This is a genomic window from Haloarcula sp. H-hyl2 (assembly GCF_056934385.1).
In genome coordinates this window covers 1-57,671 of the sequence record NZ_JBRIIJ010000006.1, presented here as the reverse complement: position 1 = coordinate 57,671, position 57,671 = coordinate 1, and the positions used below count along the sequence as shown (strand labels likewise).

General features: G+C 59.1%; 47 protein-coding genes and 3 pseudogenes (1 of these 50 running past the window's edge). 20 read left to right on the top strand and 30 right to left on the bottom strand.

Annotated features, from left to right (window positions below; translation table 11 throughout):
- Both Hhyl2_RS21105 and Hhyl2_RS21100 read right to left on the bottom strand, forming a co-directional pair.
- Nucleotides 1-1,021 carry the beginning of a toprim domain-containing protein gene (locus Hhyl2_RS21105; RefSeq protein ID WP_483552759.1) on the bottom strand. It extends 2,702 nt beyond the left edge of the window, so 1,021 of the gene's 3,723 nt are visible here — the first part of the coding sequence; it begins with the start codon at nucleotides 1,019-1,021; its stop codon lies off the left edge, out of view.
- An 813-nt stretch (nucleotides 1,022-1,834) separates the two neighbouring features.
- A complete protein-coding gene (locus Hhyl2_RS21100; protein WP_483552758.1) occupies nucleotides 1,835-2,947 on the bottom strand; it encodes a tyrosine-type recombinase/integrase in 1,113 nt (370 codons plus the stop codon).
- Between the two features lie 488 nt (nucleotides 2,948-3,435).
- Between Hhyl2_RS21100 and Hhyl2_RS21095 the strand changes: the two genes are divergently transcribed.
- Nucleotides 3,436-3,615: a helix-turn-helix domain-containing protein gene (locus tag Hhyl2_RS21095; RefSeq protein WP_483552832.1), complete on the top strand. Its 180-nt coding sequence runs from the start codon at nucleotides 3,436-3,438 to the stop codon at nucleotides 3,613-3,615.
- Nucleotides 3,616-3,645: 30 nt separating this feature from the next.
- On the opposite strand, the gene Hhyl2_RS21090 is transcribed toward Hhyl2_RS21095, so the two are convergent.
- The 3 genes from Hhyl2_RS21090 to Hhyl2_RS21080 all read right to left on the bottom strand — a co-directional run bounded on the left by Hhyl2_RS21090 (nucleotide 3,646) and on the right by Hhyl2_RS21080 (nucleotide 6,982).
- Nucleotides 3,646-4,350: an SDR family NAD(P)-dependent oxidoreductase gene (locus Hhyl2_RS21090; RefSeq protein ID WP_483552831.1), complete on the bottom strand. Its 705-nt coding sequence runs from the start codon at nucleotides 4,348-4,350 to the stop codon at nucleotides 3,646-3,648.
- Nucleotides 4,351-4,478: 128 nt separating this feature from the next.
- Nucleotides 4,479-5,543, bottom strand: a complete 1,065-nt coding sequence (locus Hhyl2_RS21085) for a DUF2249 domain-containing protein (protein WP_483552757.1) — start codon at nucleotides 5,541-5,543, stop codon at nucleotides 4,479-4,481.
- 149 nt (nucleotides 5,544-5,692) lie between these two features.
- Nucleotides 5,693-6,982 carry a hypothetical protein gene (locus tag Hhyl2_RS21080; protein ID WP_483552756.1) on the bottom strand — a complete coding sequence of 430 codons (1,290 nt, stop codon included), beginning with the start codon at nucleotides 6,980-6,982 and terminating at the stop codon, nucleotides 5,693-5,695.
- A 114-nt stretch (nucleotides 6,983-7,096) separates the two neighbouring features.
- On the opposite strand from Hhyl2_RS21080, the gene Hhyl2_RS21075 reads away from it, so the two are divergent.
- Entirely contained in the window at nucleotides 7,097-7,738 is a 642-nt protein-coding gene (locus Hhyl2_RS21075) for a helix-turn-helix domain-containing protein (protein ID WP_483552755.1), read from the top strand.
- 17 nt (nucleotides 7,739-7,755) lie between these two features.
- Here Hhyl2_RS21075 and Hhyl2_RS21070 read toward each other — a convergent pair whose 3' ends face one another.
- Nucleotides 7,756-8,292, bottom strand: coding sequence for a winged helix-turn-helix domain-containing protein (locus Hhyl2_RS21070; protein ID WP_483552754.1), 537 nt, complete (start codon nucleotides 8,290-8,292; stop codon nucleotides 7,756-7,758).
- A gap of 195 nt (nucleotides 8,293-8,487) precedes the next feature.
- Between Hhyl2_RS21070 and Hhyl2_RS21065 the strand changes: the two genes are divergently transcribed.
- From Hhyl2_RS21065 to Hhyl2_RS21050, 4 genes are all read left to right on the top strand, one after another.
- The gene (locus Hhyl2_RS21065; protein ID WP_483552753.1) at nucleotides 8,488-8,703 is read left to right on the top strand and encodes a heavy-metal-associated domain-containing protein; all 216 of its coding nucleotides are present in this window, start codon (nucleotides 8,488-8,490) and stop codon (nucleotides 8,701-8,703) included.
- Between the two features lie 4 nt (nucleotides 8,704-8,707).
- A complete protein-coding gene (locus Hhyl2_RS21060) occupies nucleotides 8,708-10,642 on the top strand; it encodes a heavy metal translocating P-type ATPase (RefSeq protein WP_483552752.1) in 1,935 nt (644 codons plus the stop codon).
- Between the two features lie 26 nt (nucleotides 10,643-10,668).
- Nucleotides 10,669-11,319 (top strand): hypothetical protein, encoded by a 651-nt coding sequence (locus Hhyl2_RS21055; protein ID WP_483552751.1) that lies wholly within the window; start codon nucleotides 10,669-10,671, stop codon nucleotides 11,317-11,319.
- Nucleotides 11,320-11,423: 104 nt separating this feature from the next.
- Nucleotides 11,424-11,657, top strand: a complete 234-nt coding sequence (locus Hhyl2_RS21050; protein WP_483552750.1) for a DUF2249 domain-containing protein — start codon at nucleotides 11,424-11,426, stop codon at nucleotides 11,655-11,657.
- A 648-nt stretch (nucleotides 11,658-12,305) separates the two neighbouring features.
- Here Hhyl2_RS21050 and Hhyl2_RS21045 read toward each other — a convergent pair.
- Both Hhyl2_RS21045 and Hhyl2_RS21040 read right to left on the bottom strand, forming a co-directional pair.
- Nucleotides 12,306-12,900 (bottom strand): annotated as a pseudogene (locus Hhyl2_RS21045) (zinc ribbon domain-containing protein); the annotation flags it as partial.
- 80 nt (nucleotides 12,901-12,980) lie between these two features.
- Nucleotides 12,981-14,225, bottom strand: coding sequence for an RNA-guided endonuclease InsQ/TnpB family protein (locus Hhyl2_RS21040; protein WP_483552749.1), 1,245 nt, complete (start codon nucleotides 14,223-14,225; stop codon nucleotides 12,981-12,983).
- A gap of 1,063 nt (nucleotides 14,226-15,288) precedes the next feature.
- Between Hhyl2_RS21040 and Hhyl2_RS21035 the strand changes: the two genes are divergently transcribed.
- A complete protein-coding gene (locus tag Hhyl2_RS21035) occupies nucleotides 15,289-16,818 on the top strand; it encodes a TrkH family potassium uptake protein (protein WP_483552748.1) in 1,530 nt (509 codons plus the stop codon).
- Between the two features lie 4 nt (nucleotides 16,819-16,822).
- Here the strand turns inward: Hhyl2_RS21035 and Hhyl2_RS21030 are convergent, their stop codons facing one another.
- Nucleotides 16,823-18,289, bottom strand: a complete 1,467-nt coding sequence (locus Hhyl2_RS21030) for a universal stress protein (protein ID WP_483552747.1) — start codon at nucleotides 18,287-18,289, stop codon at nucleotides 16,823-16,825.
- A gap of 97 nt (nucleotides 18,290-18,386) precedes the next feature.
- On the opposite strand from Hhyl2_RS21030, the gene Hhyl2_RS21025 reads away from it, so the two are divergent.
- A complete protein-coding gene (locus tag Hhyl2_RS21025) occupies nucleotides 18,387-20,795 on the top strand; it encodes an amino acid permease (protein ID WP_483552746.1) in 2,409 nt (802 codons plus the stop codon).
- Nucleotides 20,796-20,858: 63 nt separating this feature from the next.
- On the top strand, nucleotides 20,859-21,518 hold the full coding sequence (locus tag Hhyl2_RS21020; RefSeq protein WP_483552745.1) for a halocyanin domain-containing protein: 660 nt from the start codon (nucleotides 20,859-20,861) through the stop codon (nucleotides 21,516-21,518).
- A 4-nt stretch (nucleotides 21,519-21,522) separates the two neighbouring features.
- Here the strand turns inward: Hhyl2_RS21020 and Hhyl2_RS21015 are convergent, their stop codons facing one another.
- The 4 genes from Hhyl2_RS21015 to Hhyl2_RS21000 form a co-directional block, all read right to left on the bottom strand.
- Nucleotides 21,523-21,873: a hypothetical protein gene (locus Hhyl2_RS21015; protein ID WP_483552744.1), complete on the bottom strand. Its 351-nt coding sequence runs from the start codon at nucleotides 21,871-21,873 to the stop codon at nucleotides 21,523-21,525.
- A gap of 88 nt (nucleotides 21,874-21,961) precedes the next feature.
- Nucleotides 21,962-23,440 (bottom strand): preprotein translocase subunit SecY, encoded by a 1,479-nt coding sequence (secY, locus tag Hhyl2_RS21010; protein WP_483552743.1) that lies wholly within the window; start codon nucleotides 23,438-23,440, stop codon nucleotides 21,962-21,964.
- A 187-nt stretch (nucleotides 23,441-23,627) separates the two neighbouring features.
- On the bottom strand, nucleotides 23,628-24,317 hold the full coding sequence (locus Hhyl2_RS21005; protein ID WP_483552742.1) for a JAB/MPN domain protein-containing protein: 690 nt from the start codon (nucleotides 24,315-24,317) through the stop codon (nucleotides 23,628-23,630).
- Nucleotides 24,318-24,384: 67 nt separating this feature from the next.
- Nucleotides 24,385-25,275: a DUF106 domain-containing protein gene (locus tag Hhyl2_RS21000; protein WP_483552741.1), complete on the bottom strand. Its 891-nt coding sequence runs from the start codon at nucleotides 25,273-25,275 to the stop codon at nucleotides 24,385-24,387.
- Nucleotides 25,276-25,432: 157 nt separating this feature from the next.
- Between Hhyl2_RS21000 and Hhyl2_RS20995 the strand changes: the two genes are divergently transcribed.
- A complete protein-coding gene (locus Hhyl2_RS20995; RefSeq protein ID WP_483552740.1) occupies nucleotides 25,433-26,368 on the top strand; it encodes an ABC transporter ATP-binding protein in 936 nt (311 codons plus the stop codon).
- On the top strand, nucleotides 26,365-27,111 hold the full coding sequence (locus tag Hhyl2_RS20990; RefSeq protein ID WP_483552739.1) for an ABC transporter permease: 747 nt from the start codon (nucleotides 26,365-26,367) through the stop codon (nucleotides 27,109-27,111). Before Hhyl2_RS20995 ends, Hhyl2_RS20990 begins: the two co-directional genes overlap by 4 nt.
- A 13-nt stretch (nucleotides 27,112-27,124) precedes the next feature.
- Here the strand turns inward: Hhyl2_RS20990 and Hhyl2_RS20985 are convergent, their stop codons facing one another.
- The 4 genes from Hhyl2_RS20985 to Hhyl2_RS20970 form a co-directional block, all read right to left on the bottom strand.
- On the bottom strand, nucleotides 27,125-27,343 hold the full coding sequence (locus Hhyl2_RS20985) for a hypothetical protein (protein WP_483552738.1): 219 nt from the start codon (nucleotides 27,341-27,343) through the stop codon (nucleotides 27,125-27,127).
- Nucleotides 27,344-27,437: 94 nt separating this feature from the next.
- On the bottom strand, nucleotides 27,438-29,222 hold the full coding sequence (locus Hhyl2_RS20980; protein WP_483552737.1) for an archaea-specific SMC-related protein: 1,785 nt from the start codon (nucleotides 29,220-29,222) through the stop codon (nucleotides 27,438-27,440).
- Nucleotides 29,223-29,224: 2 nt separating this feature from the next.
- On the bottom strand, nucleotides 29,225-29,977 hold the full coding sequence (rdfA, locus tag Hhyl2_RS20975) for a rod-determining factor RdfA (RefSeq protein WP_483552736.1): 753 nt from the start codon (nucleotides 29,975-29,977) through the stop codon (nucleotides 29,225-29,227).
- Nucleotides 29,978-30,181: 204 nt separating this feature from the next.
- Nucleotides 30,182-30,625 carry a universal stress protein gene (locus tag Hhyl2_RS20970; RefSeq protein ID WP_483552735.1) on the bottom strand — a complete coding sequence of 148 codons (444 nt, stop codon included), beginning with the start codon at nucleotides 30,623-30,625 and terminating at the stop codon, nucleotides 30,182-30,184.
- Between the two features lie 316 nt (nucleotides 30,626-30,941).
- On the opposite strand from Hhyl2_RS20970, the gene Hhyl2_RS20965 reads away from it, so the two are divergent.
- On the top strand, nucleotides 30,942-32,201 hold the full coding sequence (locus Hhyl2_RS20965; protein WP_483552734.1) for an RNA-guided endonuclease InsQ/TnpB family protein: 1,260 nt from the start codon (nucleotides 30,942-30,944) through the stop codon (nucleotides 32,199-32,201).
- A 99-nt stretch (nucleotides 32,202-32,300) separates the two neighbouring features.
- Here the strand turns inward: Hhyl2_RS20965 and Hhyl2_RS20960 are convergent, their stop codons facing one another.
- Nucleotides 32,301-32,813: a universal stress protein gene (locus Hhyl2_RS20960; RefSeq protein WP_483552733.1), complete on the bottom strand. Its 513-nt coding sequence runs from the start codon at nucleotides 32,811-32,813 to the stop codon at nucleotides 32,301-32,303.
- Between the two features lie 266 nt (nucleotides 32,814-33,079).
- Here Hhyl2_RS20960 and Hhyl2_RS20955 point away from each other — a divergent pair, with 266 nt between their 5' ends.
- Entirely contained in the window at nucleotides 33,080-33,403 is a 324-nt protein-coding gene (locus tag Hhyl2_RS20955) for a hypothetical protein (protein WP_483552732.1), read from the top strand.
- Here the strand turns inward: Hhyl2_RS20955 and Hhyl2_RS20950 are convergent, their stop codons facing one another.
- Entirely contained in the window at nucleotides 33,404-34,621 is a 1,218-nt protein-coding gene (locus Hhyl2_RS20950) for an anion permease (RefSeq protein ID WP_483552731.1), read from the bottom strand.
- A gap of 307 nt (nucleotides 34,622-34,928) precedes the next feature.
- Here Hhyl2_RS20950 and Hhyl2_RS20945 point away from each other — a divergent pair.
- Nucleotides 34,929-36,225 (top strand): annotated as a pseudogene (locus Hhyl2_RS20945) (IS4 family transposase).
- 149 nt (nucleotides 36,226-36,374) lie between these two features.
- Here Hhyl2_RS20945 and Hhyl2_RS20940 read toward each other — a convergent pair.
- The 3 genes from Hhyl2_RS20940 to Hhyl2_RS20930 form a co-directional block, all read right to left on the bottom strand.
- Entirely contained in the window at nucleotides 36,375-36,884 is a 510-nt protein-coding gene (locus Hhyl2_RS20940; RefSeq protein WP_483552730.1) for a DUF8154 family protein, read from the bottom strand.
- A complete protein-coding gene (locus tag Hhyl2_RS20935; RefSeq protein WP_483552729.1) occupies nucleotides 36,877-37,572 on the bottom strand; it encodes a nucleotidyltransferase domain-containing protein in 696 nt (231 codons plus the stop codon). Before Hhyl2_RS20935 ends, Hhyl2_RS20940 begins: the two co-directional genes overlap by 8 nt.
- A 639-nt stretch (nucleotides 37,573-38,211) precedes the next feature.
- Nucleotides 38,212-39,888, bottom strand: coding sequence for a transposase (locus Hhyl2_RS20930; protein WP_483552728.1), 1,677 nt, complete (start codon nucleotides 39,886-39,888; stop codon nucleotides 38,212-38,214).
- A 319-nt stretch (nucleotides 39,889-40,207) separates the two neighbouring features.
- Here Hhyl2_RS20930 and Hhyl2_RS20925 point away from each other — a divergent pair, with 319 nt between their 5' ends.
- Nucleotides 40,208-40,633, top strand: coding sequence for a HalOD1 output domain-containing protein (locus tag Hhyl2_RS20925; protein WP_483552727.1), 426 nt, complete (start codon nucleotides 40,208-40,210; stop codon nucleotides 40,631-40,633).
- Between the two features lie 56 nt (nucleotides 40,634-40,689).
- On the opposite strand, the gene Hhyl2_RS20920 is transcribed toward Hhyl2_RS20925, so the two are convergent.
- Nucleotides 40,690-41,256 carry a helix-turn-helix domain-containing protein gene (locus tag Hhyl2_RS20920; protein WP_483552726.1) on the bottom strand — a complete coding sequence of 189 codons (567 nt, stop codon included), beginning with the start codon at nucleotides 41,254-41,256 and terminating at the stop codon, nucleotides 40,690-40,692.
- A gap of 222 nt (nucleotides 41,257-41,478) precedes the next feature.
- Nucleotides 41,479-46,569 (bottom strand): GAF domain-containing protein, encoded by a 5,091-nt coding sequence (locus Hhyl2_RS20915; RefSeq protein ID WP_483552725.1) that lies wholly within the window; start codon nucleotides 46,567-46,569, stop codon nucleotides 41,479-41,481.
- A 190-nt stretch (nucleotides 46,570-46,759) separates the two neighbouring features.
- Between Hhyl2_RS20915 and Hhyl2_RS20910 the strand changes: the two genes are divergently transcribed.
- Nucleotides 46,760-47,209, top strand: a complete 450-nt coding sequence (locus tag Hhyl2_RS20910; protein ID WP_483552724.1) for a DUF6141 family protein — start codon at nucleotides 46,760-46,762, stop codon at nucleotides 47,207-47,209.
- Between the two features lie 260 nt (nucleotides 47,210-47,469).
- Here the strand turns inward: Hhyl2_RS20910 and Hhyl2_RS20905 are convergent, their stop codons facing one another.
- The 5 genes and pseudogenes from Hhyl2_RS20905 to nrdR form a co-directional block, all read right to left on the bottom strand.
- Nucleotides 47,470-49,146, bottom strand: coding sequence for a transposase (locus Hhyl2_RS20905; RefSeq protein WP_483552723.1), 1,677 nt, complete (start codon nucleotides 49,144-49,146; stop codon nucleotides 47,470-47,472).
- A 91-nt stretch (nucleotides 49,147-49,237) separates the two neighbouring features.
- A pseudogene (locus Hhyl2_RS20900) lies at nucleotides 49,238-49,605 on the bottom strand (ribonucleotide-diphosphate reductase subunit beta); the annotation flags it as partial.
- 83 nt (nucleotides 49,606-49,688) lie between these two features.
- Nucleotides 49,689-51,383, bottom strand: a complete 1,695-nt coding sequence (locus Hhyl2_RS20895) for a ribonucleoside-diphosphate reductase subunit alpha (RefSeq protein ID WP_483552722.1) — start codon at nucleotides 51,381-51,383, stop codon at nucleotides 49,689-49,691.
- A 2-nt stretch (nucleotides 51,384-51,385) separates the two neighbouring features.
- Complete coding sequence (locus Hhyl2_RS20890; protein WP_483552721.1) at nucleotides 51,386-52,396, bottom strand: ribonucleotide-diphosphate reductase subunit beta; 1,011 nt, start codon at nucleotides 52,394-52,396, stop codon at nucleotides 51,386-51,388.
- Between the two features lie 133 nt (nucleotides 52,397-52,529).
- Nucleotides 52,530-53,018: a transcriptional regulator NrdR gene (nrdR, locus tag Hhyl2_RS20885; protein WP_074879646.1), complete on the bottom strand. Its 489-nt coding sequence runs from the start codon at nucleotides 53,016-53,018 to the stop codon at nucleotides 52,530-52,532.
- A gap of 420 nt (nucleotides 53,019-53,438) precedes the next feature.
- On the opposite strand from nrdR, the gene Hhyl2_RS20880 reads away from it, so the two are divergent.
- Nucleotides 53,439-53,579, top strand: a complete 141-nt coding sequence (locus Hhyl2_RS20880) for a hypothetical protein (RefSeq protein WP_483552720.1) — start codon at nucleotides 53,439-53,441, stop codon at nucleotides 53,577-53,579.
- Nucleotides 53,580-53,959: 380 nt separating this feature from the next.
- On the opposite strand, the gene Hhyl2_RS20875 is transcribed toward Hhyl2_RS20880, so the two are convergent.
- Nucleotides 53,960-54,418 carry a DUF3592 domain-containing protein gene (locus tag Hhyl2_RS20875; protein WP_483552719.1) on the bottom strand — a complete coding sequence of 153 codons (459 nt, stop codon included), beginning with the start codon at nucleotides 54,416-54,418 and terminating at the stop codon, nucleotides 53,960-53,962.
- Between the two features lie 536 nt (nucleotides 54,419-54,954).
- Here Hhyl2_RS20875 and Hhyl2_RS20870 point away from each other — a divergent pair.
- From Hhyl2_RS20870 to Hhyl2_RS20860, 3 genes are all read left to right on the top strand, one after another.
- On the top strand, nucleotides 54,955-55,947 hold the full coding sequence (locus Hhyl2_RS20870; RefSeq protein WP_483552718.1) for a ParA family protein: 993 nt from the start codon (nucleotides 54,955-54,957) through the stop codon (nucleotides 55,945-55,947).
- A complete protein-coding gene (locus Hhyl2_RS20865; RefSeq protein ID WP_483552717.1) occupies nucleotides 55,944-56,381 on the top strand; it encodes a DUF7970 domain-containing protein in 438 nt (145 codons plus the stop codon). Before Hhyl2_RS20870 ends, Hhyl2_RS20865 begins: the two co-directional genes overlap by 4 nt.
- Nucleotides 56,382-56,704: 323 nt before the next feature.
- Nucleotides 56,705-57,671: sodium:phosphate symporter (locus Hhyl2_RS20860; RefSeq protein ID WP_483552716.1), on the top strand; the 967-nt coding region annotated here is incomplete at its 3' end.

Genomic DNA, 57,671 nt, shown 5'->3' with positions numbered 1-57,671 from the left:
CTCGGTAGGCGTCGGGTTGGGTGAACAGGCCGGTCGCGACGAGGGTTTCCTGGTTGAAGCCCAGTTCGATCAGGTGGTCGTACAGGGCTCTGTGGTCGGCGGGGGCCCAGCCAAGGAGTTTGTCGTCGACGGTCTGGTCGGCCCAGCCTCTGGAGTCCTGGCCGAGGTACTGGTGGGGCGTGGTGGTCTCCAGGCAGTCCTCTTCGCTGAGCATGGCGTCCATGCTGCCCTTGGCGACGACGCCCGTTGCCTCGGGGTCGTCGGCGGCCTCAGCGTCGGGGTCGGGTTCGACCTCGATAGCGGGGCTGGCGATCAGGTCGGGCTCGGTGTAGTAGTTGCGTGGCGTCTCGGGCTTGAAGAAGCCGGCGTCCAGACCACTGTCGTCGTTCCAGGCTTTGTTGTGGCCGATCTCGGCGTCGAGGTGGTCGTGGAAGAACTGGGCGGTCGCTTCCAGGCAGGCCTGGACAGCGCGTTCGTCCGGGCGAGGTTTGAGCCGGGCAGTCTCGGCGTCGTCCATTGCGGTGTTGGGCACGGCGACAGGTTCGCCGCCGTCGTTGCGGTGGGCAACGCCGTCGATCGGCGTGTCTGCTTCGGTCGCGTCTGCAAGCGGATTTGCTGTCGTTGCAGGGGCAGGCTGTTCTGTGACGGCCGATTCGGGCTCTTGCGTGGGCGGCGAATCGGTGTCGGGGCCCGCGTGGTCGCCGGACTGCTCGGATTCGGGTTGCTCACTCTCTGAGCGCTTCGATTCGCTGCTGGGCTCGGGCGTGTCCGAGTGTCCGGAGCCCAGAGAGGTCAGGTCGGTCTGTCGACCGGGGCCGTCAGTGTCAGTGTCAGTGTCAGTGTCGGTGTCGGTGTCGGCGTCGGTGTCAGTGGGTGCTTCAGACTCCTCTGGCGCTGGCTCGGGAGTGTCGTCCGAGTCACTGGCCGGCGCGTCTGTCGCCGCGTCGTCTTCTGCCGTAGCGGGTTCCTCCCCCCTCGTATTGCTGTGTAACTGGTCTTCATGGTAGGTGTCGTGAGTCACGAAAATCTGGGTGCACTTAAGGACCCAAGTGCAATTTTGACTCAACGAATTATCATATAAACAATAGCAGGAATATATAATAAATGTACGCCTGTTAGATTTGTTGTTCTGCCTCACTCTCCCACAAGTACGCATTGATAGGGAGAATATAAGTCTCTATTCGCCATATATATTACTAGCTTAGATCTTTTCAGTCCATACATGCTCTAGAAGGACCGTGATAATGTGAGATTCAAAAAAGCGAATTCATAACCCACAATAAGATTGTCAAATCCATCAATATAGTTTTTATTTCAATCATTATTGGTGGACAGTATGCCTAAGGCTTATCGCTCGTGTACTGAGGGACAAATGTGATATCTCGTGTCGTAGACTCTCCCACCCATATCGAGAACGTCAAGTAGAGCTTCTCAATCTCAGGAGCAAGTGAAATGAAGCCATATCGACGAGCCACCCGGCGTAATCGACGGATTTGATTGGAAATTTGAGATCATATCAATTGATTCCACGAGCGTAACTTGATTATCGGGGTTGAGACGATAGAATCTATCTCCGAAAACAGGAGTCATGCACTGAACTAGCTTCAGGACTACCGAACGTCGGGTTTCAAACGGGTTCTTGTTGTCCCTGAAGGTGAGTTTGGCGCTGAAATCGAGTGGGTAGAAGCCAAAGACCAAAGCGCCTTGGAGGGCTCACTTACGGGAGTTCGATGATCCAGACGTTCGTAGCCTCGTAGCCCGATACCAGGTCGTATTGCTCGGATTCGGGAGACTCATTCTTTGAACATCCGATTTGGTGATGGACTCGTCGGTTTCACTCGTCGCCAAAGACGTCGGTGTTGTCCTCAGCGAGTTCGCTGGCTTCGATGTGGGAGTACATCTGGCTCGTCGTCGAGGGATCAGCGTGACGGAGTGTCCGTTGTGCAGCTGCGGCCCCTCGCTCGCGGTAGAGTTTCTCGCCGACACCACGGCGAGCGCCGTGCAGGGTGAGGTACTCGCCGGCGTCGATGTCGAGATCCGGGATATCCGCGTTCTCGCTCCAGCGCTTCAGTAGGGACCGAACCCCGGAGGTTGTGAGCGACGGCGGCACGATACCCTCGTCGACGACGAACTCCCACGGGTCGCCGTCCGGGCGGTCATAGCCTGCCGTCTCGATGGCCTCGTAGAGCGTTGGCGCGTGTCGCGAGGGGAACACGGGCCAGTCCCCATCCGGCGATGACAACAGCGTCTGGAGACGACTCAGCGGTTCCACGGCTTGGGCCGGGAGTGGTGTCGGTTCGACCTGTTGGTTCTTTCCGAGGACGGTGATCGTCCCACCGTCGAGATCGACGTCGCTCCAGGTGATGCCCGTCCGGCGGTGGTCGTGCCGATCGGCGAGGATTTCGGCGCCGCGAACTCCAGTGTAGGCTAAGACAGCCCCCAGCGCTCGATCGCGAACGGGCTCGAAGGTGTCGACGTCGTCGGCGTGGATGGCTTCGCGGGCTCGTTCGTCGAGATAGGCCATCAGTGCCTGCCGTTGTTCGGGTTGCCAGAACTGTCGCTCGTGATCATTCCCCGAGGGCTTCGGTGGCAGTTGGTCCTTCGCTCGGCCTTTGTCGGCGGGGTTCTCGGGAATGTACTCCCACTTGGTCGCCCACGAGAGGAAGGCGGAGATCTGGCTGTAGTACGTCCAGGCCGAGGAGGCCGCGATCCCGTCGTCGGCATCGGCTTGCCCAGCCCGGACGCGACGGGTGAGGTGGTCGGCGTAGCGGGCCATCGTTTGGACCTCCACATCGTCGAGCGTGTGGACGTCGCGATCTGCACACCAGTCGATCCACTTTCCGACGACTCGTTCGAGGTTCGCGGCGTAGTTCGGGCTCTTCCCGTCGACGAACTCCGCAAGAGCGTCTGAGAGTCGGCGTGAACAGCCGGAATCGGTGTGAGACATCTGCTCGGCTGAAAAGAAAGTACCGTCACTACTAAACCCACCGCACGGACCAAAGGCGAGCCGTCCGGATCGTATCTTCACAACACGCTTGATATGCGTTATCCGCCGCTCCTAAGTCCCGCTGGGGACCTGTCTCTGGAGACCATGCTGACAAGGTCTCGTCACCCGGAGTTCCGAAGCCGATCGACGAGGCCAGTGAGACGATCGATCGACTCCCCCGCGAGGACATTGAGCGACTGCTCGCTCCGTCTGTACATCGACTGCAGCGTGTGGATCTTCTCGAGGTCGGCAGGTGTGCGCTCGTCGTCAGCGTCCCTAAGACGGCTCTCGGCGGAGCCCAGACATCGTCAGCACGGCGACGGTGGTGCTACGATGTCGCTTGTCCGTTCGCACGACGCGATATCTGGGCAGCTCAGCGAGTACGAGCAAGCGGGTGTCTCGCCGAACTTCCAGCGTATTAGGGGCTACGAGGGGCCGGGGAGTCTTCACTGGACGAACTGACCACCCGCCAGCGAGAGGTCATCGAAACGGCCGGGGAGATGGGCTACTACGAGGTCCCCAAAGAAGTCTCAGCCGCCGATATCGCTGCCGAGATAGACCTCGAATCCTCGACCGTCAACGAGTACATCCAGCGGGCCGAGCACAACCTGCTCGGTCAATTCCTCTGAGTCCGCCGGCCGACCGTCGTGCTTGGAAGTCTAAAACTCCTCTACGTGTGGCCGAAGATCCAGTTCGAGTGTCCACGCGCTACGGTTCTGCTCGACAAGGTGCCAATAGTTCTCCGCAATCTCGTCGGGATCGAGAAACTCACCCGCGTCGCGCTGTTTGGGCCCCTCCGGTGGGCAGATCTGTCCATCTAGGACTACGTGAGCGACGTGGATTCCGTTCGGACCAAGTTCTCGGGCCATCGATTCGGCCATCCCGCGGCAGGCGAACTTGGCCGCCGAGAACCCGACGGCGTCCTCTCGACCCCGGACCGACGTGGTTGCGCCGGTGAAGATGATCGTCCCGTCCCCGTCGGTCGATTGCATGTCCTCGACGGCCTCCTGCGAGCAGTGTAACGCCGCCCGCGGGCCGACGTGGAGGGCGCGCTGGAACTCCTCGTCGGAGACTGTCCTCAGTCCCTTCCAGGGAGCGGCACTCGCGTGGTTGACGAGGACGTCGACCGGGCCGAACGCGTCCCGTACCTCGGCGAACGCTCGGTGTATCTCGTCCGGTTCGGCGAGGTCACAGGTGACCGCGACGGCATCGCCAGCCGTCGCCCCCAGGTCCGTCGCCAGCGATTCGAGGTAATCGCCGCTCCGTGCAAGCAAGCCGACCGAGAGCCCTTCAGACGCGAATTTCCGTGCGATCGAATCACCGAGTCCGGGGCCGACCCCGGCGATGACGGCCGTACGAGCCATGGTATCGAACGCGACGGCGAGCCCCATATCTCCTCGGTTCGAACTCGACCCCTCTCGCCTACAGTGACGTTCCAGTCACGGGTGAGATCCCGACCTGTTTGCGGACCCGATGTCTGCCACCGGGTTCGTCAGAACGGAGCGTCCGTCACCCCGTCGTTTGCACTGTCCCTGGCCGTCTCCGCTTTCCCGATCAGGACTCTGAACTCGCCGGAGTCGCGCTTGCGGTACTCCCACTGGAACTCCGGCCCTTCCTCGGCCTCGAACTGGTGATAGAGCGGCTTGGGATCGTGGTCGTTCACCAGGACGAACCCCTCACCCGTCTCCAGTCCGTCGTACGCGCCGAAGATCCGTTCGTGCCGCTGTGCCGGCGGGAGGTCCCGAACGTCGAGTTCCTCGGTGACCTCGATGGTCCCGTCGCCTCCGGTCGGGGCCGCGACGTCGTCCTCGGAACCCGACGAGTCGGCCTGCTCGTCGACCGCCTCCCCTTTCGTGATCTGGACGCGACAGCGACCGGGTTCGGACTCAACTACCTCCCAGGTGAACGAGTCGCCGTACTGCTGTCGGAACTCCCTGTGCAGCGGTCGCGGTTCGTGGGGGGCGATAAGCTCAATCGTCCCGCCCTCGGGGATCATTCCGTAACGGTGATGGATTGTGGGATGGCGTTCCTGTTTCGGGATCTCACGGACGTCGTACCGCGTGATGATATCCTCGTCGGCTGCCTCGGAGTCATCGGTCTTGCGTATCTCGACGCGCCACTCACCGGAACCACGGTTCGCGTACTCCCAGTCGATTACGTCGCCGTGCATCGACCGAAGTTCGTGATACAGCGGCTTCGGGTCGTGGTCGTTCACCAGCACGAATCCCTCGCCTGCACTCATAGTATCGAATATCTCGAGGAGCGCCTCGTGTCGCCGCTGGGGTTTCAGGTCGCGGACGTCGATGGTCCCGAATGCTCCGTCGTCGAGTGGTCTTCCAACGGTCACCTGCACCTCTCGTGGTTCCGCGTCGGGGTCTGCGTACTCCCACTCCAGCGTGCGGTCGTGTTCGATCTGATAGCGAACCAGATGGGGGTCGATGTCGTGAGTGGTCACCACTTCGAACGTGTCGCCGACGTCCGCTTCGAGCAACGCATCATCGAGTCGTTCTCGATACTCGTCTTCAGGTCTCTCGCGCAAGTCGAGCGTTCCTGTCATCCCTATAGTTGAGGATGCAGAAGAACGTGGATACCACTTGTGCCGAACGGATTTGTCACCAATCGTCCGTCTGGATCGGTACACGGGAGTATCGTGGCTGTATAGGGAGGAAAGGGAGTACAATCGAATGCCGAGGATCGCTCGGTCAATCAGGATTTCGTCTCAGTCGTCGGTAATTTCGTCTGACTAATCCAGCGCAAGCGGAACGCCTGTACCAGTTCGTAGAGCCAGAGGACGACGAGGATGGTGTATCCGGGGCCGAAGAGAGACACCGACCAGGGCTGGTCCTGATAGAAGAATCCGATGCCCACGAACAGGATCGCGAGGTTCCAGAGCCCGACCATCCACGTCGAGATTACCGACGGGACGTCTCCGCCTGGGAGAAGATCGGTCGTGTCGGCGCGGTCACTGAGAGCCAGTCGGCTTTCGTCCAAAGCGGGGAGATTCCGGAAGTAGAGCGAGAGCCCCGCAAGTGCGATCGGGAGCGCCCATCCGATAAAGAAAAAGTGGAGGGCACCGTCCTCGATGAAGGCCGGATCGACCCACTCGACGCCGAACAGGACGAACGGAGCGAATCCTGCCGGGCCGAGCATCCAGAACTGGGCGGCCAGCACCGATACCCCGATACCCGACCGGGAGTCTGTCGACCGATACGTCTGGACCAGGTTGTATAGATACAGTAGAAATCCCGTCCCAAAGAGGACCAGCCCGCTCGCCGTGACTGTCCGACCCATACCGATCCAGGGGCCGGTGATCAGCGGGAAGATACCGACGACGAAGAACCACGCCGAGTAGGTCCGTAACTTCTCGCTGTAGAGGTCGGTACCGAGCAGGCGTGGAAAGAGGTCGTAGAGCGTACCGATGGCGGCGAGCCCGAGAAAGCCCCATGCGTTAGCGTGGACGTGCGCCTCCCGCAGGCCGAGCCACCCGCCGGGGACCGTCCAGACGTGGGCAAAGAGACCGTACGCGTACGTGATCCCCCACAGGAACACGAAGACGGACACCAGGTAAAGCCCGATCGTGGCGTTCCACCCACGGTCGCTTTGCATCACCATCCGCAGCATCACAACCAGCAATCCGGCGACGAGGAGCCAGACCGCGACGAGTCCGCTATCGAACGCCCAGCTATGCCCCCATCCGCGGCCGTACCACACCAGGAGAAACGCACCGTTCAGCCCGAGGAAATTCAGCCAGTCGTAGGACCTCGGGGGCAACGGTCGCTGGAGTTTCCGAGCCGTGAGCTGGGGGAGCATTCCGAACAGGAGTTGCGTGAACCCGCCGATCGTCACGAAGTGGATGTGGCTCCACGAAACCCACCCGAGCCACGGGACGAGATTGAACTGCGCGAGGCCGTGGTAGACAGCCAATACGAGGCCAGCGAGCAGGAACAGCGCGCCTGCGACGTGAAACGGTGTGAATCGAATCTGGTTGCGGACCATGCGCACACGTACGGGTGCAACCCGAATACCGGTTCACGCGAAGGGTTCAGTGTATAGCTAACATATTCGCAACGACCGTTATTTTGAGTGGCCTGATACAGACGACCACCGCTTATGCCACACGCGAAACTCACGATCGATATCCCGGAACGCACGTGGATCGGGGACATCTCGGCGGCCCATCCGGAGTTGCTGTTCCAGGTCGTGACAAGTATTCCCGGCGAAGGGATCGGGATCGGCCTCGTCAGACTCGTCGCGACCGAGCCGCTCCCGATCATCACCGACATCCAGGACCGCGACGACGTCGAGAACCTCGAATTGCTCTGGAAACACGACGACGAAGCGCTCCTCCAGATACAGACGACGAATCCACTCCCGCTCCGCCCGGTCTGGCGGGCCGGCGTTCCACTCAAGATGCCCTTCGACATCCAGAACGGGGAAGCAACGTGGGAGGTAACGACGTCGACCACTCGTCTCTCGAGCCTCCGCGACCAGCTAGAGGAACACGGAATCAGTTTCTCCATCGAACACGTTCGCGAGATCGATGCAAGTCAGGCGGATCAGTTGCTGACCGACCGCCAGCAAGAGGTACTGAGAGCGGCCGTCGAAGTGGGCTACTACCGCACACCGCGGGAGTCGACGATGGGTGACGTGGCCGACGACCTCGGAGTCGCAAACGCAACCTGCAGCGACATCCTCCACCGCGCCGAGGGACACATCATCCACTGGTTCGTCGAAGAACATCTGGAACTGTGACAGCTCCGCCAACTACGCTATCGCAGGGAGCCGCCTTTCGCGTGTGTACGGACGAACGCCTGTCGAAGGACGGTCAGCAGGACGTACGTTTCGTACTTCTGTGTTCGGCAGTGTTCACAGGGCTGCATGTTCGCGACGATGTCGTCGATGACCTCGTCGTAGTCGTCGGTCAGCGTAGTCAGGGCGTCTTCGATCTGCGGTTGTACCGCGTCGACCATCTCCTCGACCGCAGCATCGGCACTGTCGGGGAGTGAATAGGAGAGTACGATCGTGTTGGCGGCGTAGTACTTCGTGGTGCCCCCGCGACCCTCCTCGAACCGAACGACGTCCACGAGACCAGCGTCCCGCAACTCGTTGATGTGGTGGCGCACGGTGTTCTCCGTCCTCTCGATCCCCCGATCGCCGAGACGTTCGTGGACGTCACCCGCTGTCAACGCCTCGTCAGCCAAGATGTCGAGGATCATCGCCCGCATCGGTTCGTCGATAGCGTCTGAAACCCGTGTGTCGCGGACCGCTATGTCCTTGAGGCGAATGTCAGTACCAGAACTACCCATACAGGAACTGAAGAAGGCATGCGGGAAAAGATAGCGGGAACCGCGTGGAACACCACGTCGACGATTCGTTCTGATACAATCGCGTCTGGAGGAAGCTCTAGATGGCCCGTTTGACTGTTCCAACCACTAGTATATACATTCAAACATATCATATAAAAAATACTTATGCTGGCATAGACGCTACGTAGAACTGCGATGAGTGAAACAACACAGTTCCGTGTCCTGGATTTCGATTGTCCGACATGCGCAAGCACCGTAGAGCGTGCTCTCTCGAACGTCGATGGCGTCGAGGCCGTCGAAGTCCACTACACGACAGGCCGCGTGGAGATCAGGTACGACGACGGCGTCGTCGACTCCGATTCGTTCGTACAGACCATCGAGAACCAGGGTTACACGCTCCAGCACGCATAGGATTATGAAGACACAGGCACTCACACGGCGCTACCGGAACCATCGGAAGGCCATCATTACTGCGACGAGCGGTCTGCTCTACGGTAGCGGGTGGAGCCTCGGGTATCTCACGAGTTTCGATACGGCGAGCGCTGCGATGCTCGTCCTCGCCGCGGGCGTCGGTGGCTACGACATCGCGAAAACTGCCTACCACGAGATCACCAACCAAACGCTGGGCATCAAGACGCTCGTGACACTCGCTGCCATCGGGGCCATCCTCATCGGAGAGTACTGGGAGGCCGCAGCCGTCGTCTTCCTGTTCAGTCTCGGTAGTTACCTCGAAGGGCGGACCATGCGCAAAACACGTACTGCCCTCCAGGGACTGCTGGAGATGACCCCCGACACGGCTACCGTACGCCGCGACGGGACACACCAGGAAATACCCGCTCGCGAAGTCGAAGAGGGCGAGGTCGTCGTCGTCAAGCCAGGCGAGAAGATTCCGGTGGACGGGACCGTCGTCGACGGCGAGACCAGCGTCAACCAGGCGCCGGTTACCGGCGAAAGTGCACCGGTCCACAAGACAGACGGCGACGAGGTGTACGCTGGGACGATCAACCAGGAGGGAGCGCTCGACGTCCGCACGACAGGAGCGGGTTCGGATACGACGCTCGAACGCATCATCCGCCGCGTCGAGGAGGCACAGGAGGCCCAGTCTCCCACGGAGACCCTCATCGACCGGTTCGCGAAGTACTACACTCCTGTCGTCGTCGTGCTGGCCATCGGTGCGTACGCAGTCACACGGAACGCGATACTGTCGCTGACACTGCTTGTCATCGGCTGCCCCGGTGCGCTGGTCATCGGGCCGCCGGTCAGCATCGTCTCCGCCATCGGGAACGCCGCCCGCTCGGGCGTCCTGATGAAAGGCGGCGAACACCTCGAACGCGCTGGCAAGATCGACCTCGTCGCCTTCGACAAGACGGGGACACTCACGAAGGGTGAAACGCTCGTTGCGGACGTCGAAGGATTCGGAACCGATGGCGCTGAGGTACTTGGACTCGCGGCGAAGGCGGAGAGAAAGAGCGAACACCATCTCGCAGACGCTATTGTCGACGCCGCCCCACTGCGCTCACCGACAGCCACCGACGGTGGCATGACAGTGAGTCACGAGAGCGACACGAACCGGACTGCGACGGCTGCCACGATGGAACAGATCCCCGATCCGGACGACTTCGAGATGGTCCCCGGGAAAGGCGTCGTCGCGCACTACGATGACCAGGAGATCGTTGTCGGGAACCGTACGCTGCTCGACGACCGTGGCATCGATGTCCCTGACGACATCGCGGATTACGTCCGTGGCCGCGAATCGAACGGTGAGACGGCCGTCCACGTCGTCCGAGATGGGGATGTCGTTGGCGTAATCGCGATGCGGGACGAACTTCGTGAGGCCGCACCTGGCGTCGTCGCGGTACTCCACGACGCTGGCATCGAGACGGTGATGCTCACCGGGGACAACGAGCGGACGGCGGCCGCTATGGCCGAACAAGTCGGGATCGACGAGTACCGTGCCGAACTCCTCCCCGAGGACAAACAGGCCGCCATCGAGGCATACCAGGACGAGGGCAACGTCGTCGCGATGGTCGGCGACGGCATCAACGACGCACCGTCGCTGGCGACTGCCGACGTGGGTATCGCGATGGGTGCCGCTGGTACGGATACGGCCATCGAGACGGCGGATATGGCACTGATGGCCGACGACCTCGAACGGATACCGTACGCGGTCGCGCTGAGCAAGGCGACCCGGTGGAACGTCCTCGAGAACGTCGGCCTCGCGGCGGTGACCGTAACCATTCTCCTTGCGGGCGTCCTCACGAGCTACGTCACCCTCGCTCTGGGAATGCTGATCCACGAGGCCAGCGTTCTCCTCGTCATCCTCAACGGGATGCGACTACGCCGGTTCTGATCACAGAACACACCGACAGAACGACAATGAGCGAACCCACACCCCATACCGACCGGACGAACTGGTGTATCGACGACGAAACCGCCGAGCCGATCCGCATTCGTGATCCCGTAGCCGAGGCACTGACCGTTCTCGAACCGGGTGAGCCGTTTGTCATCACCTACAGGGACGTCGTGAAGGCAGCCGGCCACTCGTGTCCCACGGCAGCGGGTGCCTATCAGATCACCCAGCTCGGGGTAGACGAACTGTATCCCGACGAGTTCCCCGTTCGGGGCCAGATCGAAGTCACTGTGGGCGGTCCGAAGGACGATCCCACCTACGGCGTGATGTCACGGATCGTCTCGTACGTGACTGGCGCGGCTGAAGAAGATGGGTTCGGCGGGCTCGCGGGTGGCCACGGCGGCAGACAGGATCTCCTCAACTTTCGCGAGTTCGAGGGGAACGACCCCACCTTCGTTTTCGCGAGAACGGGCACTGATAAATCTGTTCGCGTGACCTACCACGTCGCCGACGTACCGGCGGCCGGTCCGGCGACAGGAAGCCTCCAGAAACTGATCATCGGAACGGCGACCCCAGAGGAACGGGATGCGTTCAGCGAAGCGTGGCACGGTCGTGTCGAACGGGTTCTCACCGATGACGACCTCTTCACGGTGGAGAATTCGGCATCGCCCGTGTGATCGGTAACGGTTTCGACAAAGGGCCACCGTCGCCGCAACGAGGACTGACTCCCGAATGTATTCGCAGAAAGTCTCTCGATACTCACGACCGGTCATTCACTGGAATGTCCGAACAGCAACTCGATCTCAGGGAGATACCGCCGCCGAAACGCCATCCAAAGATCTTCGAGGCGTTTGAGGATCTGGAGAGCGGTGAGGCACTGACGCTGGTCAACGATCACGAACCGACACCGCTGTACCATCAGATGGCCGCCGAAATCGAATCGTTCGACGCCGAGGGGTACACTGTCGACCGTGTCGGCCCGAGAGAGTTCGTCGCAACGCTTCCAAAAAAGTAGCCCGTGGGTCAGACGCCGTCAATCGACGACGTACGACCGGTGATCGCCTCGCTTCGTACGTCGACGAAATGGTGCCGGGCTCCGTCGCCGAGGGTCCCGGCGGAGGAACGGGATCCGTCGTCGTCTATCCGTAGCTGCTGACGCAGTGCAATTGCTGTCTTCACCACCACTGGACAGCGAACCCTGAATACCACTCGTTTACAGGCGGTATAGGAGAATGCCCCGGGGCTTGACCCCGAGGCGATTCACAGTGAGAGTCATCGCCTCGTATCCCCGTTGTTAGATGCCTTTGTACAGTCGCGCAGGTCCGAAACCGACGAGTATGACATCGAGAAAGGGTTAATCCGAACATTTTCGGCGGAACAATCAATTCGGTAGCTAACTGTCATACTGTGTGGACACATTAAAATCCGCAATTCCATATCAGGGGGTCTTATTCGGAGTTCTCGGTGGAACACTTGGAATGTTGATTCAGGGACCCGATACTGCAATCCTCTGGTTGATCGTCGGGTATTTTCTCGGCAAAGCAGTACAAAGCATGACGTGGACCATAGCTGGGAAAGGCAGCTAGCTGAGCGGTGGGGTTGTGCTCTTTCTCTCTCTCGATGTGATTGTCGGTGACAGGTCAACTACCCCACCCTACTTCGCTCAGTCTGACGACTTCGCTCGTTGAGGGTAGGGCTTGTCCGTGTCCTCGACCTCGAACCCGTCCGGGTGGGCGGTAAATCCGCCACTCGGCGTCACCGTTCCGGACTGTAGGGCAAGCTGACTGTTGCCCGTACGCCGAGACGACTGTTGGCCTCGGCAGACGTACCGCATACCAATGTTCTTCGCCGTCGCAAAGTCGTCACGCGACTTTGCTGCCCGTCGGATGTAATCCGACGACCGCGTTGTAGTCTGCGTTCGCTTTCGACTCGCATTTCACGCACCGGAAGTCGGTGCGAGTCGGGCGATTCTCCCCTGCCGTGAACCCGCATTCGGCACACCGCTTAGACGTGTACGCTGACCCCACTTGCTTCACCGCGATGCCGACCGCTTCGGCTTTGTACTCCACTTGCTCGTACAGCGTTCGGAACGCCTACTTATGACCCCACGACGCACTCGTGTTCTCCCGGATATGGGTCAGGTCCTCGAACGCTATCACGTCACAGTCATACCGGAGTGCTTCGTCGACGATCGCGTTCGAGGTTCGCGGCGTAGTTCGGGCTCTTCCCGTCGACGAACTCGTCGAGAGCGTCCGATAGTCCCCGACTACCACTGGAATCGGCCTGAGACATCTGGTCGGACGAGAGGAGGGCTGCTTCACGAGTGAACTACCCTACCCTACTCGCTCACGGCTGACGCCGTTCGCTCCTCGAGGGTAGGGCTTCCTGCTTCAACGACGCGCTTTGCAGACACCGAATTGGTATCCACAGGGAGCGCAGTCTCCACAGGCGTTGATTCGGAGTATCCCACTCCTACATCTTCGAGGCCGCGAGAAAGGATGTTCCATGCCGCGTTCGCGTCCCTGTCCGCCTCAAACCCGCAGGCTGGACAGGAGTGTTCACGCACCCACAACGGCTTGTCCGTCGAAACGCCGCACGACGCGCACTCCTTGGTGGTGCCGTCAGGGTCAACCTCCACGAAGTGCGTGCCTTCGCGTTCGCACTTGTATTCGAGCAACGAGATGAACGTGCCCCACGCCGCAGACGCCGTGTTACGGCTGTTGCGCGGCGATTCCAGTATCCCTTTCACGTCGAGGTCTTCGACGGCCACCAGTTCATACTCCCGAGCATAATAGTTCGAGAGCTTGTGCAAGAAGTCGCGGCGCTTCCGTCGGAGGTCGGCGTGACACTCTGCGACCCGCCTCCGTTGTTTCTCGTAGTTGTTCGAGCCGTGCTGTTTGCGCGAGAGTTTCCGTTGCTCGCGCTCCAAGCGCTCGCGTTCGTCGGAGAGGTCGAGTGACCCGACCGCCGTGCCGTCAGTGTCGTGAGCGTACTTGAGAATCCCCACGTCAATGCCGACGCACTTCTCGGGATTCTCAGGCGGTTCGGGCGGCTCACGGTCCATTTCGACACCGAATGTAGCGAACCACTCACCCGTCGGTTCCTTCTTGACCGTGACTTGCTTGAGCGTGGCGTCCTCGGGGATGGCGCGGTGGAGCCGAATCGGTATGTCCGCGAGTTTCGAGAGAGACAGAACAGTCTGACCGCCCTTCTTGTCGAGCTTGAAGCCAGACTGGCTGTACGTGAAACTACGGAACTCCCGTGGCGGCTTCCACTTGAGCTGACCGACGCCGTAGCCGTTCTCCTTGAGTTTGGAGAGTCCTTTGAGGTTGTCGAACAGGCGTTCCACGACGGTTTGGAGAACCTTCGAGTACACGTCTGAGAGGTCATCCCACCACTGTTTGAGGTCGGGCAGTTCCGACCGTAGCGTGGTCATGGACGGCAGTTCGCTGTGTTCATCTTGGTACTCGTTGAGGCGGTAGAGCGTGTGGTTGTAGAGTTGCCTACAAATATCGCGGTGGCGGTCCAGCTCCTCACGGTGGGCGTCAGACGGCTTGAGGCGATACTTGTAGGCGTAGTACATCCGTTACTCTCGTTCTTCGATTAGTTCGTCCAGTTGCTCGCGGACGAACGACGAGAGATTGAGGTGTTGGTCCTCAATCCACTCGTCTTGGTCCTCCCGAATGGTAATCGTCTTCCGTTTCACCGTAATGCACAGTATGCACGTCACACGTATAATGGTTTGGTGAAGCGTTGGCCTGTGGGCCGAGCGTCGAGGACGTTCGAGAACTGTGCGGCGCTGTATCCCCTCCCTGCTCGCTCCCGTTGGTCGCTCCCTGAGGAAGGGGGCTTAGCGCCTCAATCAGCTAAATCCACCGCACGGGCCGATAGTGAGCCGTGGAGTCTGGAGTCATCATCAGACCTTTGCACTCGGTCCCCGATCGTCTGCCGTCTTCGACAGTTGGAGTCTCCCCGAGGATCAATCCGGTCCAGATTTCCTTACTCGAACTGCCGAAACCGATCGATAAGTCCGGTGAGACGATCGATCGACTCACTGGTGAGGAGTTCGATCTACTGATCTTATATTCCCATATAATGGATGTATTAGACAGATGCCAAGATAGTAGGGGCGCAAATCTCAAATATAGGTGTCAATTTACGATATATGAGTTTAAATCACGGTTATTCACCCAATTTATCTGAATTGATGTATTTTCTAGCGTTATATAGCTCATGAAGTATTAAATATGGATATATTGCTACGAAATATGTAAATATACCCGATAAATTGAGAGTGGCTGGCGGACAGTGGCGATACTGCACGTGACACGAAACCCACGGTACCGTCCACCAGGACTGCATTCGCAGCCACGAAACGATATATTGAGGTCGAGTATATGCTTTTTGCTGGTTGGTACCCTCTTGGTGACAACCACTAAGGGGGTGTCAAGATCGGGTAGTGGATTGATCACTCCCATCGGGCCCAGCGGTGACGGCGCTTCCGAGGCGGGGGTCCGTCCGAGCCGACTTCGAAGGGAAACGATTACATTCCTCTCTCGGGTTCTCCTATCCGTGACGGCCCACAGGTGTCAGGTACGACGTCACCCAGCTACCATACAGGAACAACGTCGACCATGAGTTCGACTATGAATGTCACGTGGCGTGCGAGTGTCAGTCTCACTGGCCGGCTGATAAAGTGGCTGTCTGTTCCATTGCTGTTCCCACTCGCACTCTCGCTCTACTATGGCCGGGGTGTCGAGACATTCGTCGTCACGCTGGTCGTCGCGCTGGTCGTCGGTTGGGGACTAGAACGGCTCCACGAAGACCCTGGGAAAGCCCTCGGAGCGCGCGAGGGGTTTCTCATGGTTGCGTTGACGTGGCTCCTTGTCAGTATCGTGGGGGCCGTACCCTACGTCGTCGAAGGCACCATGACGACGTATGGGGCGACGTCGACCCTGCGGTTCCCTGTGAACGCCCTGTTCGAGACGATGAGTGGCTTTACTACCACGGGGTCGACGGTGATGGGTTCCATCTCCTTCGAGACCCATTCGCGGGCACTCATGATGTGGCGTCAGGAGACACAATGGCTCGGCGGGATGGGTATCGTCGTCCTGGCAATCGCAATTCTCCCGGAACTGTCCGTCGGTGGAGCACAACTCATGGATGCCGAGGCGCCGGGACCAGGGATCGAGAAACTCACACCACGGATCGCGGAGACGGCACGGGCCCTGTGGGGATTGTACGTCGGCTTGACAGTCCTCGAGATTGCCGGATTGTACGGCTTTCATCTGCTCGGGATGGCACCGGAGATGACGCTGTACAACGCGGTCGCCCACGGGTTCACGACGATGCCGACCGGCGGCTTCTCGCCGGAGGCGCGATCTATCGAGGCGTTTACCGCTGTGGTCCAGTGGTTTATCATCCCGTTCATGATCGCCGCAGGAATGAACTTCACGCTGTTCTGGCACCTCAGGAACTTGGAGTTCCGGACCGTTCTGAAAGACGTCGAGTTACGGGCGTACCTGGGTGCCAACGGCGTCCTCGCGGCACTAGTCGCCGGCCTCCTGTTCACGGCGGGCGGAACGGAATCGCTGACGGGTGCGGTGGAACCGGCCCTCCGACACGCGGCATTCCAGATCGCCTCGATTGTCACGACCACCGGCTACGCGAGCATGGACTTCAATCTCTGGGGCGAACACGCGAAGTACGTGCTCCTGTTCGGGATGTTCGTCGGCGGGTCCGCGGGCAGTACGGGCGGGAGCATCAAGGTGATTCGGTGGGTCGTTATCCTCAAATCGCTCTTTCGCGAACTGTTCACGACCGTCCATCCAGAGGCAGTCCAGCCAGTGAGGGTCGGCTCGCGGGTGATCGACGAGACTGCCATCCGTGGCATCTACGCCTTCACGTTGCTTTATCTCGTCATCTTCGCGGTTTCGACGCTGGCAATCGTGATCGTCGGTGTCCCCGGCGAGACGATCACGGCCTTTGAGGCGACGAGTGCCGTCGCCGCGACGCTCGGGAACGTCGGCCCAGGCGTCGGCATCGTGGGCCCGATGAACAACTTCCTTCCGTTCCCGCGGAGTTCGAAGCTCCTGATGGTCGGGCTGATGTGGGTCGGTCGGCTGGAGATATTCCCGGTGTTAGTATTACTTACCCGGTCGTACTGGCGGACGTAGCCGGTCACCCTCGGTGGACGATCGCCAGGTCGCAGTCCACGTCGTCGATCCGTTCGTAGGTCGGCGCCGAGACGAACCGTGAGGCGATACTCCGGTCGCTGCTCGCGCCGATGATCGCGAGGTCGTAGTTGGCGGCGGCCCGCTCCAGGAACTCCTCTGCGGAGCCGTGGGCGATCCGGGTCTCGACCGGTCGGGAGAACGGTTCGACGAGGTTCTCGAGGGTGATCTCAGCACCACGGCGGTCCTGTCGCTCAGCGATGCAGGTACAGGCGCTGATCCGACCGAGCGGCGTGACGAGTCGGTGTGCGAAATCGAGCATCGCGTTCGCGACCTCGCCCGGCGACCGTACCATGACGAGTATCTCGTCCCACTCGGTACAGCCGTTCGCCGAGTGGAACGCGACGGCGTCGATCGGGCCGTTCAGTATCCGGTCGACGAGGGCCGTCGGTGCGTCCGCTTCCATCTCGTGTTCGACGACGATCAGATCACAGTTCTCGGCCTCGGCGGTCCGCAGGACGGTCTCACCCGGTGACCCGTCCTCGACAGCGACGACATATTCACACGGGACGTCGACGGTCTCTCGGAGTTCTGATTCGAGGGTTTCGAGCCGATCGAGCACCTGTTCGGTGAGCAGTTCCGCTGCGGTCCACTCACGGTCGGCCCCGACGAGATGCCCGCTGATCGAGGTGGCCCCCTCAGATGATGGGGCGGCGAGTTCCGATTCGGTCTCGTCGATCGTCTCGGGCCGGACCGTCTCCAGTAAGACGACCTTGCCGGCGTCGTGGGCGTCCGCGAGACGCGCGGCAAAGTGGATCAACGACAGGGGCTCATCGCTCTGGACAGGAACGAGGATTTGATCGTCCCCGTTCGTCGACTGGAAGAGGTACCGTGCGCGCTCCTGGTAGAACTCTCTGCGCCAAGCGAGGAAGACACCGGAGATCAGGAGGCTGGCGACGGTGACTCCGGCGACGTAGGTCAACTGTTCGGACCCGGTCACCAAGACCAGCAGACACGAGGAGTACGCGGTCGGGACCTCGGTATCGAACAGCCAGGTCGTGACCCCGGTGAAGAAGATTCCCAGCGCCGCCGCCCCCGCGTGTACCTGGAACTGGGCCGGTGGGACTGTATACCAGAACAGCGCCGTCAGTTCGAGTGCGAGCCACCCGCTGAACGCGCCGAGTGTCATCCCGCCAACGAATCGGCGGGGGTCGGAGTACCGGCCGCCGGGATCAGCAAACAGTGTGTAGGTTCCCGACGCTAGTGGCGGGTACACCAGAAACGACACTGCCGGGGAAACGTTCGAAAGCCAGGTCACGATGCCGAGGAGCAACGGGACGATGACGAGTGCAGAGAGGTGCAATGCGTTCTCCGTATCCTCCAACCATCGACGGAGTGCCCGTATCTCACGTCGTTCGAGGCGTCGAAGACGACTTCGGACAGACCGGATGCGGTGATAAATCGTCTCGATCATGGGTGAGTGTTCTCCGTGGAGCTTGCGGAGCTCCGCCGAGTGAGTGGAGATTCGGGAAGCGAAAGTTTAGTCACTATGGTTTGGCAACGTTTCTGTGATGACCGAAAGCACTGCCGATACAGAGCCGTCTGTCTCGACCGATACGGAGGTCGAGACGGAGTTATCGCGGGACATGAGCCTTTTCGACATCACGTTCATCGGTGTCGGGGCGATGATCGGCGCGGGGGTCTTTGCACTGACGGGCTTTGCCGCGGGGCTGGCGGGCCCCGCGTTGACGGTCGCATTCCTTCTTAACGGATTCGTCGCGCTTTTCACCGCGGTCTCGTACGCGGAACTCGGCGCTGCCTTCCCGGAAGCGGGTGGCGGGTACCTCTGGGTCAAGGAGGCCCTGGTCGACCCCAACGGCTTCTACGCGGGGTGGATGAGCTGGTTCGCCCACGCAGTAGCCTGTTCGCTATATGCGGTGACATTCGGCGTGTTCCTCACCGAGTTCCTGATCTACGGAACCGGGTTGTCTCATAGCTTCACACTGTTTGGGTTCCTGACTCCTAGTCTCCTCGAGAAGGTCCTGGCGGTCCTGATGATCGGACTGTTCGCCTACATCAACTACCGTGGTGCCGAAGAGACGGGGAAAGCAGGGGTCGTCGTGACCGCTATCAAGGTCAGTATCCTCGCGGTGTTCGTCGCCTTCGGGATGCTTGCTACGTTCAACACCCCCCAGTGGCCACAGAAGTTCCTGGCCCATCCGGGCTTCGCACCGAATGGCGCGATCGGTGTCATCGGTGCGATGGGGTTCACCTATATCGCCTTCGAGGGGTACGAGATCATCGTCCAGTCGGGGGAGGAGGTCGTTGACCCCGGTCAGAACGTCCCGAAAGCAGTGTTTTACTCGTTGGCTATCGTCGTTCCGATCTACATTCTGGTTGCCTTCGCCGCCCTCGGTGGGATTGAGGTCGTACCAGAACTGGCCGAACGGGCGGGCATCCCCGAAAGCGCGCCGACCTGGCAACTGCTCGGGAACCTGGGTGAACTGGGAATCATCGAGGCTGCCGGTCAGTTCGTCCCGTATGGTGTCCCGCTCTTGTTGCTCGCAGGGCTGACCGCGACGATGAGCGCACTCAACGCGACAGTCTACTCTTCATCTCGGGTCTCGTTCGCGATGGGGCGAGACCGGGCGCTCCCCGAACTGTTCTCGGAGATCCATCCAGAGAAACGGACCCCACACATCTCGATCCTCCTCTCAGCGGTCCTCATCGGTGTCATGGCGATGACTCTTCCGATAGAGGCCGTCGCTGCCTCGGCGGACATTATGTTCATCCTGCTGTTCGTCCAGGTGAACTGGACAGTCATCAAGATGCGCAAGACCCACCCGGAGTTACCTCGCACCTTCGAGGTTCCGTACATGCCCTGGCCGCCACTGATCGGGATCGTCCTCCAGTTCCTGCTGACGCCGTTTCTCCTCTCCGCGCTTGGACTTAAAGTCGGTCTCGGACCAGACTCACACGGATTCATCGCGCTCGTGACTACGGTCATCTGGATGGGGCTCGGGCTCGCAGTGTACTACGGCTACTCCCAGCGCAAAGAGGCGGAAAAACTGGAGGAAGAGACGCCTACGGTTGTGACCGAACAAGCACCGGCGCCGGAACGGGCCGCCCGCGAAGGGCGTATCTTGGTTCCGATTGCAAACCCCGCTAGCGTTGAGCAGTTGCTGCGGACCGCCTTTGATTTGGCCGAGGAGCGCAACGCAGAAATTGAGGTAATGAGCGTCGTCACGGTTCCCCAGCAAACACCGCTTTCCGAGGGCCGGAGCTTCGTCTCGACTGAGCGGGAGGTGCTCGATGAAGCGCTCGAATTCGCCGCAGAGGAGCGTCCGGAGATCCCGGTTAGCGGTAAACTCAGGATCGGTCACGACGTCTCGAAAGCGATCCTCAATACGGTTGAACAAGACGACGCGGACGTAGTGCTACTTGGATGGCGGGGGCGGTCCCATCGGCGGGACGTCGCCCTCGGAAGCAACGTCGACGAGGTCCTCACCGATGCGCGGTGTGACGTCCTGGTTGAGCGAATCGGACCCTCTAGCGACGGTATCGATTCGATTCTGGTACCGACGGCGGGCGGACCCCACGCTGAGTTCGCTGCCGAAATCGCTCATGCCATCGCCGTGCCGAATGATGCACTCATCGAGGTCCTCTACGTGACTGCCGCTGACGAGGACCAGCAGCGTGTCGACGAACTGGTGGACTCGGCAACGTCAGCCTTGGAGGGAGTCGAAACCGAGGTACGGACGATGACTGGCGATAACATCGTCGACACCATCGTCGAACGGTCTACCGACCACGACATGACGGTCATCGGGGCCACACGTGAGAGTCTTCTCCAACAACTCGTGGTGGGTGCGATTCCGGAGGAAGTCGGTCGGCGTGCGGAGAACACCGTTATCATGGCCAAACGGTATCTCGGCATCAAATCACGCCTCACGCGCTGGTTCCGCGGCTACCGACGCTGACAAGCGTCGCGGGATGGACGTTCCGTCGGTTTTATCTCTGGCCGCTCGAACGCTCTAGCCGAGATGCGTAGACGAGCGTTCGTCCAGACAGCAGCGGGAGCCGCAAGTATCGTTACAGCAGGTCAGACAGCAGCGGGTGTAGCCGCCCAGGAAGAGGGCGGTGGTGGGTCGACTGCTCCAGACTACGGGAGTTGGTTCAGTAACGTCGGGAATTACTCTGGCCCGAGCAGTACGGTGGACGCGACAGGACAGGACACGGCGACTGTCGAGGTCGGGGTGCAGGCTAACGGCGGTGCCTACGGGTTCGGGCCGGCGGCGATCCACGTTGACAACGGTGCGACGGTCCAGTTCGAATGGACCGGGGAGGGTGGTGGCCACAACGTCCTCTCCGATAGCGATGGGCCGCTGGACTCAGGGAGTCCCGTTGCCGAAAGTGGCGTCAACTACGAACACACCTTCGAGGAAGACGGGATCTATAAGTACTACTGCCAGCCCCACGAGGGACTCGGGATGAAAGGAGCCATCGTCGTCGGCAGCGACTATCCGACCCAGACGGTCGGTGGCGGGGGTGTGGAGACCGTCAATCCACACGAGGCGGGTGTCCCGATCCGTCCTCACTACGTGGGATTCGCAGCCGGACTCGCCATATTCCTCCCCCTCATATTCACGTTCTTCACACTGAAGTACGGAGAGTCTCCACACACGAGCGGCGGCAACAACTGAGCTATTAATCGTCGATGACTCGCCCCATGAAGATCCAGTGATAGTTCACAGGGCCATCGGGGTGAGGTTCACGCTTGACGTGGTAGACGAAGGGGCCGTGAGGGCAGTCGTCACAGCCCACTTCACAGGGCTGGCGTTTGACGACCTTCGTATACCCGTTCTCCTCACTCATCTCGACGATCTCTTCGCCAGGGAGCGGTTCGATCTGCTCTGTCGAGACATGGTGATAGCGGAGTAGTTCCTGTGCGTAAACGATCGACTCCCTGAGATCGTGGACAGAAAGGTCCTGCAATATCTCGACAACGTCCTCGGGGAGATCACTCGGCGGAGTCGGGGCTTCGCGGTCAGCGTCCATACTGGCACTCTCTTGTGGACCGTCTTATATCCCGCCCTCTCGACACGAGGTGGGGACGGTGACAACGCCTAAGCGATTGTTACAACAGTCACCCGAACAGCTGGCGCATCATCGGGTGCATCTCCATGAGTTGTTCCTCTGCGATCTCCTCGTAGAGTTTGTACGTGATCGAGACGGTCAGCAACAGGCTCGTCCCACCGACGCCCCCGATTGTGCCGAGCATGTTCGCAAGGACGGCGAGCACACCGACCAATGCACCACCGATGACGGTGACCTGCGGGATGTACCGTTCCAGTACCTTCTCGACGACACTGACGTTCTGGCGGAACCCGGGAATCTGCATCCCGGAGTTGTGGATCTGCTTTGCGGTCGCTTCGGGGCCCATGTCTGCTGTCTCGACCCAGAAGATAGCGAAGATAGCACCGCCAACGAGCATGAACGTCAGGTCGATCCCGACACGGACCAATATCTGCCAGATGGGCTCGCCGGTACTGGCAAGCCACCACATCCAGTCCTGCGGTGACTGGATCGGCGCCAGGAAGTAGAAGAGGCCACTGGTCGGTTGACTACACTGGCTGCCGTACGTTCCGAGTCCAAAGGGAAGCGTCGTCCCGAGCTGTGAACAGAGGATGCGTCCGAGGAACTGCATGTTGGCCTGCAACGCCCGGACGAAGATCATCGGGAGGACACTCGCGTAGATGAGTTTCACTGGGAACCGTCCACGTGCGCCTTTGACACGGGCGTTCGATAGCGGTATCTCTACCCGGACGCTCTCGGCGTACACAACGACACAGAAGATGAGCAGGGTCGTTCCGAGTTGAAGCAGGTGCCCCTGTCCGACCAGAAGCGTCTGGATCCCGTTGGCACTGAGCAGCGGGCCAACCGGAATGTCACCGGTCACCATCCCGATCCACGTTGGGATGAGCCCCAGGCGTTGCCCACCGATCGCTGGGTGGGTCAACAACCCGCCGACGAGGCGCTGGCTGATCCCCGCGACGATGAACAGGCCGATGCCGGAGCCGACGCCCCACTTGGAGATGACCTCGTCCATGAACAGGATGAGGACACCGCCGACGAACACTTGCGCGAAGATGAGGGCTTTGACACCCATCGTCCCGATTCCGAGGGCACTCGCCACTGCCGGATCTGCCGGGAGGAAGTTCCCGGCAAAGACCATCGGCAACCCGGTCAGACAGATCATCACCAGCACCAGGAGCTTCTGGAGACCCTGGTAGAGGATCTGGTCTCGGGGGTCCTCCTGGGTATTCAACCCAAGCAGGTTCGCACCACCGAGCAACTGTAGCACGATACTTGCAGTGACGATCGGACCGATTCCGAGTTGCAGAATCGAACCCTGTCCGGACGCGAGGATTGAACCGAATCGGCCAAACACCGCTTGGTCACGCGTCAGGTCGAGGCCGAACAGCGTCACGTTCGTCAGGAAGAAGTACATGACGAGGACGCCGGTCGTCCAGGTGAATTTCCGCTTGAAGGGAATGTGTGTCTCCGGCTTCCGGACGGCAGGCATCCGAACCAGAAGCGGTTCAGCAGTGTCTTTCCAGCTCATCTGTTCCTCGCTGCCGGAACGGAAACAGTTCTGTGCTGATACGGGCGTACATCAGGTTCGAGTAGGGTAGCGATCATGTCTCGTCCGTCGAGCGGGAGACAACGATGTCTCTCGGGACGGCACACTCCCGGTCCAATAGCTGACATCGTGTCGGTCGCTCTCGTGTCCGACTATCGTTAACGCTCTCTCAAAGAGTTATTGGTTCAGGAGGGTCCGGTAACGGGGCGGCGTCGACGAGTTCGAGGTTCAGTCGGCTACCGGCACGGTCGAAGGCCGCAAACGATTCCTCGTCCCAGGGCGGGACAGCGACGAAGACCACCTCGTGCAGGTCGTCCCGCTTCGTTACCTCCAAGCCACCGCGTGGGTGAGACAGAAACCGGCCCTGGGTCTGTCTGGGCCCGGTCGTCAGATCGATGCCGAACACGGAACTCACCGAATTTGGCCGCTCAGGGAGGTAGAGATGCGTGAAGACCGGTGCCGATTCGTGGAGTTGATTGGAGTCCGAAAGTATCCCTGCAGGGGTGACTGCCAGGGAGACAGACACCGACTCCGGTTCGTGGTCACGAGCCTTATCAAGCAGCGTCTGCCGAAGTCCATCAGTAATATAGACCGTTTCGAGGGCATGGTGTGACCCACCGCTCGCTGCGGGGGACAGCCCCGATGGACAGAGGATCATCTCTCCAAGTATCGCGATCCCGCCAGCGAGTACCCCGAGATACTCCAGTTCGTGGTCGACCGTGCGCCCGAACCCGGAGAGTCCAAGCCCAGATGTCACGTCAAGTAGCTCACTGATCCCTCCACAGACGACGAGACAGACAGCGAGTACGAAGATGAAACGCGATACCGAGGACTCGAACCGAACGCGCGACAGTTCCATACTCCAGATGAACTCAGAGGAGTGCTAATCAGTTTTGCTTTGCAAACGAGGCCAGTATAACAACGGCTTAGTCGTTGTTACTCGGCGTGGTCTGGATGCCAAGTCCCTTCTGAATGAGCTGTCGCGATGCGAGTGAACACAGGAAGTACCAGACAATCCAGGCCGACATCGGCCCGAGTAACGGCTCTTGCCACCCTACAGAGCCAGCTATTGGAACGATCAGACCCTCAGCTGTGCCCAGATGTCCGCCCCGCACCTTCCACCGGAGCCACAGGAACACGGGGATCGTCAGCAGCATGATCCACACCATCGGGCGGAACTGCAACTTGAACATCCCCAGCTGATCGCCAGCAGCGTCAAGTTGTTCCTCTTGGATCTGCTCCAGTGCCTCGTCGTCCCCGCGTTCTTTCGCTTTCTCTCGGCGGTCGCTCAGTCGTTGCATCCTCTCTTGATACTGCTGCAGTTTCTCGTGATCCAACAGTCGGCCCTGGAGGACAGTCGAGTAGAGTCCGGTCGCAACTGCCAACAGCAAGACGACGATGTGGAACGGGAGCATCTCGGTGACTGGCGCCAGGATGAAGTTGTCCACTGACGCGATGGTGTCACGGATGCCAGTGTTCCAGTAGCCGGCAAACAGCGCCAGTGAGCCGACTGCAGCGACCTTATCGTACCACTGCCAGGACGACTCAGGGGTTCCACGCCCTTCGACAGCGTGGCCGTCAGTATCGTCGGTAGATAACTGTCGACGGATCGCCTGTGGGTTCTCGATCGTGAACCCGCTGGTTCCGCCGACCACCACACCCTCCTGGATGAGCCGACCCCACTGCCCGCTGGACAGGGAATCGCTAACGTCGGCCCACTCGATCTCCTCCTCGCCACCGTCGGTCCGTTCCAGGACGACTGTAACCGCCTCCCGGAACGCTGGATTGTCTAATAGCTCTAACTGCTCGGCTGGCATACGGTATGCCGACCTAATAGCGTCTGAATTATCAACTCTTTCGGTCGTCGCCGTGACGCTGGCCCGTCTGTCCCCCCAGGGATTCCCCAGGTTCAGTGCCGGGCAGGGACCTCATCGATGCGAACCGTTTACAACTGCAGCCCCGAAACCCAGTCCTATGAGCGGTGTCGTAGTAGCCGATAGGCTCACGAAACGGTACGACGGGACGACCGCGCTCAACTCGGTCTCGTTGTCGATCAAGGCCGGGGAGGTGTACGCGCTGGTCGGGCCAAACGGTGCCGGCAAAACGACGCTCGTCCAGACCCTGACTGGAACCGTCACCCCGTCTGCAGGACGCGTCGAGTTGTTTGGCGATCCACCACATCTGGCCGAGAAGGCTCGTCTCGGGCTGTTACCGCAATCGTTTACCCCTCCAGAGCGTCTCACGCCACGGGAACTGACCGGCTACTACGCCGGTCTCTACGAGGACACCCAGCAGGTGACGGACGTGCTAGGGGCGGTCGGGATGCAGTCGGCAGCCGACACCCGGTTCACCGACCTCTCCGGCGGGCAGCAACGCCGGACCTGTGTGGGTCTCACGCTCGTGAACGATCCCGACCTGCTGTTCCTAGACGAGCCAACGACGGGAATCGATCCTGCAGGACGGCAGTCAATGTGGAATCTGGTCTCGACACTCTCCGAGCGCGGAACGACAGTCGTGCTCACGACTCACTACATGGAGGAAGCGGAACGACTGGCCGACCGAGTCGCCCTGCTTTCAGACGGTCGTCTGGTCACGACCGGCTCGCCCGCTGATCTAGTCGAGCACTGCGACGTCGAGACCAGGTTGCACGTCAGGACAGCGGCCCCCGAGAACGCACGCCAGAGGCTCCCGTACCCGACCGAACCGACATCCAGCGGCATCCGTGTCGAGGACGTCTCACCGGCGGAACTGGCCGATATCGTCCGGACACTCGACGAGCACGAGGTCCCCTACTCGGGACTGTCCTGGACCGAACCAGATCTGGAGGACGTCTATCTGGAACTGACCGATAGTACGGTGGGGCCCTCGCAGCGACCGGAGGGCGACACCGTCCTGGAGGGGGCGCGATGATCTCGACAGCGCGTCTTCGTGCGGAGGCGCTGGTCGCGATGCGGTCGTTCCTCCGCAGACGGACGGCGGTGTTTTTCACCTTCGGGTTCCCGCTGTTACTGGTGGGAATCTTCGGTGTTGTCGTTCAGTCCGGGACCTCTGGGAGCGGCCTGCTCAGTCGTCCCCCGGGCTACTACCTGGCGGGCTATCTCTCGTTCGTCGTCGTGTTCACTCCGCTGACTCGTATCGGGACGTCGATAGCCAGGTACAGAGCGGGTCGGAGCTTCGAGAAACTGGGGACCACGCCGCTGGAACCGATCGAGTGGCTTCTGGCGCATACGGCGGTCAACGCTGTGGTTGTCCTCGCCGCGAGCGTACCGCTCGTACTCGTGCTGGGCCCGGTCGCAGGTGCATCGGTTTCGCTGTCACCACTGCTCGTCCCGTTCGTCGTCGCCGCCGTGGTCGTCTTCTGTGGTCTGGGGGCGGTACTGGGACGGCTGGCGTCCTCACAGGACGGAATCGTCGCAGCTAGCAACGCGGTCGCGCTCCCGGTGGTCTTCCTCTCGGAGACGTTCGTCCCGGCCGATAGTCTCCCACAGTTCGTCCGTCCGCTCGTCGCAGTGTCGCCCCTCACCTACTTCGCGCGCGGCGTCCGGAACGTCACTTACAACCACTCGCCCGTCGGTCTCGACCTCTTTGTCCTGACGGTGTTCGCGATACCACTGTTCCTGCTGGGCGCGTTCCTCCTGCCACAGCAACAGTGACCGTGGACAGGCGTCAGATGTCGATGTCGAGAACGGTTTCGGTCTGACAGTCGGGGCAGGTCAGCCGATACTGAATGTGCCCCGATCGCGGGTCTGATTCGACGTGTGTCTTCCACTCGCCGCCAAGGACCGCATCGTGGAATCCACATTGGTTACACGTCTCGTCTTTATGAGTGAGGCTCTCGGTGAAAGCCTCGATTCCGTGCTGGTGCTGCTCGGTGAACTTACTCATCGCGGAGAGGTGTAGCGTGACAGAAGGTATAAATCTGACGAGAAAATGTGGTATACTAACATACCACACGAATCTCGTCGGATCGGGTGGTCCCTCAAGACACGATATCCGCGCGGGGAGTATCCGAAACGACTTCCCATTCGGCTGGGGAGAGTTCGTTCCCGTCGATCTGTTCGTGTTCCGGATACGCCGTGAGGACGAGGTACTCTGCTCGTCCCGCGACGTACTCGACGAAAGTCGCGAGGTTGTGCCCCGAGAGTCCACCGAGTCCATCGAGCAACAGCACAGGGACCCGTTCACTGACGTCGAATGCCTCGTGACCGGCCAGTGCGGCGACGAGACCGAGCAGTTCCCGCTCGCCCTCGCTCAACGCATCGAGGCTGACCTCGCGCCCGTCACGGGCGACGACGAGATCAAATGTGCCGGTGAGGCGTGCCGTCTCGAACCCGGTCTCGAACAGTTCGATCAGTTCTTCCATGGCGTCCGTGAACGACTCGCGCATCCGTCGCTTGATCTCGTCTTTACGCCCTCTCAGTTCAGCGATCTCGCTCGTCAGTGTGTCGTACTCTTCCGAGAGTGTCTCTCGACGGTCGGCCCGTGATTCGGCCGTCTCGAGTTCGTCACGTGCGTCCGACAACCGGGCCTCCGTATACTTGATCTCGCTTTCGAGATCGGAGACTCGATCCGTCTCCGCGTCCACTGTCGATTCGAGTTCCTCGATATCGCTCTCGACATCCGCAAGCGCTGCACGCGCTTTTTCGAGTTCCGACCGCTTGCTCGCGAGTTCCGATTCGAGTTCGCTGATACGGTCGGCCAGATCGCGTTTGCGACGCCGCGCCGACTTGATCTCGTCACGGCGGCTTTCGAGCGTCTCGACCTCTTCCCTGTAGCTGTTTGCCTCGTCCTTGAGGTCCGAGATACGTGTACTCATCGCCGCCAGTTGGTCCTCTATCGTCTCGCGTGTCGACTCCTGACCGCAGATCCAGCAGTCGATAGTATCACCCATCAATTCGCGAGAGACGTCCGTGAGTAATGCCGTTCGGCCCTCGTCGAGGACTCGTTTGTTCGCTTCGTATACCGACTGGAGGAGTTCTCGGTCGCGTTCAACCGTTCGTAGCGTCTCACGTACTTCAGACAGTTCCGATTCGATGTCCTGATCATCTGGGACCGTGATGTCCTCGTGGTCCGACCTGGTGTCCACGAGTCGGTCCTCGAATCGTTCGATCGTTGATTCGAGCCGTTCGATACGAGTCTGGAGTTTGTCGCGCTCTGCCCGACGGTCGCTCAGCTCCGATCGCGTCGCATCGTCGCCACTTGCCACCTCCAGATCCTCGCGTTCGGTGCGCAACGCTGTCAGTTCGTCTTCGAGTCCGGTAACACGCTGTTGGAGGTCCGGGAGTCGCTCCGCCGCGCTCTCCGCTCGCTGCAGTTCGGTCTCCACCTGATCTCGCTCTGCTTGCAACGTCCCGATCTGTTCGTCGATATTCTCAAAATCCAGCGGACGGGTGAGCAAGGACTCGAGGTTCTCACCGGTCCGAACTGCCTGTCTAACGTCGTTGTCTTCGTCTAGAAAAGCGAACAGATCGGCACAGACACGATCGTATTCCGAGGTCAGATACGGTGTCCCATCGCGGTGTACCTTCTCTCCATCTCTGGTCAGGGAAACGGTGACCGTCTCGTCGTCAAGATCCAGTGACACCCGTCCCGTGTCAGTGCCGTCTGTCAGGGGCCTCGCTGTTCCGAATGCCGTCTCGATCCCGGCGAGAAAACTCGATTTTCCCTGCCAATTGCTGGCCCGAACGGCGTTGATGCCGGGCTCTAGGCGACCCTCAGCGTGGCGAATCCCTGCAATATTCTCGATAGTAACTGTCCAGGTCATACTTAGAAAGCTGAGAGAGTTGCCGTCTCCAGCAGGAACATCTCTTCGAACAGTAGGGCATTCATCGCTTCCATCGCAGCATAGGGGGCCGCGAGTGACGAGAGCGAGTTCCGCCACCGCTCTCTCGTCGATTCGGTCTCCGACTCCTCCGAGTGGGTCTCGCATATATAGCCACGGTCGAGAGCCTCCTCAAAGGGAATCCGAACCGAACAATCCGGACAGGCCAACTTCACCTGCACCTGGATATCTGCGTCTTCAGCGTTGGGCAACCTTTCTTTTGCCGACAGCGATTTGAGCGCGGATTGTGTTTTCTCCGCAGTTCGCTCGCGCGCTACCTGAACGGTGTTTGCTTCCCAGTTGGTCGCAGCCGTCTGTGTCTCTTTTTCGGCATCCAGACAGCCTTTGAGGTGGTGCCGAAGAGTACTCCAGGAGACGAACTCCGATTCGACTTCCTCGATATCGATTCCGTCTGTTGCGAGGTCGGCCGCGAGTTCGTCGCGGCTGGCCGCCGACTCACCGTCAATCACGTCGTACTCGCGCTCTAGGTGCACCTCTATCGTATCCCGATCATGCGCCTCGTATATCTGTTCGAGTACCCGCTTGTTGAACCACTGTGTGAGAGATTTGTAGCCCTCTGAAGATCTTCCGTCACTCCCCGTCCACCGGGTGACTAAATACTCGTCGACAGAGTCGTACCCAGGGTCAGGAACAGTGATATCGTGGCGTTCCACGAGTGTTTCGACCTTGCATCCCATGGTTGTTGTTCTACCTCTACTAGGGGCTCTCCCACTAATAAGAGTACGTACCTGTCACGCCAACTTCCACGACCATGCCAAAATAGAGACCGGCACGGTTACGCAGTAACCTACCGAAACGTTGGACGCTATCTTCGGTGTCGAGACGCCCGTAGACCCACCACCAAATCCCGTGACCGCTTGATTGGAGCGCGAGTAGTAGCCTCACTGGGTGGAATCAGGACGGACAGTGACCACTGGAACGGGCGCACGCCGAACAACACCTTCAGCGACACTTCCGAGTATCAATCGTTCCAACCCAGTACGGCCGTGGGTACCCAGTACGATGAGATCGACACTGTGTTCACGAGCGTAGCTAATGAGTGTGTCACTGGTTGCTCCTGATGGACTTTTGACTGCCCTTGGTTTGACCTCAATTCCCTCTTCTCGAGCTCTCTCTACTGTATCTTTGAGCGCTCGCTCACGCTCGGCTCTCAATTCTGGATGTTCACCTTCGTCTTCAACTCCGGGTTCGTGTTCGGCTGTGTTCAGCACATACACGACATGTAACGTTGATCCGTATTTGCTAGCTAATTCGACTGCATGTCCGAGAGCGCCTTCTGAGGCTTCAGACCCGTCACTCGCAAGCAGTATCTCGTTATAAGTCATTGAATCTCACCGGTACTGTTAGCGTTTCCGTTGGACACGGTTGGTATCGACGGATGCGGCGGTGCACGGTGTACTTGTAGAGTTTAGAATGGCTATCCCAATACATCTACCGAACCACAGATACGACATTTCTGGTGTCCCTTTCGTATCGTGTTCACAGAGAGAAATCCCACAACGGTTGAGCCATCCAGCAGCCGATTTCGCTGAGATTTACAAGCGGTCTAGGAGAATGCCCCGGGGCTTGACCCGGGGGTTGAATCCGATAGGCAGGGGATACAAACCATTAAGTTAACATATCTCTAATCAAAGGACAGCGATGGAGTACAGTCACCGCTACCCCGCGTACCCGACACAAGAGGTAGCGGCTGAACTGGAACGACACATCGACGTTCATCGCCAAGCGTACAACTACACCCTGTACGAGTACGAGAACGTGGACGCCGACACCATCGGTTCCGCGTACAAACACCACTACCGACTTCCCGACTGGAAAGACGAGTTCCCTGTCTTCTCGGAAGTCAACTCGAAGGCTCTGCAACGAACCGTCACACGGTTCTACCAGAACCTCGACGGCCTCTCCGAGCAGAAACAGAACGGGAATAAGGTGGGAAAGCTCAAGTGGAAGTCGCCACGGGAGTTCCAGAGTGTGACGTACTCGCAGTCCGGCTTCGAACTCAAAAACACGAGTGGCCGACACGCGACACTCTGGCTCTCCAAAATCGGAGACATCAAAATCCGCTACCACCGCGAAATCCCTGACGAAGCGGACATCAAAGAAGTCACGGTCAAAAAAGAGACGACCGGTGACTGGTTCGTCTCGTTCGGTCTCGAAACCGACGACGCTGACTTACCCGAGAAACCCGCGCTGGACGAGTTAGATTCAAGCAACAGCGTGGGTATCGACCTCGGAATCCTCAACTACGTCCACACCAGCGACGGCAAGACGGTGGATTGGCTCGACCTTGAAGACGAGTACGAGCGACTCCGCCGCGAGCAACGCAAGCTCTCACGGAAGCAGAAAGGGTCGAACAACTACGAGAAACAGCGTCGGGAAGTGGCGAAGGTCAAGCGGTACATCAAGCGGAAGGTGCTGGACTACCAGCACAAGATTACGACGTGGCTCGTCCGTGAGTACGACGCGGTGTTTGTCGAGGATTTGGACGTGAAGGAAATGTTGGAACAGTCGCACAACGCTCGCAACAAGCAGGACGCGGCGTGGCGACAGTTCATCACCCTCCTTGATTACAAGGCCGATCTGTACGGTTGTCACGTCGTGCAAGTCGAAGCGCGAGGCACCACCAAAGAATGTGTGTCGTGTGGTGTGGAAACGGCAAATCCTATGTGGGTCAGGGAACACTCCTGTCCGTCGTGCGGATTCGAGACGGACAGAGACGCGAACGCGGCGATGAACGTCCTTCAACGCGGCTTTTCTGAACTAGGGCTGGGATGGCCCGAAGATACGCCCGTGGAGACTGCGCTCCCTACGGACACACCTGAATTTCAGCGTGTGTCTGCAAAGCGCGTCGTGGAAACGGGAAGCCTCGGGGTCGTTCGAAAATCCGAAGGGTTTTCGTGATGACGAGAATCTTCGATTCTCGAACCACTTGACCCCGAGGCGATTCACCAATGCGTGAGCGTGTTCGCACAACACGGACGACACCTAACTCTGACTTGACTACTTCAGATCATCCATCCGCACCGTGAGCACTGGAACGTCGCTGGTCCTGACCACCTTTTCGGTCACACTGCCGAGGAGATAGCGGTCGACGCCGGTCCGTCCGTGGGTCCCCATCACGACGAGGTCCACTCCATTTTGATCAGCATACTCGAGAATCCGCTTGTAGGGATTGCCGCTCCAAACGGCTGTTTCGACCGAAACATCGGCGTTGATTGCGTCAACGGTTTTCTGAACCACCTCCTCGCCGTGTGCGACAATCGCTCCGGCGTCGTCGTGGCTCTGGTTGACTAGTCCGGACGGGTGTTCCTGCTCATGTTCCTCGCCAACCATCTCGGACCGTTGCATATCCTCGTGTTCCTCGCCAACCATACCAGAATGGACGGATCTGGTGTCCGCAACGAACAGGACGTGCAGCGTCGCATCGTACTTGATCGCGTGGTCGACCGCGTGTGCAAGCGCTGCTTTGGCACCGTCGCTCCCGTCGGTCGGGAATAGGATGGTCTCGTACATGAGCCCTCTCCCATCAAATTTGCTGCTATCATATATAAACTTTCGTGAATGTTAACAAGAGAGATATATAACAAAAACAGTCTCCACTCCGTTTGGAACGGCAACACGTACCGGTACATCGACAGGGGCTGTTGGTTACGACACAAAGGTGTGTCTCGGTGTCTCGATTCACAGGAATAGAGTCGATGGTCGAACGCCCCCCGTGTGTCTGGCACTCCTGCTTAGATGGTCGTGGCTTTTACTAGATTGGAGAAACGACTTCCACTATGGATCTACAGGTGACTAACCTGGACGATCTCGAAGAGCGTGTCGAGAATGCGCTGAAACGAATCGGTGAACTGCAAACGGGCACACGAGTGCAGTCTGATGCATTCTTCACGCGGCAATTCATGTGTGACCATACCGGGTTCGACTCGTTTGACGCCTTCTGTGAGCAGAGCCCGTGGCCCGTCGACGATGTCGCCGATGTCCAGACCATCTCTCGTGATCAGCTTAATGACTACATCAGTTCGACAACTGATTTCGAGAGTTGGGAGGGAATGAAAACACAGGCTGCAGAGGAGGAGATAATCGAGCAGATCATCTCGTGACTAAGCGACCCCGGAGATGGCGTTCAAGGTGTGGTACAGTCCGTAGCTGATGATACCCGCACCCACCATTGAGCCAACCCAGGACCCGATCGTGATGCCGACTTTCCGCGGTGAGACGCCGCTCCCGTTTGAGGAACTCGCGGCGAGTCCGCTGCCGACGATACTCGCGATCATCACTTTGTTGAACGAGATCGGAATGCCGAGCACGATCGCGAGTTGAGCGATCAGAAATGCGGGAATCAGGGCAGCGATCGACCGCCGCGGGCCCAGCGAGGCGTACTCGTTCGAGACTGCCTGGACGAGTCGTGGCCCTCTAATCCACGCCCCGAGGAGGATCCCACCACCACCGAGTGCGAGCAAGTAGATCGACGGGAGCTGGAGATCTGTCTCGAACACCGCTTCCAGTGGGCCGGTCGCAAGTCCCACTTGCGTGCCACCACTCGTGAAAACGACGACGAGTCCCAATATGACCAGAAACTGATTGATTCCGGCGGCCTCGTCACGTCGGAGCAGCGCATATGTCCCGACGAGCGCGGCGACGCCACTGATCACGCTCACGCCGACCATTCCGAGCGTGTAGGAGCCACCGACGACCGTCGGAAGGAGTTGAGACGTCCTCGCGAGGTATCGGGCCACGGAGCCCTGTGTGCCACTCGCTGTCGGGATAACCGTCAGCTGGATATTTGCCAGCGCGTATCCGACCGCACCGCCGAGGAGCGGGATGCCAACGATCTCGGGGACCGCGTCACTTCGGAGGCCGCGCGCGAGACCGTACGCGAGAATGCCCTCAACAACAGGTATCGCGAACCAGAACCCCAGGATGACGACGTACTCGTCGACTGCGAACCCACCGCCGAGGGCAATTCCGGCTCCGATCATCGCCCCTGTGACGGTGAACGCTGATGGGATCGGATATCCGTAGGTGTTTCCGATCGTGATGAGGGTTGCAGCGGTCAACAGCGCCGCTGCCGCTGCGAGCGGCGTTATCGCCACGCCGGTCACGAGATCTTTGCCGATTGTTTCTGAGATACTGCCACCCTGGAGGATTGCCCCAAGTCCGGCGACGATGCCAACCAACAGGGCTGCTCGAAGCACTGAAAGCGCGTTCGCTCCGACAGCGGGCGCGACTGGCGCGGAGTTACTGTTCGCTCCGACGGTAAACGACATGAACAACGCCGCCAGCAACGCAATCGAGAGAACGAGCAGTACCGATGCCATACGTTCAACACTCCGTACACAGTCTCTGCTGTTGTGATGTCTTGAAAGTCCCGTAACCGGTGTGCATCCCGAGTTGCCCAAACTGCGTATTACGATACAGAAGAACCTATCGAAATCGTGTGCAAGCACCGGAAGTAAGCTACTATTCTGTTGATAACCCCACCACCGGTAGGCTGACTATCCACCTGATTGTAGGATATGTTCTCAATAGATTGAGATAGCAGCATCCGTGTTCGGTTAGGCGGAGAAACCGACAGGCAGCGCTCTGGTGACGAAGCTATCGTTGTAGACCGCGTGGGGAGAGAATGTGTTCAAGCAACTCTCCCCGAACCTCATACGACGGCGGTTGACTTCCCTGTTTCCAGCCGAGCTAATCGAAGACATCGCGCGCGAGCGCGATGTCGTCCAGCGTGACCGGAAGATTGACATCACAATGCTCGTCTGGACGCTGATCATGGGCTTCGCCGTTGATGGCGAAGCCCGTACCATCGCCGGATTTCAACGTGCATACTCCGCAGCAACCAACCAGACCGTTGCCCGCTCCAGCTTCTACGATCGGTTCACGCCAGCCCTCGCAGCACTGTTGAGCGACCTCCTCGAGCACGCTCTCGAGGGGGTCGCGGTTCCTCACACAATCGCGCCACAGTTCGAATTGTTCCGTGAGGTGCTGATCGCCGATGCAACCGTCTTCCGGTTGCATCGGCTCCTCAGCGAGTTCCCGGCGACTCACTCGGACCAGTCCGGCGCAAAGCTTCACCTCGTGCAGAACGCCACGACGCAGACGATTGAACGGTTCCAGCTCACCGATGAACGCACCACAGAGCAGCCAGCTCCGCACCGGGGAGCTGGCTGGGAGGCCGGCTGTTACTGTTCGATCTGGGCTTCTACAGTTTTCGCCGATTCGCGTTGATTGAAGAAGAACGGCGGCTTCTTTCTGACTGGCTGAAGTCGAACGCGATCCGTTGATCGTCGGCGAGCGACGGAAATGGCGCGGGCGCGCCATTTCCTTGCCGGAGCGTCATCTTCGGGAATGTCCTGGAGATCTCACTCGGGAGATTATCGACGTAACCGTGGAGATCGAGTTCAAACGACGGGCATACGCTGGGAAGCAGTCAATCGATTCGATGGAGTTTCGCGTCGTCGGTGTCCGCAACGAGGACACCGACGACTACCACCTGTACGTGACGAATTTGCCCGATGAGTTCACTCCGAGACAGGTCGGGGCGCTGTACGGGTTGCGGTGGGAAGTGGAGTTGCTGTTCCGGGAGTTGAAGTCGCTGTATGGGCTGGAGAAGTTCCAGACGAGTGATCCAGCAATCGTTCACCTGCTGGTGGTGGCGGCTCTGCTGACGCTAACGGTCAGCAGAGCCTTGCTGGGCGTGTTTCAAGAGCTGTTCCCAGAGACGGTGTTCCCGCGTGAGCGCTGGGCGAAGACCTTCCGGTCTCTCGCCCAGCTCATTCTCGAAGATTTGGCACAGTCGTTCGGCCATCCACCGCCGAACTTGCCGGAGTTGATGTTCCGTGATGCCCGTCAACCAGAGAGATCACGCCTCTTACTCAGCGAACGAGTATCTGAAGCCTTCACGAGGCGATCCAGTGCTTAACCGAACACCGATGGAGATAGCAGTCAATCCTTGGAAATGTTTATACTTTGATTCGGCATTCCCGAGGGCAACTTCATGCTCTTACACACAGCACAGTATCTGCGGAGTCGGTGGAGTGTACGAGAATATAGCCAGAACGCTACAGACAGTCAGTCACACAAACAGACACCACCCTCTCGAATCTGATCTACCACGAATTGATGGACAGCAGTGGCAAGTTCGGTCATTGCGTTTGCTTGTTCCTCTGTCGGCCGACCGCCGCCGTAGTAACTCTCTGTCCGGTTTTCGCTGTAGAGGGCTTTCATTTCCTCTGCAGTCTGTTTCTCGAAGAGCCCGATTTGATGAGCCCGCTGATAACTGAACTGATGATCCTGAAAATCTTGGAGTGTGTCGTTCGTCATTGAGAGAGCATAGGCCTCAATAGATCGTTCAATGGCCCCGAAACAGACCTCGATAACGGCGGTGTAGTACCCGTCTTGTGCCTGGAGTGTGTCGACAACTTCGAGAAGTCGACACGCCTTGGTCAGCTGTGTCTCCCAGTCTGCATCAGCGCTGATCCCTTCCTCAAACTCTGTTCGACCGCGTCCAACCATTTCGAAGGCATCCTGCGCACGCTCGAGTGCTTCGAGGACAGTTGCGGGGTCCGAACCGCTACTCATCATCGCCATCTTCCTCTAAGAGGAGATTTTCGACCGTTTGGAAGTCGTTCGTCTTGTAGACCGGAATGCCAGAGACGACGATTTCCCGGATATCTTCTGTATAGGTCGGAATCGCCTGAACGGCCTCGACATCGATGTCGTAGGCGTATCGGTCCCCCTCAAATTCTGTCTCTTCCAGATCACGGGCAACGGCATTCGCTTCCCGCTGGCTTTCGGCCCGCCCAGAACGTGTGAGCACCCAGAGGTCGATATCGCTTCGTCTGTCAGCATCTCCCCTGGCAACGCTGCCATACAGGATGATACCGACGACATCGCTGATATTCTCACGAAGCTCCGTGACCGCGGCTTTGACCGGCTGGTGATACTCTGTTTGAGGAATTCGGAGGATTGGGTCGTCTGGGATGGACAGGCGTTGTCTGTTAATCTGGACGAGTCGCTGGTTGCTTTCGGGAGATTCGACGATCAGATCATTCGCACCAAGAACGTCCACTGCCCGCCGAACGGATTGAGGTGAATGGCCGACCTGCGCCGCAAGTTCTCGGAGCGAGAAGTTACTAAGTCTGTGATTGATTAAAAACAGCAGGACATCACTTGTCGCTTTGTGCTTGAATAAATCCGGATCTGAAGGGGGTATTGAAAGCGAAATAGATGTCCCCGATCTATTTCCGTTAACCGTCTCGTGGTTCATGTGCCGTTACACGCACTACTAGTATAAATAACTTATATACAATAGCGCCATAGTTTAATAACTAACTTCAGATTCGCAACCCGCCTCGCTGGCCACCTACCCGAGAGGCCACCGGAGTCTCGAGACGGGAACCGAGGCTATCGATGGAAATTCACCGTCGATCTCTGGCTGCCGCAGCGCCTGTACTCTTGTCGACGGTCACCAGGCAGCGAAGACGAGCGGGCAGATGTGTGTTCGCAGGATTTGCGTGAGGGGAAACGTCCCCGTGAGAGGGTTGCGGCGTTCAGGTTTCCCCAAGGGCGGCGACCCTCCCGAATACACAGCACATTATCGCGGTAATGTGCAGTGTATTGGTCACAGCACAGATTACCAGTTTCAGCTCTTCTACACCGCCTATACCGCAATATGCAGAATTATAAACTGTATAGTGCTATATGAAATTGTGGGAGTGGAAGTTGAGACTACAGTGGGTTTAGCGGGGCTGTGATGCGTGGTTTCGGACGAATCGATAGCAGAATCTGCTTCAGATCCCTCTCCAAACGAGCATTCTTGTTGAGATAGAAACCAATTCGGAGTATTTCCGTGGCCTCGGATAGTGTAGCCACTCAGACGCCCCGCTAACCCAGACGGAGTGTCTCTCTACCCGACTCCGGTTTCCTTCTTCAGCAGCGTCAGCGTATTGTCGGCTGTCACAATGGGCGAGTGCTCGTACTCTCCAGTCAACTCCACCTGCACGAGTAGATCGACTGCTCGCCAAATCGAGTACAGCAGACACGCGAACGCGAAGTAGAAGAACCGCAGTCCAAAATCCTTCGACGTCGTGGCGGCCATGAATCGCTTGATCGACTTGTAGCCGCTTTCGATCTCCCACCGGTAGCCATACTCGGTGAGGTGGCCGGTCCCCCCGTTCGTCATAAACACTGAGTACTGCCGGTGGTCGTCGTGCTCTGAGTTCTTTTTCCGGCGATAGATCAGCGTCGTCTCGTGCCACTCGTTCTGTCCGAGATGCAATTTCCGATCAGTTTCGTATCGGTTCTTTCCCCGTTTGAGTAGGCGCTTGGCCTGGGCCTTCTCGCTGGTCTGCATCCGCTTGGGCACGACATACGACAGCCCACGCTGGCTGAGCATCTCTAGGACGTGCTGACTGTCGAACTCTCGGTCCATCAGCACGTTATCAACGTGTACCATCTCCTCAGCAGAATCCAAGAGGTCCTTGACGATTTCTAAGCGGGACTCTCCTTTCCGAACTGGCCGCACGTCCAGTACAATCGGAACTGCATTACCAACTAACTGGATGGTAGCCCACTGGTAGGCATACTCGTCGGTCTTCTCCTTCGTCCCGATTATTTCGTCTTCGTGGCCCGTTCTATCACCGGTGAAGGGGTCAGCTTCAGTGATATCGATTGCAACGATCCCGGCTCGGAAGAACTGCTCCGTCTCCGCGACTTCGCTCAGGAGCTTGTTGACGGCCTGTCGGTACATCTCGCGGATCTCCGCGATTGAGAGATCACGCATCTGTTCGCGATGGGCGTGCCCCAGCGGCGTCCGATCCCGAGTCGATTCGTAGACGAAACTGCGAGCCCCCTCGTTTGCAGCCAGCCGCTCGCGAAGCCCCAGATACGTCTGTAGTCCCCAGTAGGCGTTCTCGTGGATCTCACAGCCGTCACCACGGTTCAGCGAGAATGCTGGGAAGACGATACGGCCGACGTGGTCCCCAATTGAAGCCGCTTCGTCAAGGACCGCCTGATCGTCCGGATCTAGTTCGTTCTCCTCGTCACCGTGAGATGGAAAGTGCTGTTCTAGTTCGCGTGGGACAGAGACACCCGCGTTCTGGGCTTTGTTCAGAATCGTCCGCGCAGCCGTCTCAACGGTTTCACGAAGCTCTGCTGTAAATCGCCTGTGCCAACTGCGCCACAGCGTTGACTGGTCGGGGACTGCTTCTAGATCCAGTTGCTCGCAGAGTGCTGGCCGACACTCGAGGAATTCGATCAGCGCTGTTTCGTGTTCCCAGCCGTGACATTCTTTCAGGATGAAGACACGAAAGAGGGTGTCCATCTCGTAGCGAGACGGCCCTGCGTAACGATCGTGTGCGTCGAATTCGAAATACGCCAGTGGGAGTGAGCAGATGAAGGTCTCGACGGACTCGTGGCGGTCGTGTTTGAACCAAGTCTGCGAGACTGTCCTGACGTCTGAGCCCAGTCCGGCAAGCGAGCTTCGTTCGTACAGCGGCGTCGCATCGTATACTGGCCAGTCAGCGTATGACCGGTGAGCAATCCGTCGAAAGACAGTCCGACGAGATTCACGAGTTGGAGCCACTACAGGAGGGTGGACACGTCTCGCTCAAAAACGCCGCTCTCTCAAGGGGACGTATTAGTCGAGTGACTCGTCGTCTCGATTACGACATCCTGTAGTGTATCACTCGGCTCATCGTTGCGCAGTTGTTTTAGTATAGCGTAGAAGCGCTTCGTCACCGTAATCGGAGAGGTAAACGGCCCTGCTGGCCGAGAGCAACCCATCGAGCTATTTCCCCAATCGCCACTGCATCCGCGTTCTCGGGGCAGTCAGTGTGAACAATCGATCCTCCACACGCACTCCCTGGGTCAGCATTTATACTTGGTCCCCACTAACCATCGCTATGGAAGACCCCGGGAACTCGTCAGATGACGGCCCCTCAGCCACCATCAACACCGAGGACGAGTTTCACGAGGCACTCCAGCACCTCGTAACAGAAGCTGCTGCGAACGGTGTCGACGTTCGAGGTGGTTGGCCGGTGGTCGACGATGGCAACGAGGACTCCTGGGAGCTCGAGATAACGAAAATCGCACGCCAAACGACGGCACAAGTTGACGACACGGAGTTCCCCGCATCGTCAATCATCGACGCGGTGGCGGAACGCGAGGGGATCGATTCGACCGACCTGCCACCGCTCTACGACTCGATCGGGCCCGACATACTTGAGACACTTCACGAGGCAGACGACCCAGACCAGCGTGTTCGGTTCGACTATTACGGCTACAAGATAACGGTCACGTCCGGCGGCTCGATCACGATCGACGGCTAACGAGACCTGTCAACGATTGAATAATTAGACAGATGAAGATTGCGGTGTCGAACCGGTCACGGCCACCCGTGGGGGAGTTCGTCCTGATAGTCGTGCATCAATCGGAGGAGTGGCGCGATCTCGTCGAAGTTTGGGCCACGTCGGATCGTTTGTGTGTCCTCGTCCCACTCGATGTATCCCGATTCGGCGAGCTTCGGTAGGTGTGCGTGATATAGCTCCGTCGTGAGCAACTCGAGATCGTCGTCTTCGGTGGCAAGGTCCTCGACGGAGAACTCTTCCTCATCACGGGGGTTGTGCTCGCTGACGAGCAGGAGAATGCGTCGGCGATATGGATGACGAAGTGCATCGAACATCTGATCCAGCGAACGGTCGGTGCTTCCATCGGCGATGACGGCCGGGTCGGACAGGACGTCCGTGGATCGGAGGACAGTTCCCATCCCGCGGCGGATCTCCTGTGAAACCGCGACGTCTGAGCGGCCGAGTTCGTCGGCGAGGTCGACAAGCGTCGTTGCCCTCGGCACGTCGAAATACCCCATCTCGAGGGCGGTGCAAAGCGTTTCGCGTTCCTCGACGGTCAGGCTTCGGCCCCCTCGTTGTTTCGATGTGGTGTTCTCGCTCGTCATGCAGGGGAGGAGGTCCCCGAGGCGGGAAAAATCCGACTAGAAGATACCGAGGCCTGTTGAGTACCAATTCGTATTATTTCGATTTTCTATGAACGCCTGACGAAGACCGTCGGGACTCACACTCGTGATCAGTCTGAAGAGACAGAGCAGTCCGGGGCGTACTGCCCTGATTCGGGCCGAGTCAACCGAGTACTCCGACAGGCGGCGCGAACGGAACTCAGATCAGGCCGGCTCGAACACCATCGCACAGAGCCGGCGCTGGGATTCCCGCAGGTGGTAAGTGAACGTCGACTGCGAGATATCGAGTGCCTCGGAGAGGTCCTTGCCAGTCTGCACACGCGGTGATTCGAAGAAGCCGCTTTCGTAGGCCATCTGGAGCACCTCTAACTGCCGGGCCGTGAGGCGGTCTTCGAGCGTCATCTGAAGTGAGTACTGCGTCTGCAGTGGGCGGGTTCGCGTCGTCCTGGCGAGCAGTTCCAGGTTCGGGAAACGCCCTCGAAGGTCGTCGAGGAACTCGCTGACGACCTCCGTCTCGGGCAGATCGACGATGAGCGTGAGAGTACCCCTCTCGATGGATAGCGAGCGCACGACCGCCGTTCGGGTGTCGAGTAGCGAGCCGATGTGTCCCTCGGTCAGGTGCGCCCTATACAGCCTGCGGTCACCACGGTCGTCGAGACACGCCAGGTCCTCGATAGCGAGCACCTCCGCACTGGCTGTTGCGAGGGCGTCCGGGGAGACACCGTTCGCAGTGAAGAACACGGTCAGCGCCTCGTCGGTCGCACTGGGAATGAGTCCCTCGACGCTGATCTCACAGTTCGCCTCCCGAGAGAGGCGTGCAAGCGGAGTGTTCGCTTCTTTCGTCCGGAGCGTGAGTTCGACGACGCTGTCAGTCTGGCGGGTGGTGGTCGCCTCGATCGCGTGAATGGCGTGGGCGATGATGTCACCAAGTTCTGCGAGCACGGCCGTCTCGCGGTTGTCTGGCTGCGGGGTACGACCGTAGACGGTGAGGATGCCGTATATCGACTCTTCGTGGACAATTGGAACAGTGATCGCCGACCGCGCACCGCGTTCGAGAGCTGCCTCGCGCCACGAGGCTGCCCGGGCGTCGACGGCGATGTCGGAGACGACCTGCATTTCGTGGGTTCTGTGGGTGACGACGAGCGGGTCGTCGCTCGAGCCGTCGCCGACTGTTACGGTCCGCTCGTCCAGATAGCGACTGTCGATGCCCGCCCAGGCCTGTGGGCGTATCGTATCCGTCTCCCCGTCGTAGGTCGCGAGCCAGGCCGACCCGTAGAGTTCGGAGTTGGCCAGTTGCTCGCAGACTGCCTCGTCGATCGCCTCGCGCGTGTCGGCGGCCACGAGTGCCTGATCGAGCTCTCGGATGAGGGTGTTGAGCCGGTCGAGGCGGGTCAACTCCTCGTTCCGGCGCGCCAATTCCTGCTCGCTGTCGGCGCGGTCCCACGCGGTTTCGATGGTCGCCGCGACTGTCTCGACGAGGTCGATCGTCTGTTCGTCGAACGCCTCTGTCCGTGTCGAGCCAGCATAAATAACCCCGTGCCGTCCCAATGGAACGAGGACGCGACTTCGAAGTGATACTGTTTCCGGGTCGGTCTCGGCTCCGTTGATGTCGTTGTCGACGTCCACGTCGTCGTTGATGAAGGTATTCCAGATCGCTTCGGAAAGGTCCACGCCGAGGCGACTGGCGTCGAAGTCGGCCTCGGGAGCAGTCTGACTGGCGTATTCATCCAGCGTTCCGACCGTCTCGTCGTAGCGCCAGAGTGCGGCGTACTCGACGTCTAGGATCGACTGGACGATATCGGCTGTTCGATCCTTGATCTCCTCCGGATCAGAGTCGATCAGCTCCCGACTCGCTTCGTTGAGCCGTTCGAGGGCGATCTGGAACTGCTTGGCATCGCTGATATCCGTGAACGCGATTGCGACCTTCCGTTCTTCGGGGTCGCCGACGCGGAACGCGTTCACGTCGAACCACCGGTCGTCGAGGTGTTTCGCCCGCTCCGTGAAGCGCTCCGACTCACCGGTCTTGGCGATTCGGCCGTAAATCTCGAACCAGTGCTCCTCGTGGTCTGGTTTCAACTCCTTCATCCGTTTGCCCTCTGCGTCGACGAGGCCCGTTTGCTCTTCGAACGCCGGGTTCGTCTGCAAAAACCGGTAGTCGACCGGCTCGTCGTCCTCGTCGAACAGTACCTCGATGGTACAGAACCCCTCGATGATCGACTCGAACAACGTGCGGTAGCGCTCCTCGCTCTCTTCGAGCGCCTCGTAGGCCGCCCGCTGCTGCATGAGGTCGGCGACCTGCCGAGCGATTACGTCCATGAGATGGAGGTCCCGCTCTGACGGCTCGTGCGGCTCCGTCCAGTGGGTCGAGAGCATGCCGAGTAGGTCTCCACTTCGCGAGACCAGCGGCGTGGTCTGCACCGATCGGATCCCGGCCCGGTCGAACGCCTCGAGGTCGTCGCTGCCATCGATGAACTCGCACGACTGGACGTCCGGCACGACGACGCGCTCCTCAGTCTGCAGGGCTCTCCCACAGCTGCTCCCGGTCTCGATATCGACCCAGTCCCACTGCGCGATCATCTCCCCCGAGAATCCGAGGTGGGCGAACATCTCGAGTTCGTGTGCCTCCGGGTCGAGTCGCTGTATCGTCCCGAACTCGGCGTCCACGAGGTCCATACTGGCTTTGAGAACCGACTCGTACAGGGGCGCTCCGTCGTCGTCTTGCTGGATCGCCTGGGTGCTGACCTCCTGTAGCCGCTTCATGGCGTCCAGTTCGGCAGCGAGGTCCTGCTCGGCCCGTGCCCGCTCGACGGCCTCCCAGGTCCGGTCGGCCGTCTCTTCGAGCAAGGCGATGTCCGCCTCGGTCCACTCACGGGGTACGGAACTGGTCACCGCCATGACCACCACCGGCTCGCCGTTTTTGACCAAGGGAGTCGACAGCGTGGCACGAACCGCGCGTTGGGCCATTCCGGTCCGTTCACTCTCGCTCAAGGCGGGATCACGTTCCGCGTCGTTTACGATGAGCGAGCGACGGTCGAGCCACGCTTCCGCGTGCGCCGGAAAGTCGTCGAAGTGGTACGTCCCCACGAGACTCGGGAGCTCGTCGAAGTCTTGTCCGCCCCGGTAGTAGTCTCGCGTGATGTCGATAACCGCTCGGTCGAGATCGAGCTCGCCGTACTGCGCCCGTTTGACGTCGAGATGCTCGCCCAAGACGCGACACGCTTCCTCCTGGATCGCAGCCGGATCGGTGAGCGAGCGGAGCGCGTCGTTCAACTCGACCAGATAGGACTGCCGTTCCTCGCTCTCGCGGAGGTCTTCCTCCATCTCCTTGCGCTCGGTGATGTCGATACCAGTCCCGAAGACGCGAACCGCCCGCCGGTCGTCCCCGTCTCCTTCGAAGAACACCTCACCCCGCGTGCGCACCCACCGTTCGCCCCCGTCGGGACGCCTCGCTCTGAACTCGAACTCGTACTCCCCGTCCGAGGCGGGCTCGAACGCCTCCTCTAGCTGGGCGGTGACTGATTCGAGGTCGTCCGGATGGATGCGCTCGTTGAGTAACTCTTCACCGACGATGGTCTCGTGCTCGTCGTATCCGAACAACTTGTGCATTCGCTCGTTTCCGCTCACCCGATCCGTCTCGAGGTCCCACTCGAAGACGGCGATGTCCGCGATGTCGGTCGCGAGTCGGAGCCGCCGTTCGCTCTCACGCAACGCTGCGTCGGCCTCCTTTCGGTCGGTGATGTCGTCGATGAGAACCGCGACCTGCCGACTGTCCGACCCGCCGTACGGGAACACGCGGACGTCGAACCATCCGTCGACGAGCGGCTCGCCGTTCGTTTCGAGGCGACGGGACTCGCCCGTCCGAGCGACCTCGGCACAGACGTCGAACCCGGGGACGTCGCCGTCGACGTCCAGGTCGGACCGACGAGTACCGACCACGTCGGTCATCCCGGTCAGTTCCTCGAACGCGGGATTGACCTCCACGAAGCGGTAGTCACCCAGGGCATTCCGGTCAGCGGCAGTTTCGTCCCGATTCGAAGATTCGTCGGTGGCCTCGCCCTCCTCAAGCAGTTCGACGACGCAAAACCCCTCCTGCATGGACTCGTTGAGCGAGTCGAACAGCGTGCGATAACGTTCCTCGCTCTCCTGGAGGGCCTCCATAGCGCGTTCCCGCTCGATTTCGGCCTGCTTACGCTCGGTGATATCGAAGCTGACGCCACGGAGGACTGTCGGGTCATCCTCGGACGCCCGGCCGCGCCAGGAGATCCAGCGAGGCGGGTCGACACCGTCGAGTTCGAACTCGTCTTGGATCTCTTCGCCCGGCTCGAACGAGGACGCCATCGTGTCCTCGGCCTGATCAGCACCCGAGTCGGACTCCTTTTCGAGGAACCGTTCGACCGGGACCGGCTCGTCGGAGGGCGGCAAGTCGAACAGCGACAGCATCGTGTCGTCGCAGTCCACCGTTCGGGCCTCGAGATCCCACTTCCAGGTTCCCATCCCCGCGGCGTTAAGGGCGACTTCGAGTTGCTCTTTAGACTCGCGGAGGGCGTTTTCGAGACGTACCTCGTTGGTGATGTCGAACGAGACGTTGAGGACACCACCGACCGAGCCGTCGGCGGCCGGGATCGGGTTGAAACTGGAATTCCACCAGATGTCCTCTCGTTCGGGGCCGCGGTCAATCGGGAGGTACTGTCGTTCGCGCCGAACCGGGCCCTCGCCGGCCATGACCTGCTCGTGGAAGGGGCCGAGCGTCTCCCACGCCTCCGGGAACACCTCGCGAGCGGGCCGTCCGAGTGCGTCCGGGTGTTTCTTCCCGATTTGCTCCCGTGCGGCGTCGTTGTAGAGGAGAGTGAGGTCGTCGCCCCAGTAGACGCCGATGGCTTCGCTCGCCCCCAGCATGATGTCGACCGCGGTCCGCAGCTCCGCTGGCCACTCCTCGATCGGGCCGAGGGACGTTTCGGTCCAGTCGAACTCGCGGATGCGTTCGGCCATCTCGCTGTCGGCGGTGAACGGGTGAGACTGTCCATCTCGGAGCGAGACGGGGATACCGGGGGCAGATGCGCCACCGTTTCGTCGGAGGTCAGCGTCGACGGGGCGCCACCAGACGCGACTGTTCGCGCCGACCTTCTTCGTCAGGAGTGGCCCCTCCTCGACGAGGGCCTCGAGTCGGTTGTAGATGGTCCGCTGCGTGCAGTCGAATCCCTCGGCGACCTCGGGGGTCGTCACCGGCGTGCCGGGCGGGCCGAGGGCGTCGACCGTCTCCAGCACGTCGGCGGTTGAAGGCGCGGCCGAAGTCATGGGAAGACTTCGCAGGACGCGGGCAAAAGCGTTCCGTCGATAGAACCACAGAGCGTGTGAACGCCCGACGACTAACGAGCGGACCGCAGAACGGCGCCGTACCGGGTATCGAAACAGGGGACGACGTGTCGGTTCTGGTAGCCCGTCGGTAGTCTCATCACCCGGAAGCGCCTCATTCGAAACGCAAAGCGTGCCCTCAACGCCCGTCTACCGTGAAGTACAGCAGTTTCGCCAGCGATGGCTCTGGGTCCTTCTCAGTGGGATGGCGCTGCTCATGCTCGTGTTCGGGCCCGTCACGTGGCCCGGACTCGTCATCGTCGGCGCAGTCGCCGCGTTGTTGTACAGTCTTCGCCTCGAGACGGAGGTCAGAGCCGACGGGATCGACCTCAGGATGTGGCCCATCCACCGGTCGTTCCGTCGGATCGCGTGGTCGGACATCGAACGGTACGAGTCGAGAACGTACAGGCCACTTCGTGATTTTGGTGGGTGGGGAATTCGCTGGGCACCGGGGAAGATCGCCTACAACGTTAGTGGGAATCAAGGCGTCTGGATCCAGCGGGCGGATGGGCGCTCGGTTCTCGTCGGGTCACAATATGTCGAGGAATTCGTCACCACGATCGACGAGATCTACAAAGACTGAGTGGACCGTGGCTGACTCGCGCCAGCACTCATGCATTGAGAGAGGCAGTCTCAACTACTGGTGGGAGGGGAAGTTGAGACTACACCGGGGATAGCGATCCTGTGATGCGTGGTTTCAACTGAGTCCGCGAAAAGAAACTGCTTCGGATCGCCTCTCAAGCGACACCTCATATCATACTTTCAACTATACCAGTGGATTTCTGGGAGTGCCGACAGCGTTGCCACTCAGAGAATCGGCGTTAGCCCAGACTGAGCGGCTATCTACCCGATTCCGGTCTCCTTCTTTAGCAGCGTGAGCGTATTGTCGGCCGTCACGATCGGTGAATGCTCGTACTCGCCGGTCAATGCGACCTGGACGAGCAAATCAACCGCTCGCCAGATTGAGTACAGCAGACAGGCGAACGCGAAGTAGAAAAACCGGAGTCCGAAATGCTTCGAGGTTGTTGCGGCCATGAACCGCTTGATGCTCTTGTAGCCGCTCTCAATCTCCCACCGGTAACCGTACTCAGTGAGGTGCCCGCTCCCCCGATTCGTCATGAACACCGAGTATTGCCGGTGGTCCTCGTGTTCAGAGTCCTCTTTCCGTCGGTAGATTAGCGTCGTCTCGTGCCACTCGTTCTTCCCGAGGTGGAGCTTCCGGTCAGTCTCATATCGATCTTGATCACGGTGGAGCAATCGCTTCGCCTGCGCTTTCTCGCTGGTCTGCATCCGTTTCGGAACGACGTAGGAAAGCCCGCGCTGGCTGAGCATCTCCAGAACGTGTTGGCTATCGAACTCCCGGTCCATCAGGACGTTATCGACATGAACGAGGTCCTCAGCCGAATCCAGCAGGTCCTCGACGATTTCCTTTCGTGACTCTCCTTTCCGTACCGGGCGCGCGTCCAGCACGATTGGGACGGCGTTCCCGACCAACTGGACCGTCGCCCACTGATAGGCGTACTCGTCGGTCTGCTCTTTCGTCCCGATGATCTCGTCTTCGTGGCCCGTTCGGTCGCCCGTGAACGGATCGGCTTCGGTGATGTCGATCGCGACGATTCCAGCTCGAAAGAACTCCTCAGTCTCTGCAACCTCTTCCAGGAGCCGACCGACGGCCTCTCGGTACATCTCCCGAACCGCTGGTATCGAAAGACCGCGAATGTGGTCGCGATGGGCATGCCCGAGTGGTGTGCGATCACGCGTTGATTCGTGGATGAAGCTCCGAGCGCCCTCGTTCACAGCGAGGTTCTCTCGAAGTCCGAGGTAGGTCTGTAACCCCCAGTACGCGTTCTCGTGAATCTCACATCCCTCACCACGATTCAGTGAGAATGCAGGGAAGACGATGCGACTGACGTGGTTGGTGATTTTCCGAGCCCGCTTCTGAACGGTCTGACTGTCCGGTGCTGAGTCGCCTTCATCATCGGTTCGATAGCTGAGCGTTAGCTCTGGTTCTCGTGGAACTATGAGACCCGCATCCTGGGCCTTGATCAGGATCGTTCGAGCTGCCGTTTCGACTGTCTCGCGGAGTTCGGTCGTGAATCGCTGATGCCAACTGCGCCATAGAGTCGATTGATCCGGCATACGCTCGAAACCGAGTTCGCAACGGAGTTCCGGTCGCTGTCGAAGGAACCTCAAGAGTACCGTTTCGTGGTCCCAACCGTGGATCTCTTTGAGCAAGAACAACCGCACCAACTGCGGCATCTGGTACCGCGTGGAGCCAGAATACTCGTCATGCGACCCGAAATCAACGTATTCCAGCGGGTACTGAGAAACGAACTCTCCAATCGAGTCGTGGATATCGTGTTCGAACCAGACTCTGGCGACGGTTCGAATGTCTGATTGGAGAGCAGATACCGAACTGCGGTCGTACAGCGGTGTCGACCCGTATACAGGCCACTCGACGTGCTGTAACTGTGCAATGGTTCGAAAGACGTCCCGTCGCGATTGCTCTGTCGATGGCATTAGTCGAGAATAATCCGTCCGAAAGACGCTGTAAGGTCTCCTCAGTCAGGAGATACAGCTATGCTTCGAGGACAGCTAGGGGACCACGTTGCTATGTGGAACACGGTCGAATGCACCAGTCGAGGCTACCCCCGATCTGGTATTCGGTCACCTGCGTCTCGAAGGGATTCTCTTCCTTGTTCAGGTTGACTTACTCGGATATCCACGGGAACGGATTGTCATTCCCGTACTGTTCCGGTAAGTCGAGTTGTCCAAGGCGCCGGTCGGCGATGTGTTCGACGTACTCGGCGAACTGCTCGGTACCCATGTCAAGTATTTCGTCAGGACACGCCTCGTAGGTGTAATTTTCTCTAACTCGACCGCTTCGGTGATCAGGTCGACTACCTCGTCGCCGAACTCGTCGATCCACACCCTGGGATTCTCCGACCAAAACTGTTTGATGAAATCCACGCCGAAGCCGTCAAGGACCAAGGCACTCATACGCCGAGGGGTAGAGTGGCGTAGTTTACATGGACCACTCTATCATACCGGCCGATGGGAGATCAACTCTCACAGGCCTTGCATTCGAGGATGTCTCGGCTGAACTTCTGTGCAGCGTTCACGCTATGTTGGTAGTAGAGACTCTTCACCCCTTTCTTCCAAGCCTCGATGTAGAGTTGGTTGATCTCCTTGACGCTCACTTCGCTCGGATCGATCGAGACGTTCAGGCTCTGTGCCTGATCGATGTGTTTCTGCCGCTGGGCTGCCTGGTTGATGATCGCCATCTGTGGGATCTCGGCGAAGGTCTTGAACACCTCCTTCTCTTCGTCGGTCAGGCAGTCGAGGTGTTGCACGCTCCCGTCGTTCTGTGCGATGCTGTCCCAGACCTCGCGCTCGTCTCTGCCTCGCTCTTTCAGTATCGCCTCAAGGAACCGGTTCTTCTGCGTCGACTTCAGCTTCGCACCGTCGCGGACGAAGTAGTTCGATTTTAGTGGTTCGATGCTCGGACTGACCTGCCCCAGGATGACACTGCTGGATTTCGTCGGGGCCACGCTCATCGTCGTCGCGTTCCGGCGACCGTAACCCTCGAGCACCTCCGGCTCGCCGAACTCGTCGGCGAGCCGACGACTCTCCTCGTAACTTCGCTCCTTGATCGTGCGGAAGATTGACTCGTTTTTCTCCATCGCCTCCATGCTGTCGAACGGAATCATCTCGCTCTGGAGGTAGCTGTGCCAGCCGAGGACGCCGATGCCGATCGCCCTGTGCCGTTTCGCAAACCGTACTGGGCGTTCCATGAACTGCGTCCCCTCCGCCTCTTGGATGAACTCCTCCATGACGGCGTCGAGGAACCGCGTCAGCGTCTCTACTGCGTCGGTATCCTTCCACTCGTCGTAGTGGAGCGCGTTCATCGACGAGAGACAACAGACGAAACTCTCGTCTGGCGTGGCTGGCAGCGCGATCTCGGTACACAAGTTGGAGCCGTTGATCTCGTAGCCCCTGTCCTTGTAGACCTGTGGCTTCCCGTCGTTCATGTTGTCCCGGAAGATGATATACGGGACACCGATGTTAATCCGCGTCTCTATGATCTCTGCCCACGTCTCTCGCTTCTCCTCGTCGCCGTCGACCATCGCCCGGAACCAATCGTCACCGATGATGACGCCGTAGTAGATGTCCTGTACGGGGTCGCCCTCGGTCTTGATGTTGAGCCACTCGTCCAGGTCGTCGTGTTCGACGTCGATGTATCCCGCGAACTGGCCGCGCCGCGTCTCGCCCTGGCTGACGACGTTGATGATCGTGTCGAACAGCTCGGTGAAGCTGTAACTCCCGTTGCTCTTGCCGTTGTTCGTGATCGGGCTGCCCCGGGGTCGGATCTCGCCGAAGTACCCGCTGGTCCCGCCGCCCAGCTTGGTCATCTCGCCCACTTCAGCCTGCGTGTAGAGGATGCTCTCCATGTTGTCCTCCATGTAGCTACCGAAGCAGCTGATGGGCAGGCCTCGGTCCAGACCGAAGTTCGACCACACCGGACTCGCGAGGCTGTAGAACCCCCGACTCATGTAGTCGTAGAACTTGTCCGCGAAGCCGTCGTCGTCCAAGAGTTCTTCAGCCCGCTCTGCGACCTCCCTGACCCTTTCCTCGGCTGTGACGCCCTCAAGCAGGTACCCCTCGCTGAGGAAACCCCTACTGTCCTCGTTCAGCCAGTAGAACGGTTCCTTGTGCTGCTGTTGTACCTCGTCGAGTGCTGGTTCTGTTTGTGCCATCGTTAGAACATGTCCTCGGCGGTAACGCTCTGTGCGTGCTTGTTGTACGTGGTCGACCGCTTGCTGAAGAAGTCGTTATCTTTCGTCATCATGATGTCTTCATCGAACCACCGTGTCTCCTCGAGCAGGTCATCGTCCGGCTCGAAGATCGTCTCGACACCGACGTTCTCGAGGCTCTGGTTGAACCGGTCCCGCAGGAACGCGTCGACGTGCGCCCGGGGAAGGAACTCCAGTTCGCCCTCACTGAAGATCCAGTCCAGTATCTTCATCTCTGCCTCGAACGCCTGCTGACAGGCTGCTTGGAGCTCTTCTTCGAAGTCCTCGTCGAAGAGCTCCGGATTCTCCTCGCGAATCGTCTCCACGAGTTCGACACCGAACAGTCCGTGAATCTGCTCCTCCTTGCTGGTCGCTTCGACGGCGTTCGCGATCCCCTTGAATTTCTTTTCGTGTTTGTCGAAGCTCGTCATGATGAGGAACTGCGAGAACAGCGAGACGTGCTCGATGAACGTGGAGAACAGCAGGAGACTCATCACGTACTCCTGTTTGTCGTCGCTCTCGCTCTTTTCGAGGTACTTGTCGAGGTAGTCGATCCGCTCCTCGATTGCGGGGACGTCAGTCACCTCCTCGAAGTCCTCCGTGATCCCCAAGATGTCGAGGAGGTGGCTGTACGCGTCCATGTGTCTGACCTCGCTCTCCGCAAAGGTCATGCCGACGTTCCCGATCTCCGCTTTGGGCATCTCGTCGTAGATTTCTGCCCAGAAGGTCTTGACCTGGACCTCTATCTGTGCGATGGCCAGCATCGTCCGCTTGATGACGGTTTTCTCGGCCGGAGTCGTGTTGACCTTGAAGTCTTGAACGTCTCCTGAGAAGTTGAACTCCGTGTGAACCCAGTAGCTGTTCCGTATCGCGTCTTTGTACTCGAGGACGTCTGGGTACTCGTACGGTTTGAGCTGCGTTCGTTCGGAGAAGATGTCGGTCTCCGGATCTCCGCCTTTGGTTTTGTTTTCAGTCATTGGCACGTACCCCGGAGGAATCGTTCTCTGTTGGTTGGTTTCTGTTTCCGTCGCTCTCTGTACGTCTGGACGTGAGTCATGCTCGCCCGGTCAAGGATTGACCGAGCATTCGTTTGAGCTGCGTATGTTTGTGTCATAGTGCGCTGTTCGAGGCTTCGAAGTCATCGAGTTCTGCATCCAAGACTGCGTCAAGTTCTCTCAGGAACTCCTGTGGCTCAGAGAATGCTTTGTAAACGGAGACAAATCGAATGTAGGCTACCTTATCGAGCGTACGGAGGTTCTCAGAGACGAGTTCGCCGATAAGACTCGAAGAGACGATACGTGCCTCTCGATCTTGCAGTTCGCTCTCGATATCGTCGACGAGAGCGGTCACTGTTGTCTCGGCCACATCTCGCTTCTCAACGGCTCGCTCGATCCCTGCGCGGAGTTTCTGTCGGTCGAACGATTCGATGGTACCGTCGCGTTTTTTCACTTGGAGGGACTCCCACTCCGGACGTTCGTAGGTCGTAAAGCGGAACGAACAGCGTTGACATTCGCGGCGCCGTCGGACGGAGGTTCCGTCGGCACTGGTCCCTGTATCGATGACGCGAGTCCGCTCGTTCCCGCAGTCCGGGCAGTTCATAGTTGTCACTACTTAACCCTCCAGGGTCTTAACCCCCAGATGTGGGGATTCTCAATTTCGACCGCAATATCTGGTGGTGAGGACTGTCACATAAAACTTACCCAATTGAATTGATGTAGTACAACTAAACTTGATTGGTGGGCGTGGATAATTGGGATCATATGCATTGAGTGACCCAGTCTCAACTACTGGTGGGAGTCCGACGAGGTCCGCGGAAAAGAGAGACGTCGACCGACGGCGTATGAGTGCTGGAGAGAGTCCAGTTAGCACAAACCCTCTCTACGCGGTTTCTGGAGGTGAGCGCATCAGGACGGCGCAGTCTGCGTGTTTCAGCGCTTGGCCGAACACGAACGATCGGATAGCTCGTTGCCTCCCGCAAACGGCCGACTGGAATACCAACGTAACAACCGTGCGCCAAAAGTGGTCACAGACGTCGCGAACGAGAGTGTGGCCAACCCGAATGCCCTCCTGTCGCCGGTCCAGTGGTCCTCGGGATCGGACAGCACGCGAGCCACGTGGTTAGCGATGCACCAGCAGTGGGTCATCGACGAGGACCACTGAGGGGTACGGGGGAGTCGTTGTGGTACCCGAGAGACCGACAGCCACCTCGAGGCCGCCGGTGCCGACGAGGGTCGGGGGAAAGACCGGTTCAAACGGTGTCTCGACGCGTGAGTGCTTTCACCAGACGCGTCTCACTCGTCTTGTTGCGTTTCACTTCCTCGAGGGGCCAGTTGGCAGTCGTCCAGACTCCGCCCCGAGGATGGTCTCGCGCGTCGAGACCAGTTCCATCGGCTTTCGGACCCCGACTGGTCGGACCAACGTCGGCGGCGAAAGGTGGTCTCTATCCCCAGGTCGATCTCGAACTGGCTGTCGATTACACCGCGGTCGACCCGGTCGAGGGCGGTCCGACGGTTCGAACCTTCCTCACCGATCTACTGGAATCACCCGGTGAACCGATCGACGATGGCCCTGCCGGACACGAATAGGGTGAGTAGACCCACCCCGATCATCGCGACCGGGAAGAACACGTTCCGCTTTTGCACCAGGAACGCTCTGGAGGGGTTCGCCGGATCGTAGTAGGCCGTCACCGTCGATCCCTCTGGGTGGTCCTCGACGAGTCCCTGCGGGTCATCCGCGGGCGCCTCCCCAGGACCCGGGAAGACGTTCGAACTCTCGTAGGTCCGTCCGTCGACGGTGTACTCGTAGGTGATTTGGGCTGTTTGCCCGCCGCCCTGGCCGGAGGGGTATCCGACTTCGGAGGAGACGACGGTCGCGTCTACCGGTTCGTAGTGATCGATGTCCTCGGTCTGGGAGAACCACAGGTAGCCACCCCCCACGGCGAATCCGACGCCAACGAGGACCGCTATCAACAGTTGGAACGTGCTTTCAAATCGGGTCATCGTCACTCCATCCGAGTCCGGTTTGAAACCGTTTGGCTCCTCGAACCATACCACTTATTTATATGTTGGCTTTGATAAATTCACAGGTGGCACCGCGCCACGACGATCGTGTCTGTTGGAATCTGTATCGGACATCAGTGACTACAGTCTGTAACAGATATCTGTAATAGAAGATAGTAGATCCGTTAGCCCCACTGGGGGTACCACACTGTTATCTGTAACAGACATCTGTTACAGAAAACTGTATCTGACAGTTGTTACAAACATCTGCCTTGATTGATCGTGAAGGGTTACAGTGGCTGTGATCGCGAGATCTTCAACCACCAACATCTATGGCATGCTTTCCGGAGTGAAATCTGTTACAGATTGTTGTGCCCACTATCTGTAATGGATGTCTGTAATGAATCCCTGTTGTTGGACCAGAATCACACCATCACAGGCCTACACCCGAATTTGAGCGGCAGCAATCTGTTACAGATGTCTGTCTGTAACGTCTGACACAGATTTATGTATACTACCATCAATACACGAACCGTATGATAACGGCCGTAATCTACTCGGAGTCAGGCGGGACGTACAAGACGACGATGACGGCCAACCTCGCGGTAGCGTTGGAACGAATGGGAGCGCGGACGCTGGTAATCGATCTGGATCCCCAAGAAGGGAACCTGACGAGTCTGTTCGATGTCGGAACAAATCGGAGCGATCCCGACGCGGACAATCTCGTCAAGCATATCCTCGATATGCCTGATGGCGAATTCGACGACCTGATCGAGACGACGGACGAGGGTGTAGATATCATCCCGAGTCACGATATGCTCGGAGACTTCACCTCCAACCTGGAGCAGAAAATCTCCTACGAGACGGGGATGAAAAACATGAACCGGGACGAGTATCCCCGATTCGAACTCCTGTATGATTTGCTCTGGAACGAGCAAGCCCTCAATGAACAATACGACGCGATACTGGTCGATCCGAACGCACGGGCCGAGGACCTGCTCTATAACGCGATATTCGCGTTACGGACGTTGATTGCACCAGTCAAACCCGCTGGGAAGGGGAATCTGAGCCTCGATGGGCTCGAAGAACTTGTCGGGAACATGGAGACACAGTTGGATATCGAAATCGGTCTCTCCTGTGTCGTTCCATCCGGTGTCGGCCAGACCAACGCACACCAGCAATACCAACAACAGTTCAACGACACGGAAGCATTTGCAACACCTGTCACCATTGGCAATCGAGAGAGTCTCATGGACGCGATGTGGGAGGCCCGTGGATCCGCGTTCAGGGTCGTCGAAGAGCGCTGGAAGACGTTCAAGCAGGACGGTGAGATGGTCAGTGAACCCGCCCAACGCCGTATCCGAGATAGGGAAGTCGAGACGCTAGAGAAGTTATTCGAATTGGCCCATTTCGTCGCCACAGAAACGTTCGATGCTGACGTGGACTCGGTCTTGGACCTCGAAATCCAGGGTCACGACAATAGGCGCATCGAGCTACCGGACAACAAACAGACGGAGGCAACCCCATGAACAACTTCAAATCCGGCTCAGGAAATCTGGATTTCGGTGCAGGGAGTGACGAGAAAGACACGGACAACTCCGAGGATGTCGTGGACGAAGGTGAGACGCAAGTGGGCGATCCGGCTCCAGAACAAGTACACTCTCCGGAAAAGACCGGCTCCGAAGAACCAGATTCAGCGGGTAATTCTGAGAGCGAGGAGAGTGAGTATCCATATTTCGTCAGGCGAAGCAACGTCGGTGATGAGCGGGACATTCGACTAGAAATTCATGTGCGGGATAGCGTGGCAGACCAGGAGGGACACTTCCGGTCAGAACTGGCCAATGCGCTTGATGTGAGTGAGGTTTCGAAAACCGACGCTCGGGAGTTCGCGCTGCTTGCTGCATATGAGCACCCCGAGAAAGTTGCAGAGCTGATGGAAAACGAAGGATTTGGCGTCATCTGACTCTTGGAGTACCGATCAACACCGCCGACTAATCTGTATCACGATATACGGTTTATACAACCCATCCTGGCTCCCAGGGGTGTGAACCTCGAAACCGCGTGTTCGGCCTGCTGAAGCGTGATCACGAACTCGACACCGGCGTCGATGACGCCACAATCGGTTGCCCTCGACGTGTCTGAATCGGGAGCGAACAGCTGACTCAAGTGTGCTGAATAGACGTCGCAGCGTAACTTTTGTGCGCCTCCCACGAGGCTATAGAGACTGACACTGTGGATTCAAACGGCGATGGGATACTGACACAAGGGCGTGAATCCGGTCCAGTAGTGCTTGGCGCAGTTGTCTCCCTGCTACTGTTCCTGTTCGCGGTCCAGTTGCTGGGTGCGGCCACAGCGGCTGCGGCCACCCCGCTCGAACGGTTCTTCAGGCAGTACGTAGCTGGAAGTGGGCAAGCACTGGGTGCAAGCTGGCTCGCTGCGTACGTCCTCACCAACGGATCGGTGGTGGCAGCCCTGTCCGTTTCGTTGTTCAAGACCGAGATCATCACGGCCCCACAGTTGTTTCTGATGCTTGCCGGGTCACGCCTCGGGGGCGCTGCTATCGTCCTCCTGATTGGGATGCTGGATTACGTCCAGAAACGACGATATTCGTTCAGTGAGTCGACCCGATTGGGAATACTGACCTTCCTCGTGTCACATTCGATCTATCTCCCGGCGACAGGTGTCGGCTATCTCCTGTTGCCAGGCCTCCAGACAGGATTCGAAGGCGTCAGCGATCGAATCGGAGTCCCGTTTCAGCCCCTTGCGGTCTTCGAGCCAGCGACGAGAGCAGTTGTTGATACTGCTGGTGTGGGTCTGGGACTTGTCATAGCCCTCGTCTTGCTGTTTGGTAGCCTCACACTCTTCGATCGGGTCCTCAAACGGACCAACACTGAATGGCTTCGCAAGCGCTTCTTTCGCCGGTTTCAGCACAAGTGGACCTCATTTGGACTCGGCATCCTCGTCACCGGGGTAACGACCAGTGTCGCGTTCTCGCTTGGGGTGGTAGTGCCCCTCTACAATCGAAACTACATCAAACGACGCGAGGTCGTTCCGTACGTTCTCGGTGCAAATATTGGTACGTTCTTCGACACTATCGTCATCGCCGCGTTGTTGGGATCGTCACAGGGAGTGGCGATCGTGCTATCGCTCGTCGTGGTAGGGACGATCATAACGGTCGGAACATTGATTGGGTTCTCGATGTACTTCCAGGCCATCGAGACCATTCAAACCCGACTTATTACCAATCCTCGAT

Coding starts and splice junctions, on each gene's coding strand:
- Hhyl2_RS20940 (WP_483552730.1), bottom strand. CDS start 36,884: ATGAGTAGCGGTTCGGACCCCGCAACTGTCCTCGAAGCACTCGAGCGT.
- Hhyl2_RS21085 (WP_483552757.1), bottom strand. CDS start 5,543: ATGACAGGAACGCTCGACTTGCGCGAGAGACCTGAAGACGAGTATCGA.
- Hhyl2_RS20970 (WP_483552735.1), bottom strand. CDS start 30,625: ATGACTTATAACGAGATACTGCTTGCGAGTGACGGGTCTGAAGCCTCA.
- Hhyl2_RS21020 (WP_483552745.1), top strand. CDS start 20,859: ATGCGTAGACGAGCGTTCGTCCAGACAGCAGCGGGAGCCGCAAGTATC.
- Hhyl2_RS20925 (WP_483552727.1), top strand. CDS start 40,208: ATGGAAGACCCCGGGAACTCGTCAGATGACGGCCCCTCAGCCACCATC.
- Hhyl2_RS21065 (WP_483552753.1), top strand. CDS start 8,488: ATGAGTGAAACAACACAGTTCCGTGTCCTGGATTTCGATTGTCCGACA.
- Hhyl2_RS21055 (WP_483552751.1), top strand. CDS start 10,669: ATGAGCGAACCCACACCCCATACCGACCGGACGAACTGGTGTATCGAC.
- Hhyl2_RS20990 (WP_483552739.1), top strand. CDS start 26,365: ATGATCTCGACAGCGCGTCTTCGTGCGGAGGCGCTGGTCGCGATGCGG.
- Hhyl2_RS21100 (WP_483552758.1), bottom strand. CDS start 2,947: ATGTCTCACACCGATTCCGGCTGTTCACGCCGACTCTCAGACGCTCTT.
- Hhyl2_RS20915 (WP_483552725.1), bottom strand. CDS start 46,569: ATGACTTCGGCCGCGCCTTCAACCGCCGACGTGCTGGAGACGGTCGAC.
- Hhyl2_RS21090 (WP_483552831.1), bottom strand. CDS start 4,350: ATGGCTCGTACGGCCGTCATCGCCGGGGTCGGCCCCGGACTCGGTGAT.
- Hhyl2_RS21015 (WP_483552744.1), bottom strand. CDS start 21,873: ATGGACGCTGACCGCGAAGCCCCGACTCCGCCGAGTGATCTCCCCGAG.
- Hhyl2_RS20905 (WP_483552723.1), bottom strand. CDS start 49,146: ATGCCATCGACAGAGCAATCGCGACGGGACGTCTTTCGAACCATTGCA.
- Hhyl2_RS20895 (WP_483552722.1), bottom strand. CDS start 51,383: ATGGCACAAACAGAACCAGCACTCGACGAGGTACAACAGCAGCACAAG.
- Hhyl2_RS21075 (WP_483552755.1), top strand. CDS start 7,097: ATGCCACACGCGAAACTCACGATCGATATCCCGGAACGCACGTGGATC.
- Hhyl2_RS21005 (WP_483552742.1), bottom strand. CDS start 24,317: ATGGAACTGTCGCGCGTTCGGTTCGAGTCCTCGGTATCGCGTTTCATC.
- Hhyl2_RS21080 (WP_483552756.1), bottom strand. CDS start 6,982: ATGGTCCGCAACCAGATTCGATTCACACCGTTTCACGTCGCAGGCGCG.
- Hhyl2_RS20890 (WP_483552721.1), bottom strand. CDS start 52,396: ATGACTGAAAACAAAACCAAAGGCGGAGATCCGGAGACCGACATCTTC.
- Hhyl2_RS20865 (WP_483552717.1), top strand. CDS start 55,944: ATGAACAACTTCAAATCCGGCTCAGGAAATCTGGATTTCGGTGCAGGG.
- Hhyl2_RS21070 (WP_483552754.1), bottom strand. CDS start 8,292: ATGGGTAGTTCTGGTACTGACATTCGCCTCAAGGACATAGCGGTCCGC.
- Hhyl2_RS21050 (WP_483552750.1), top strand. CDS start 11,424: ATGTCCGAACAGCAACTCGATCTCAGGGAGATACCGCCGCCGAAACGC.
- rdfA (WP_483552736.1), bottom strand. CDS start 29,977: ATGGGATGCAAGGTCGAAACACTCGTGGAACGCCACGATATCACTGTT.
- Hhyl2_RS20870 (WP_483552718.1), top strand. CDS start 54,955: ATGATAACGGCCGTAATCTACTCGGAGTCAGGCGGGACGTACAAGACG.
- Hhyl2_RS20875 (WP_483552719.1), bottom strand. CDS start 54,418: ATGACCCGATTTGAAAGCACGTTCCAACTGTTGATAGCGGTCCTCGTT.
- nrdR (WP_074879646.1), bottom strand. CDS start 53,018: ATGAACTGCCCGGACTGCGGGAACGAGCGGACTCGCGTCATCGATACA.
- Hhyl2_RS20965 (WP_483552734.1), top strand. CDS start 30,942: ATGGAGTACAGTCACCGCTACCCCGCGTACCCGACACAAGAGGTAGCG.
- Hhyl2_RS21000 (WP_483552741.1), bottom strand. CDS start 25,275: ATGCCAGCCGAGCAGTTAGAGCTATTAGACAATCCAGCGTTCCGGGAG.
- Hhyl2_RS21025 (WP_483552746.1), top strand. CDS start 18,387: ATGACCGAAAGCACTGCCGATACAGAGCCGTCTGTCTCGACCGATACG.
- secY (WP_483552743.1), bottom strand. CDS start 23,440: ATGAGCTGGAAAGACACTGCTGAACCGCTTCTGGTTCGGATGCCTGCC.
- Hhyl2_RS20920 (WP_483552726.1), bottom strand. CDS start 41,256: ATGACGAGCGAGAACACCACATCGAAACAACGAGGGGGCCGAAGCCTG.
- Hhyl2_RS20950 (WP_483552731.1), bottom strand. CDS start 34,621: ATGGCATCGGTACTGCTCGTTCTCTCGATTGCGTTGCTGGCGGCGTTG.
- Hhyl2_RS21040 (WP_483552749.1), bottom strand. CDS start 14,225: ATGTACTACGCCTACAAGTATCGCCTCAAGCCGTCTGACGCCCACCGT.
- Hhyl2_RS21030 (WP_483552747.1), bottom strand. CDS start 18,289: ATGATCGAGACGATTTATCACCGCATCCGGTCTGTCCGAAGTCGTCTT.
- Hhyl2_RS21060 (WP_483552752.1), top strand. CDS start 8,708: ATGAAGACACAGGCACTCACACGGCGCTACCGGAACCATCGGAAGGCC.
- Hhyl2_RS20935 (WP_483552729.1), bottom strand. CDS start 37,572: ATGAACCACGAGACGGTTAACGGAAATAGATCGGGGACATCTATTTCG.
- Hhyl2_RS20955 (WP_483552732.1), top strand. CDS start 33,080: ATGGATCTACAGGTGACTAACCTGGACGATCTCGAAGAGCGTGTCGAG.
- Hhyl2_RS20995 (WP_483552740.1), top strand. CDS start 25,433: ATGAGCGGTGTCGTAGTAGCCGATAGGCTCACGAAACGGTACGACGGG.
- Hhyl2_RS20960 (WP_483552733.1), bottom strand. CDS start 32,813: ATGTACGAGACCATCCTATTCCCGACCGACGGGAGCGACGGTGCCAAA.
- Hhyl2_RS21035 (WP_483552748.1), top strand. CDS start 15,289: ATGAATGTCACGTGGCGTGCGAGTGTCAGTCTCACTGGCCGGCTGATA.
- Hhyl2_RS20985 (WP_483552738.1), bottom strand. CDS start 27,343: ATGAGTAAGTTCACCGAGCAGCACCAGCACGGAATCGAGGCTTTCACC.
- Hhyl2_RS20980 (WP_483552737.1), bottom strand. CDS start 29,222: ATGACCTGGACAGTTACTATCGAGAATATTGCAGGGATTCGCCACGCT.